Origin of the sequence: Actinosynnema sp. NPDC053489 (assembly GCF_044544865.1) — a bacterium.
GTDB lineage: Bacteria > Actinomycetota > Actinomycetes > Mycobacteriales > Pseudonocardiaceae > Actinosynnema.
Map to the genome: position 1 here is coordinate 576,714 of NZ_JBITXT010000001.1, position 57,671 is coordinate 634,384.

The following is a 57,671-nucleotide window of genomic DNA, read 5'->3' on the forward strand; positions in this document are numbered from 1 at the left end:
GGAAGTACTACCGGATCACCCGCGGCGGGTTGGTCGAGCTGGCCGAGCAGCGCCGGCAGTGGGAGACCGTGGTGGGTGCGTTGCGCGAGGTGTGGCCCCGGTCCGACGGGCGGGCGCTGTCGTTGGGAGGACTGGCGTGACCGGCGATCGGGACGGGTTGGACGCGCAGTTCGCCCAGTGGCGCCACTACGTGCAGCGGCGTCGGGAGCTGCGGCAGGCCGACGTGGACGAGTTGGAGGACCACCTGCGGGGTTCGGTGGACGACCTGGTCGCGGTCGGCCTGCACGACGACGAGGCGTTCCTGGTCGCGGTCAAGCGGATGGGCGGCCTGGACGAGTTGTCGCGCGAGTTCGCCCGCGAGCACTCCGAGCGGCTGTGGAAGCAGCTCGTGCTGACCGACGGGCCGGTGGCGGGCGACCGGTCGCGGCGGGACCTGCTCGTGCTGGCCGGGTGCGCGGTCGGCGCGGCGGTCTCGGTGAAGGTCCCGGAGCTGTTCGGGCTGACCCTGGAGCGCGACGGCGCGTTCTACGCGCCCAACGCGGCGCTGTTCGCGCTGCCCTGGCTGGCGGCCTTCCTGGCGTGGCGCCGACGCGCCGGGGCGGTGGTGATCGGCGTGCTGGTGGCGCTGTTCGCGCTCGGCGCCGCGGCGGCCAACGCCTTCCCGCTCGGCGAGGACTCGCAGTCCATCGTGCTGACGGCCATCCACCTGCCCATCGCGCTGTGGTTCGCGGTCGGCCTGGCCTACGTGTCCGACGACCCGCGCTCGTCACGGCGGCGCATGGACTTCGTCCGGTTCACCGGCGAGTGGTTCGTCTACTACGTCCTCATCGCGCTCGGCGGCGGGGTGCTGGTCGGCGTCGTGTTCGGCACGTTCGAGGCGATCGGGACCTCGCCGGAGACCGTGCTGTCGCGGTGGGTGGTGCCGTGCGGCGCGGCGGCCGCGGTGGTGGTGGCCGGGTGGCTCGTGGAGGCCAAGCAGAGCGTGGTCGAGAACATCGCGCCGGTGCTGACGCGGCTGTTCACCCCGTTGTTCACGGCCGTGCTGCTGGCGTTCCTGGTGACCTTCGGCGTCGCCGGCCGCGGGATCGACGTGGAGCGGGAGGCGTTGATCCTGTTCGACCTGCTGCTGGTCGTGGTGCTGGGGCTGCTGCTCTACTCGGCCTCGGCCCGCGACCCGCTCGCCCCGCCCGGGGTGTTCGACCGGCTGCAACTGGCGCTGGTGGTCAGCGCGCTGGTCATCGACGTGCTGGTGCTGGTGGCGATCGCCGGGCGCATCAGCGGGTTCGGGAGCACGCCCAACAAGGCGGCGGCGCTGGGCGAGAACGTCGTGCTGCTGGTCAACCTCGCGTGGTCGGCCTGGCTGATGCTGGGGCTGGTCCGCGGGCGCCGGCCGTTCGCCGCGCTGGAGCGCTGGCAGACCGCCTACCTCCCGGTGTACGCGGTGTGGGCGTGGGTCGTGGTGCTGCTCTTCCCGCCGCTGTTCGGCTACCTCTGACCGGGGGACCGGTGCGGCTGCTCCTCCTGGTCGTCGTGGTCGCGGCGCTCGCCGTCGCGGCCGCGGTCCTCGACCTGCCCGACGTGGCCGGTCTCCGCGCGTGGGTCGCCGGTCACGGCGTGGCCGCGCCGGTGGTGTTCTTCGCGGTGTGCGCGGTGGGCACGGCGGCGTTCTTCCCGAAACCGGTGCTGGCCACGGCGTCCGGCCTGCTGTTCGGGGTGCTGCCGGGGCTGGTGGTCGCCGTGGCCGGCTTCACCGCCGGTGCGGTGGTCGCGTTCCTCGTCGCCCGGCTGCTCGGTCGGCGGTCCGTGGCGCGGTGGCTCGGCTCGGGCCGGTTGCGGGTGCTGGACGCGGTGTTCGAGCGCGACGGCCTGGCCGCCACCGTGGTCCTGCGCCTGCTGCCGGTCGTCCCGTTCGCGGTGTCGAACTACGGCGCGGGCGTCACCTCCGTCGCACCGGCCGCGTTCGCCACCGGCACGGCGCTGGGCCTGGTCCCGACCACGGCCCTGGCGGCGACCCTGGGCGACGCCGCCCTGGACCCCGGCTCACCGCGTTCGGTGGCGGCGGCGGTGGGCTGGCTGGTGCTGGCGGTGGTCGGCGTGGTGTGGGGGCGTCGGCTGCTGCGCCGGGCGGGACCACCGGGGTGAGGGTCCCGCCCGCGGCGCGTCAGGGGGTCCAGCGGACGTTCGGGTTGAGCCGGCCGGACCAGTCGAAGACCGCCATGTTGTCCCAGCCGTTGCCGCTGTTGGCGATGTCGGCCGGGTCCCAGCCGTTGCCGGGGACGGCCGTCCAGGTCGGCTCCCAGTAGAAGACGCCGATCGCGCCGGCGTTGCGGGCGGTGTTCTGGACGTGGGTGAAGTTGGTCGCCTGGCCCTGCCACGTCAGCGGGTAGCCCGAGCAGCCGGTGGTGATGGAGTTGCCCGTGCCGTCGGCGTTGCCGGCGGTGAAGGGGTAGGCCGTCTCGGCGACCACGACGTCCTTGCCGTAGCGGGAGCGCACGTCCGCGATGACGTTGTAGAGGTTGCTCAACGTGCCGTGCCACGTGCAGTAGTACGAGAGCGCGGTGATGTCCCACGACACGCCCTTGGCCCGGATGCCGTCGTAGAACCAGCGGGCGTGGTCGAGGCTGTCGGCGTTCGCCGTGTGGATCATGACCTTGGTGGCGCCGTCGCACGCCTTGGCGGCGTTGTAGCCGGCTTTGAGCAGCAGGCTGAGGTTGGTGAAGTCGTTGTCGACGACCTTGCCGTCGTTCCACAGCATGCCGGTGTTGATCTCGTTGCCGATCTGGACGCTGTCCGGTGCCGTGCCCTGGGCCTTGAGGCCGGCGCAGACGTCGTAGGTGTGGTTGTAGAGGTCGGTCTGGAGCCGGTCGATGCCGTGGGTGGCCCAGGCGGCGGGCTTGGCCTGCTTGCCGGGGTCGGCCCAGGTGTCGGAGTAGTGGAAGTCGACCAGCAGCTTGAGGCCCCGGGCCTTCACCGCCCTGGCGTACCGGAGCACCTTGTCCTTGTTGTTGTACCCGCTGCGCGGGTTGTTCCAGACGCGCAGGCGGACGTAGTTCACGCCGACGCCCTTGAGGATGTCGAGCGGGTCGTGCGCGGTGCCGGACGCGTCGTAGTACCTCGCGCCGAGGTCGAGGGCGCGTTGGGCGGTCGAGACGTCGGCGCCGAGCATGCTCAGCGTCCCGGCGGCGGAGACGGCGGGGGTGAGCGTGGTCAGCGGCAGCGCGGCGGTCGCCAGGGCGAGGGCGGCCGTGGCCACCCGGTGCGGTCCGGACATCCGATCTCCTTCGATCGAGGTCTTCGGCGGCGACTGTGAGCGTGCACACCATGAAAGCGCGACCGGGCGGATGCCTCAAGCCTCGCGAGAGGAACAGAGGTTAAGAACGTGCACAACACCGCTGATGCCGATGTCGGGGGTCAGCGCGGGGTGGTGGCGGTCAGGCGGGTGAGGAACTCCGCGTTGTCCCGGGTCTTGCGCAGGCCGTCCAGCAGCACGTCGATCGCGTCCTCCTTGCCCGCCAGCGCACGGCGCAGCAACCGGGTCGCGGCGGCCTCCCCGGGCGTCAGCAGGAGGTCGTCGCGACGCGTGCCCGACTGGTGGACGTCGACGGCGGGGTAGGTGCGACGGGCGGCCGTGCGGCGGTCCAGGCGCAGTTCGGCGTTGCCGGTGCCCTTGTACTCCTCGAACAGCAGCGCGTCGCCCGCGGAGCCCGTGTCGACCAGGGCGGTGGCGATGACGGTCAGGGAACCGCCGCCGTCCACGTTGCGCGCCGCACCCAGGAACCGCTTGGGCGCGGTCAGGGAGGCCGCGTCCACGCCGCCGGACAGGGTGCGCCCCGACGCGGGCGCGGCGAGGTTGTAGGCCCGGCCCAGGCGGGTCGCGGAGTCCAGCAGCACGACCACGTCCCGGCCCAGCTCGACCAGGCGCTTGGCGCGTTCGACGGCCAGCTCGGCGAGCGCGGTGTGGTCGCGCGGCGCGTGGTCGAACGTCGCGGCGACCACCTCGGCCGGCACGGCGCGCGCCAGGTCGGTGACCTCCTCGGGGCGTTCGCCGACCAGCACGAGCATCAGGTGGCACTCCGGGTGGTTCTTGGCGATGCCGTGCGCGATCGACCGCAGCACGGTCGTCTTGCCCGCCTTGGGTGGCGCGACGACGAGCGCCCGCTGCCCCTTGCCGATCGGCATCAGCAGGTCGACCACCCGCGTGGTCAGCTCGTGCGGCTCGGTCTCCAGCCGCAGCCGCTCGCGCGGGTGGGTGGGCACGAGGTCGGCGAACGCCGGCCGGGCCCGGGAGTGGCGCGGGTGCGCGCCGTTGACGGCCTCGACGGTGACCAGCGACGGCGGTTTGCCGTCGCGGGGCGGCGGTGCCACCCGGCCGTGGACCTCGTCGCCGCGCCGCAGCCCGTGCTCGGACACCAGCCGCGACGGCACGGGCACGTCGTCCGGGCCGGGCAGGCAGCCGTCGACGCGCAGCACCGCGCGGTGGTCCACGAGGTCGAGGACACCGGACACGAGCCGGTTCTCGTTGTGGTTCATCAGGATTCTCCCTGAGCGTGGGAATGGTGGAACCCGCTCGGGGAAGGCCGCGCAGGGCCACGTCCGAGCCGGTGATCGGTGAAGGGATTCGTGGGTGGGGCCGAGCCACCTACCGCCACGAGACGAGCCCAGCATAGCCACCCGCCGGGCACGGGCGCAAGCCGGTCCTCTGTGGACTGCCTCCGAGCAGCTCAGACGGCAGGCGGCGCGGTGCTCCCGCGCACCACCAGGCGGGTCGGGACGAGCGTGGTGCCGGCCTCGGTGCGCCGGTGGTGCACCTGCCGCAGCACGCGCTCCACGCAGCGGCGGCCCACCTCGGTGAAGTCCTGGTGCACCGTGGTCAGGGGCGGGATGAAGGACGTGGCGTCGGGGATGTCGTCGAAGCCGACCACGCTCACGTCACGCGGCACGACCCGGCCCTCCTCGTGGAACGCCCGCAGCAGCCCCAGCGCCATCTGGTCGTTCGCCGCGAACACCGCCGTGCAGCCCGGTTCCCCGGCCAGCTCCAACCCAGCCCGGTACCCCGAGTCGGCCGACCAGTCGCCGCGAGGCATCGGCGGCACGGGCAGGCCCGCCTCGGTCAGCGCCGCCCGCCACGCCCGCGCCCGGCCCTCGGCGGCGTAGGAGTCCGCGGGGCCGGCGACGTGCCAGACCGTGCGGTGGCCCAGGTCGAGCAGGTGGCGGACGGCCTGGCGGGCGCCGTCGGCCTGGTCGGTGTCCACGACCGCGTAGCGGTCACCGCCGGTGGAGTCCACGACCACGGCCGGGATGCCCAGCGGCAGGGTCACCGTGGCGGCGTCGAGGAGGTGGACCTCCATGATGACGATCACCGCGTCGACGGCCAGCTCGCCGAGCCGGGTGAACGCGCCGAGCACGCCGTCCTGCGTCGGCACGGCCACGGGGATCAGCGTGATCGCGTAACCCTCGTGCGCCGCGTGGTCCACTATGGCCTCCAGCGTGCGGCTGTTGCCGACCGTGGAGAGCGTGAACAGGATGACGCCGATCGTGCGGAACTCGCCGTACTTCAGCGCCCGGGCGGCGCTGTTGGGCCGGTAACCCAGGCGGCGCATGGCGTCCAGCACCTGCTCGCGCGTGGACCCGACGACGCCGGGGTGCCCGTTGGACACCCGCGACACCGTCTGCGCCGACACCCCGGCCAGCCGGGCGACGTCGGCCATGGACACCCGACGGGCGGGAGCGCGCCGGGCGGCCGGCTGCCGGGGCGTCCCGGACGTGGACCCGGTCGTCACGTCGGGACCTCCCCTCACCGCCGGTGGCGCGCCGTCACTATAACCGGGGCCTCCCGCTTGTTGTTCGCGCAAACACCGTCTCTCCGCGAGTACCCGCTCCGGCAGCCCGGCACCCGCCGGAGCTGGTCCGCCCGCACGGCGGCGTGATCGCGTCGCGGTCGGCGCCGGGCGGTGGTTCCACACCTCCCACCGGGACGCGGAGACCGGTGAGCCCTTGCGCGACGCGACCGGGCAGGGCCACGAGGACGGCTCCTGCCGGGCTCGCGGCCGGGCGTGGGCGATCCACGGGTTCGCCCTCGGCCACGCCACGCGGGCGAGCCCGCGTTCCCGACGCTGCGCCGACCACTTCCCGGCCCGCCTGCCCGACGACCGCGTGGCCTGCCGGGACTTGGTGTCCAGCGGCGGCAGAGGACGAGGAGCGGAACTCCTCGGCCGCGCGCCGCGACCGGACTGGCGCGGTCCCTGGTGAGACCCCCGGGGTGCCGTACCCTCCCCTCCGACCGGAGGAGTCGATGCTGGATGACGCGACCGATGCCCACGCTGGACGACGTGCTCGGGTACTTCGACACCCTGTCGAACTGGGGGCGCTGGGGTGACGACGACCAGCTCGGGACCCTGAACCACATCACCGACGACGTGCGGCTGGCCGCGGCACGGGCCGTGCGCCGCGGCCGGAGCGTGTCGTGCGCGTGGGAGGTCGCCGTGCCGGAGGACATGGAGCGGTCGACCACGACGTGCCCGTGCGCCGCCGACATGCCGGGTGCCGAGAACGTGCCCGCGGCCGGGTTCCACGAGGACCGGCGCTGGGGCTTCGCCACCGAGCGGCTCGGGATCACGTTCCACGGCAACACGGTCACCCACGTCGACTCGCCGTGCCACCTGTTCTGGGACGGCACGACGTACAACGGGCGGCCGCACTCGGTGGTCGACCCCGCGACCGGGTCGGCGTGGGCGGCGGTGACGGCCGCGGCGAACGGGATCGTCACGCGGGGCGTCCTGCTGGACGTCGCGGCGGCGCGCGGCGTGCCGTGGCTGGAACCGGGGCAGGGCGTGTTCCCCGAGGACCTGGAGGAGGCCGAGCGCCGCCAGGGCGTGCGGGTGGGCGCCGGTGACGCGGTGCTCCTGCGCACCGGCCACGGCCGCGTCCGGCACTCGCGCGGTCCGTCCGGCGGTGTCGCGCAGGCCGGCTGGCACGCGTCCTGCCTGCCGTGGTTGCACGAGCGGCAGGTCGCGCTGATCGGCGCCGACACCCCGCAGGACGTCCAGCCGTCGGGGTACCCGGGCGTGTTGATGCCGGTCCACGCCGTGGGTCTCGTGGCGATGGGGTTGTGGCTGCTGGACAACTGCGACCTGGAGGCGTGCGCCGCGACGGCCGCCGAACTGGGCCGGTGGGACTTCCAGCTCGCGGTCGCGCCGGTCCGCTTCGCCGGCACGTCGGGCAGCCCGGTCAACCCGATCGCCACCTTCTGACGCAGGGGGAGCGGTCGGGCGCCGACCCCCTTGACACGTGCCGCGACGGCCTCACACACTGGCTCGGCCACGCCATGTTAGCGCAAACATGACGGGTCACCGCACCGGCGAGCGGCAGGCTTCCGCCGAACGTGCGGTCTCGAGTCGGCCGATCCGCCGCGGCCGGGCGCAGCGAACGGACGTGCCAGCGCGCCGGCCAGGCCCACGTCGGCCGCTGGTCCCTCCCCGTCGTGGGCCGGACAAAGGAGTCCAGATGTCCCGCTTGTCTCCGAGGCGGTGGCGCGCGGCGCTGGCCGCCGCGGTCGTCGGGCTGGCAGCCGTGCTGCTGCCCGGCGGCACGGCGCAGGCCGCGCCGGTCACCGTCGACGTGGGCGTGCAGTTCACCGACACGAGCGGCAACCTCGTCCAGGCGCACGGCGGTGGCGTGATCAAGGTCGGGAGCTACTACTACTGGTTCGGCGAGAACCGCTACCCCGACAACCTGTTCCGCGCCGTGTCGGTCTACCGGTCGACGGACCTGAAGACCTGGGAGTTCCGCAACAACGTCCTGACCCAGAACAGCCACGCCGAGCTGCGCACCTCCTGGGTGGAGCGCCCCAAGGTCGTCTACAACGCCGCCACGGGCCAGTACGTCATGTGGATGCACTGGGAGAACGGCCAGAACTACGGCGAGGCGCGCGCCGCCGTCGCGTACTCGTCCACTGTGGACGGCAACTACACCTACCAGGGCAGCTTCCGACCGCTGGGCCACATGTCCCGCGACATCACGCTGTTCAAGGACGACGACGGCACCGCGTACATGATCTCCGCCGCGCGGGAGAACTACGACCTGCACATCTACCGCCTCACCGCCGACTACCGCGGCATCGCGCAACTGGTGGGCAACCCGTGGCCGGGCGGGCACCGCGAGGCGCCGGCGCTGTTCAAGCGCAACGGGGTCTACTTCATGCTCACCTCCGGCGCGACGGGCTGGTCGCCGAACCAGGCCAAGTACGCCACCGCCACCAGCGTGTCCGGGCCTTGGAGCGGCATGCAGAACGTCGGCGACTCCACCACGTTCCGCTCGCAGCCCGCGTACGTGCTGCCGATCCAGGGCACGCAGACGACGTCCTACCTCTACCTGGGCGACCGTTGGGCCGGCGCGTGGAACGCGCCCGTCGGCGACTCGAGCTACGTCTGGCTGCCCATCGCGTTCCCCAGCGGCACGTCGATGAGCCTGTCCAACGCCGACCAGGTCGTCATCGACACGGCCACCGGCACCCTCGGCGCGGTCTCCCTGCCCTACAACCGGATCACCGTGCGGCACTCCGGCAAGTGCCTCGACGTGGCCAACGCGAGCGGGGCCGACGGCGCGGCGCTGATGCAGTACCCCTGCGGCAGCGGTGGCAACCAGCAGTTCCGGCTCCAGGCCGCGGGCGGCGGCTACTACCAGCTCGTGGCCCGGCACTCGGGCAAGTGCCTGGACGTGAGCGACGCCAGTACCGCCGACGGCGCGGCCGTGGTGCAGTGGAGCTGCGGCTCCGGGCAGAACCAGCAGTGGTCGGTGGTCGACGTCGGCTCCGGCTACAACCGGCTGGTCGCGCGGCACTCCGGCAAGTGCCTGGACCTGCCCGGCAGCTCCCAGGACAACCTCCAGTTCAAGCAGTACCCGTGCAACGGCGGGCAGAACCAGCAATTCCAGCTCACGAGGGTCTGAGCGGACGCGGGGGGCGTCGTCGGCGTCCCCCGCGCCGAACGGTCGAAACCCGGCCGATGCCGTGACAACGGGTGCGCGGTGGGGTGATCCTGGCGGTACCGCTCGCTCGTGGGGGTCCCGGATGTCCGAAGACGCGTTACGCCTGCACGGCAGGAACGAGGCCATCGCGCTGGTGCGCGAGTTCGCCACCCGGCCGGAGCCCGACGGCTACCCGGTCACCCGCCGTGCGCCCGTCCTGGTCTTCACCGGCCCGAAGGGGTGCGGGAAGACCACGCTGCTGGACGCGTTGGAGCAGCGCCTGCGCGGCAACACGCCCTACGCCCGCGTCGACTGCGGCGAGCTGAAGGCCACCACCGCGTGGGAAGTGCTGTCGCTGCTGGTCTTCGACCTCAACCGCAACGCCGCCGGCTACCGCTCCATCCCGTTCCCGCGCTTCGTCACCGCGCAGGTCGCGATCGCCGCGCAGATCGACACGCCGGGCCCGGCCGCCCGGCTGCGGATCCGGGAGGCGCTGGAGAACGCGCGGCACGTCGACCAGTTGCGCACGTTCCTCGACGACCTGGCCCAGGACGTGGCCGGCGCGGTCCCCGGCGTGGGCGGCCTGCCGGGCGTGACCACGGCCGCCCGGTACGCGCCCCACCTCATCCTGAACGGCCTGGTCTCGTGGCGGGGCGGTCGGCGGGTCGTGCTGGGCGAGGGCCTGGAGTGGTACGGCACGGGCAACCAGGCCTACGACGAGCTGGTGCGGTTGAACCTGCTCACCCGCGACGACGCGAGCGAGGCCGACCGCAAGGAGGCCACCGAGCTGCTGTGGGCGGCGTTCCTGGCCGACCTGCGCGCCGCGTTCGCCACCGGTCGCGGCGCGCGCACGTGGTCGTTGAACTGCGTGCTGCTGCTCGACGACATCGACACCGGACCGGGCCGGCTGCTGTACCGGGCGCTGGCCGACGCCCGCCGGGGCGAGCCCGACCCGCTGACCGCGGTCGCCACCAGCGCGGGCGGCGTGGCCCGGCAGCTCGCGCCCGACCAGGAGATCCCGTACGCCGAGGAGGCGGGCTACGACGACTACCTGGAACGGCGGCAGGGCGACTACGACAGCGACTCCTACCCGGTGGCGTTGCGCGACCTGAGCCCCGACGAGGTCAAGGACCTGGTGGCCGAGGTCGCGGGGGCGCGGCTCAACGCCCGCCGCGCCGCGGCCGCGGAGGTGTACCGCTTCACGGCGGGCCACCCGGCGGCGACGGCGGTGGTCGTCAAGGCGATCGGCGACAACACCGGCGCACCCGTGCCGGTCAGGCGACTGCTCGCCGCGCGGTGGCGCGGACCGGTCGACAAGGACCCGGTCACCGTCGAGGAACGCCTGCTGCGCGCCCTGCTGGGCTCACCGACCGACGCCGCCCTGTCGGTGCTGGAGGCGTGCTCGGCCGCGCGGGACGTGGAGCAGGCCGACGAACTGGCCCGCAGCGGCCTGGTGCCGGCACCGCGCGGCGGGGCCGGGCTCGTGCCGGTGGTGTTGCAGGTCCGCGACCCCGCGACGGGCCGGGCCGTGATGCTGCCCGCCCTGCGGCACCTGCTGCTGCGCCGGCTGGCCGCCACCCCGGCGCGGTGGACCGCCGTGCACGCGTGGCTGCGCGACCACGGCCGCCGAGCCGACCGCTACTACCACGCCCTGGCGTTGCGCGACGTCGACGCGGTGGTGGGCCGGCTGGAGTCGCTGCTGTCCGACACGCGGGCGTGGTTCGCCGAGCTGGACGCCGTCACCGCCGCGCCGAACGACCTGATGACCGACGAGTCCGACCCCGCGCGGGTGCTGGCGGCGGTGGGCGGCACGGGCATCACCACGGAGCCGGGCCGCACGCTGGCCCGCGTCGTGGCCGCGCTGTGGGTCGCCAACGACCCGCTGTCCACCGCCGACCGCGCCGACCTGTACGGCAGTGCCGCGTGGGACCTCAAGACGCTCGCCCAGCAGCCCGGTGTCGCCCGCAACGACTTCCTGCGGGCCGCCGCGAAGCTGGAGAGCCGGGCGGAGGAGGGCGGCACGCCCACGCGCGTGCGCGCCACCCGGCGGCAGGCCCTCGACGGCCCGCCCGGGCGCGACGACTTCGTGCCGCCCACGCCGAAGCGCGCGCTGCGCCGCAGGCGTCGCCGGCTCGTGGCGCTCGGCCTGGTGCTGGCGCTGGTCGTCGCCGCGGCGACCGTCGCCGGGGTCACCCTGTTCACCCGGTGCGGCGAGGGCGTGTCCGAGCACGGTGGCGAGTGCGTCGGCGTGACCGACGGCTCCTACGTGTTCGACGACCGGCTGGCCGACGTGCAGCGGCGCATCCTGGAGGAGAACCGGGCGGTCGAGGGGCAGCCGCACGTCACCGTCGCGGTGCTGACCCCGTTGCTGCCGACCGACGTGGGCAGCGTGACGTGGCAGCGGGTCCGGGCGCAGTTGGAAGGCGCCCACGTCGCCCAGCTCGCCGCGAACGAGGGCAGGCGCTCGCCGAAGTTGCGGTTGCTGCTCGCCAACCCCGGCAGCACGCAGCAGGAGTGGCGGCGGGTGGTCGACCAGCTCGTCGACCTGACCGACGAGCAGCGGCTGGTCGGCGTGATCGGCGTCGGCCAGAGCACGACCAACACGCGGCAGACCGCGCGGGCGCTCTCGGCGGCCGACATCCCCATGGTCGCGTCCGTGATCACCGCCACGGGCTTCAACGTCGAGCAACCGGCCCAGGGCGGCGAGCCCGCCCGCTACCTGAAGGGGTTCACCCGGGTCAGCTCCACCACCGGCAACCAGATCGGGGTGCTGTCGTCCTACCTCGCGACGCAGGGCGTGAACCGGGCGATGCTGGTCTACGACGTCAACGAGGACGACCTGTACACCTCGACGCTCTACAAGGAGTTCAAGGCCGCGGCGGCGGGCGGGTCGTTGGCGATCACCGTGGAGAGCCGGTTCGACACCGAGGCGTCGCTGGACACCCAGTTCCGGGAGATCATGCGCGACCTGTGCGGCGACGGCGCCCCGGACACCGTGCTGTACGCGGGGCGGGCCGTGCTGCTGGACGACCTGATCACGAACCTGCGGCAGCGGGGCTGCGCCCGTGACCGCAACATCACGCTGGTGACCGGTTCGGACGCGTCGATGCTGCGCACCCGGCCGGACCTGCGACCCCGCGACGACCAACCGGACCTGGCGATCCTCTACACGCCCCACGTGGACCCCGACGCGGCCCGCGAGATGGGGATCACCGAGTTCACCGCGCTGACCGAGCGGTTCCAGCGGCTCGGCTTCGACCCCGCCGACCTGGCCGACGGCTGGGGCGTGATGATGCACGACGCCATGCTCGCCGCGTCGGAGGCCGTCAGCCGGTCGGGGAACGGGCTCGGGCCGGGGGAGCTGCCGACCCGGCAGGCCGTGCGGGCGGAGCTGGAGCGCTCGGACCGCGAGCGCAACCAGGTCCGGGGCGCGGGCGGGACGTTCACGATCGACGCCACGACCGGCAACGCGGTGGGGCGTCGCCTGCCGGTGATCGAGGTGAGGCCGAACGGGGCGTTCGAGGTGAAGGCGATCATCCCGGTCGGGTGAGCCGTGCCCTGCCCCGCCCCGACCTCCGCGCGGTGGCGGGGTCGGGGCGGGGCCTGCGGTGGTCGGGCTGCGGTGGTCGGCGTCAGGCGGCGACGGCGCGCACCCGGCGCAGCACCTCGTCCACGCCGAGGGTCGTGGCCACGGCGTGCAGGTCGGGGCTGCGGGTGGAGCCGGTCAGGGCGATGCGGATGATCTGCGACGCCTCGCGGATCGAGCCGCCCGCCGGGTAGGCGTCCGGGTTCTGCTTGAGGTCCTTCGGCTTGGGCGCGAACCCGTGCTTGGCGGCCAGGTCCCGGATCTGGTCGAACCACTCGCCGGAGTCCGCGAGCGGCCGGTAGTTCTCGGCGAAGTCGGCCGCGAACGCCCGCACCAGCTCCGGTGCCACGCCGAGCTGCGCGAACGGCTCGGCGGTCACGTCGCGGGGCGTGAACAGCTCCGGGAAGAAGAACCCGTACGCCTCGCGGAACCCGGACCACTTGCGCAGGTCCTTGCGCGGGTTCGGGACGTCCGCGCCCCGCTCCACCGCCAGCGCGGCCAGCGCCAGGTCGCGGCGGGCGTCGAGGACCGGCACCAGCTCCGGGTCGTGGGCGACGGCCCAGGCCCGCACGGCGACGAGGATCTGCTCGCCGGACAGGGTGGCGATGTGGTCGGCGGAGATGTCCTCCAGCTTGACCAGGTCGACCAGCGGCCCGGCCACACCGCACTCGGACAGCCGGATGGGCGCGTCGAGCGCCTCGGCCAGCGGCGCGTCGGCGAGCCGGCCGTTGGCCAGGCCGCGCAGGTAGTACAGCACCGCCTCGGCCGGGAAGCCCTGCTCGATGTAGAAGTCGACCGACGCCTCGGGGTCCTTGCGCTTGGACAGCTTCCGCTTGCCGCCGGGGATCTGCTTCATCAGCGGGGCGATGTGGGCGTAGCGGGGAGCCTCGAACCCGAGCGCCGCGAACAGCTGCAGGTGCAGCGGGACCGACGAGATCCACTCCTCCGCGCGGATCACCAGGGTGGTGCGCATCAGGTGGTCGTCCACGGCGTGCGCGAAGTGGTAGGTCGGCAGGCGGACGTCGTTCGCGGAGGACTTGAGGATGACGACGTCGTTGCGGTTGTCCTCGTGCTCCAGGTCGCCGCGGATCACGTCGTGGAACCGGGCACGGGCCTCGACGCCGGGGGAGCGGAACCGGACGACGTACGGCGCGCCCTCGTCCAACTTCGCCTGGACCTCGGCGGGGTCGCGGTCGCGCCACAGCGCCCAGCCCGCGTAGTAGCCGGGGGGCATCTTCGTGGCGTCCTGGCGGGCGCGGATGTCGGCCAGTTCCTCGGGGGTGGCGAAGCAGAGGTACGCCTTGCCCTCGCGGAGCAGCTCGCGCACGTAGGTCAGGTAGATGGCCTCGCGGCGGGACTGGTAGTACGGCCCGTAGTCGCCGACCTCGTCGTGCTCGTCGGCGGGCAGGCCGAAGTAGGCGAAGGCGTTGTTGAACTGGGCGGCCGCCCCCTCGACCTCCCGGGCCTGGTCCGTGTCCTCGACCCGGAGCACGTACGCGCCACCGCTGCGGTGGGCCACGTCACGATCGATCATCGCCGCGTAGATGCCGCCGATGTGCACGAACCCGGTCGGCGAGGGGCCGAACCGGGTGACCTCGGCTCCCTCGGGGAGCTGCCGGGCCGGGTAGCGCTGTTCCCAGTGCGCCGGCTCGGGCAGGTCGGCGGGGAACAGGGCGTCGATCACGGCGCGGTCAAGCATGGGGTTCACGGTCTCCAACGCGGGGTGGGCGGACGGGGACTGAGGCTACCAACCGGCGGCGGGAGCGCCCGACGGGCCGACACCTCACCACCGTGCCGCAACGCCCCACCCCACGATCGACTTCGGCCACCCGAACGCCACCACCCTTCCACCCGGCCGACCGCATCCCACTTCCGGCTGACCGCACCCGGCCGGTCCTGCCCTGTCGGCGGGACTGCCCAGACCTGCCCTGCCGGCTGGACCTGCCCTGTCGGCCGGACCCGACCGGACCCGCTCAGCCCGCCGGACCCGCCTAGCCGCATGCACCCCGCCCGCCGCACCCACCTGGCTGGCCGCGGTCGCCCCGCCAGCCGCACTTAACTGACTGGCTGCGGTCGCCCCGCCGGCCGCACCCATCTGGCCAGCCGCAGTCGCCCCGCTGGCCGCGGTCGCCTGGCTGGGCGCATTCACCCTGTCGGCTGCATTCGCCTGGTCAGCCGCATCCACTCGCCAGTCGCAGTCACCTGGCCAACCGCACTCACCCTGCCGGCCGCAGCCGCCCGGCGGCTGGTTCCCATCTGACGCGGGTATGGATCACGCTCGCCGGACCGATCGCACTGGCCGGACCAACCGCACTCGCCTGCTGCTCATACGTGCCCGGTCGACCCCGCATCCGACCCGGCATCCAACCCGGCCGGCCGTACCAGCCCGGCTGACCGAACCTGTCGTCGAGAAGCGCGTCTGCCCGGCCCGCCGCAATCGCCCAGGAGTTAACGCACCTCCCCAGGAACAAGCGCATCGGTGCCGGTTCGATCGCACCGGCCTCGACCCGAACGCACGAGACCTGTCATCACTGCATCCGTCCTCGGTTAATTGCAAGATCCCGGTTGTGATCGCGATGGATCTGATCGAACCGCGACCACGTGGGGCGTAGGTCGGGGAGGGTGCGTTGGGAAATGCACTGTCCCGATCACTAGTGCAGTTGGTCTCGAATCACTCAAGGGGTAGGTCATCCGCCCTTGGCGAAGCGGTCGTTCAGCCGGGCGGCCAGGTCCGGGGTGAGGCCCGTCGGGGGCAGGGGTTGGCCCAGGGCCGTCGTCAACACGTCCAAGTGCGTGTCGACGGTCGCTTCGATCAGGTCGGTCACCGCACGGGCGGCACCACGCGCCCGATGCCACCCCACCACCGCCACCCCGAGCCCGACCACCGCCGCCGGGTACCACCGGCAACCCAGCGCCAGGTACAGCACCCCCCAACCGAACACCGTGGCAGCACCCTGGAACCGGACCTCCGCCCCCTGCACCGGCAACCGCGCCGACTCCGGCACCAACAACCACAACCGCGGCCACAACGGTCCCAACCGCAACCCCTGGTACTGAGCCGCGACCCGCGAGTCGAGCAGCCGGAACCGCTCACCGATCCACGTCACCCGCTGCGGCCGGTAGACCGGCACCGGGTCCACCCCCGCCCGAGCCGCCACCCGGTCGAACCACCACCGGCGCACCGCCACCACCGGCCGACCCACCCACCCCGCCGGACCGCGCCACGGCCGGACCCACACCGCCTGCGCCACCCCGCCCAACGCCTGCGCCACGAACGCCGCGGCCGCCGCCCCCAGCAACAACCCCACCACCACAACCGCCACCGGCAACCGCGGGAACGCCGCCACCACCTCGTTGCCCACCCGCACGACGTCCAACGCCCGCCGGTGGCCCAACCGCACCGCGCACACCACCGCCGCCACGAACAACGCACCCGGCAGCACGAGCGTGGTCACCCACCGCTCCGCGAGCTTGCCCCCCAACGACTGCAGGAACGGGTTCACCGCGGCGACCCGCCGGGCAGCATCGGCTCGTCGTCGAACAACGCGCACACCGGCGGTCGACCTTCGTCGTCGCGGTGATCCCGACGCCCGCACCGGCCACGCGGGCAGCGGTACGAGCCCCGGCCCACCGCCGGCGACCGCGGGCCGCGCGGATCGGGGTAGGCGTTCGCCGGACCGGTCGGTTCGATGCCCCGCACCCCGCCGTCACCGATCCCACCGTCGCCGATCCCGCCGTCACCGATCCCGTCCTCGCCGAGCCCGTCGGGGATCAGGTCGAACCGGCGGCACGCGTCCAGCGCCGATCCGCCCTCACGCACCCTCGTCGCGGTCCGCTCGAGCCGGTCCGCCCACCCGCCGGCCGCCGCGGCCCGCCGCAACTCCGGCAGCATCAGGCACCACAGCACCAACGCCCCGCCCTCGTCCACCTCCACCGCCACACCGCCCCCTTGTGCCACGCTGGGTATCGGGTCGAACCGTAGCGGGTGAGCACACGAGGTCGGTGGACATGCGGGACGCGATTGCCCTGAGCGAACGCATCGCGCGCTGCGCGGCGGCCGGCGACCCCACCGACGTGCTGGGGCCCGACGCCCTGGTGCAGGCCGCCGAGTCGGCGCTGCCCGCCATCGGCCGGGACGTCGACCTCGACGTGCTGCTGGTGCTGGCGCGGCTGCACTGGATCCGGGGCAGCGCCCTGCGACCGGAGATCGCCGCCGCGGACTTCGACGTGTGCCTGAACCTCTACGGCCCGATCGCGTCCCTGTTACCCGAGGCGGTGCCGCCGCCCATCCGGGAGTGGCGCGCCGCCAACCCCGGGGTCGGGGTGCTCTCGCTCGCCGAGGTCGGCGGTTACTACGCGACGGTCGCCACCCACGGCGCGCTGGTGACCGGCCACCCGCGACTGCTGGACCTCGCGGTGGAGGCGAGCCGGGCGGCCGCGCGCGCCGCCACCGACGACGACCTCACCGTGCACCGGTACAACCTGCTCGTCCTGCTGTTCACCCGGCACGAGCGCGGCGGCGCGGTGGCCGACCTCGACGCCGCCGTGGCGGCGGGCCGGGCCGCGGTGGCGGACACCGGGCACCCGCTCGCCGCGGCGGCGGCGCTCAACCTCGGCTTGGCGCTGCACAACCGCTTCCAGGTGCTCGGCCGTGAAGCCGACCTCGCCGAGGCCGCCGGGCACCTCCGCCTGGCCAGGACCCTCCCGCCGGACGACGGCGACCGGCTCCGGTACCTGTTCGCGCTGGGCGTCTGCCTGGCCGTCCTGGGCGAGCGCGGCGCGCCGCTCGCCCAGGTGGACGAGGGCGTCGACGTGGCCCGCGAGGTCGTCGCCGCCTGCCCCGAGGACGACCCCGACCGCCGGCTCGCGCTCCTGCTGCTGAGCGACGCCCTCAAGGTCCGCTTCGTGCGCCGCGGCGAGGACGCCGACCTCGCCGACGTCGACGAGTGCGTCCGCGTCGCGTCGGCGGCCGTGGCGATCGCGGAAGACGACGTCACGGCGGTGCTCAAGCTCGCCGGCGCGCTGTTGGTGCGACTGCTGCACGCCCGCGCCTACGGCACCCCCGACGAGGGTGACCTGGCCGAGGCGTCGAGGTTGACGGCCCTCGCCGACGCCGCCGTCCCGCAGGGCCACCCCGCGCGGCACGAGGTCGACTACGCGCTGGCGCTCGTCCTGCGGGCGGCGCGGGACGACCACGCGGCGGCCGAACGGGCGGCCCGCGCGGCGCTGTCCGCGGACCCGGCGCACCCCACCCAGCGCGTCGGCGCGATGTTCACCCTCGCCGAGGTGCTGATGGTCCGGTACCGCGAGACCGGCGACCCGGAGGCGCTCCGCGAGGCGACCCGGCTGCTGCGCCGAGCGGTGGCCGAACCCGACCACCACGTGCTGGTGGCGGCGAGGCTGAAGCTGGCCGAGGTCACGCGGGAGTGGTTCCGGCTCTCCGGTGCCGATCGGGACCTCGACGCGGCGGTCGAGGCCGCCCGGGACGCCGTCCGCGGCGGCGTGCCGGACGGGGTCGTGCTGCACGAGCACCTGTGGCACCACGCGTCCCTGCTGCTCCAGCGCTTCCAACGCCTGGACCACCTCGCCGACCTGGACGAGGCGATCGCGGTGCTGCGGTCGATGGTGCCCTCGGTGGCCGACGACGTCCGACGGGCCGCCTGCCTGCACGAGCTCGCGTCCGCCCACCTGACGCGCTCCCGCTCGACGGGGGAGCGGGCCGACCTCGACCAGGCGGTGACCGCGGCGGACCGGGCCGCCGCGCTCGTCGCCGCCGACGACCCCCGGGCACCGCGGGTGTGGACGACCGGCGCGCTGGCGCGGCAGTTGCGCTTCGAGAGGGCGGGCGACCCGCGCGACGTCGCCGATGCCGTCCGGCTGGCCCGCGCGGCCGTCGACCGCACGCCCGCCGACGACCCGCGCCGCCCGCAGGCGCTGAGCGCCCTGGCCGTGTCCCTCGGGTCGGCGGCACGGGCGGCGCGCGACCCCGCGGTGCTCGCCGAAGCCGTCGAGGCGGCGCGCGCGGCGATGGCCTCGGACGGCGGCGACCAGGTGTTCGTCACCCTCACGATCAGCGAGCTGCTGGTCGAGCGCTACCGGCTCACCGGCGTCGCGGCCGACCTCGCGGAGGCCGCCGGGGCGTTGCGGTCCGCGTTGACGACCGCGACGGGCGGGCGGCGGGGCACCCTGCTGATCAACCTCGCCGTGGTCCTGTTCCACCAGCTCCAGCACCTCGGCGCGTCCCCGGAGCTGGACGCGGCGGTCCGGCAGGCGCTCGACCACGCCGACCACCTGCTGGCCGAGCTGCCGGCCGGGGACCTCGACGCGCTCGCCCTGGCCGCGAAGACCGCCGCGCTGCGCGCCGCCCGGTACGAGCTGTGGCGCGACGTCGCCGACCTGGACCGGGCCTTGGCGGTGGTGCGCGCCGCGCTGGAGGGCGCCCGCCGCGCGCATCCCGTGCTGGTCGAGTGCCGGCTCCAGCTCGGCGTCGCGCTGACGCTGCGGTTTCTGCACCGCTTCGAGAGCGCCGACGTCGACGAGGCGATCGCCGTGCTGCGCGCGGGGCTGACCGGGGACGTGCCCGGCCACCTGCGCCCCGTGCTGCGGCCGCAGTTGGCGCTCGCGCTGCTCTCCCGGGCCCAGTGGGCGGAGTCCCCGGGCGCGGTGGTCGAGGCGGTCGAGCTGTTGCGCGCGGCCCGGGAGGACTTCGCCGCGGGCGGCGCGGGCCACCTGGTCGTGCACCTGCACCTGGCCCGCGCGTTGCAGTTGCGGTTCAACGAGACGGGCGACCCGGCCGTGCTCGCCGAAGCGATCGAGGCGGCCAGGACCGGCGTCCGCGCCACCCCGGCGGACCACGTGCACCACGCCACGCTGCTGGTCGTGCTGGGCACGCTGCTGACCCAGCTGTTCGAGCGGACGGGCGACCCGGTGGTCGTGGACGAAGCCGTGCTGGCGCAACGACGTGCCGCGGCGAACCCGACCGCGGCCGGCGGGGTGCGGGCGGCGGCGCTGTCGGAGCTGGCGAACGCGCTGCGCGCCCGGTACCTGCGCGGCGGCGGCCCGGACGACCTCGACGAGGCCATCGCGGTCGCACGCCGTGCCGCGGAGCTGCCCGGGTCGCAGCCGCCGGAGCGCGCCACCGCCGCGGCGGCGCTGGCCAACGGCCTGCTCGCGCGCGGTCAGCGCACGGGTGAGCTCGCCGACCTCACCGCGGCCGTCGACCTCGGCCGCGACGCCGTCGGCGAGCTGCCCGGCGGGCACTTCCTCCTGCCGGTGCACCTGGCGGGCCTGGGCACCGCGCTGTGGGCCAGGTACGAGCGGGCGGGCGTGATCGCCGACCTGCACGAGGCGATCGACGTCATGCGCGCCGCGGCGGACCGCAGCGGCGGTGCGATCCGGGCACTGGTGCTGACCAACCTCGGCAGCGCCCTCTCCGCCAGGGGCCGGGTCCTGGGCTCCACCGCGGACCTCGACGCGGCGGTGGAGGCCGGGCGCGCGGCGGTCGACGAAGCGGCGCCGGCGACCGAGGTCACCTGTTTGCTCAACTACGCCGTCGCCCTGCAGGTCCGCTTCATCGAGCGTCAGGACCCCGGCGACCTGGACCGGGCGATCGAGGTCGCCGGCACGGCGGTCGAGCGGTGCCCGCGGGACCACCCGCACCGGGCCCAGGTCCTGTCCAGCCTGGCCATGATGCGCTACGGCCGCGACCAGGCCCGGCGCGGCGGTGACGACCTGGACCTGGCCGTCGCCCTGCTGCGGGAGGCGGTGGCGATCACCGGGCCGACGCCCGCGGCGCAGGCGCTGCACCGGCTGAACCTGGGCGCGGTGCTGCGGGGCAGGTACGAGCGGCGCGGTCGGGACGAGGACGCGGCGGAGGCGGTCGAGCACCTCCGCCACGCCGTCGACACCATCCCGACCGACGACCCGCGCGGGGCGGTGGCCTGGTTGAACGTGGGTCTGGTGCTGGGGCGGCGACACGACCGCCGCCCTTCCGGCACCGACCACGAGACCACCGACCACGAGACCATCGACAAGGCCACCGACCACGAGGCCACCGACCACGAGGCCACCGATTACGAGGCCGCCGTCACGGCGTGCCGCACCGCCGCGGCCTCGAAGTCCGCATCGCCCCTGATGCGCGCTTCCGCGAGCCTGACCTGGGCGTTCCTCGCGGCGCGGAACGCGGACTGGTCGTCGGCGGTCGAGGCGTTCCGCCTGTCCGCCGCGCTGCTGCCGCAGGCCGCCTGGCACGGCGTCGAGCGCGGGGCGCGGGAACGGCGGCTGGACCGCTGGGACGGCGTGGCCGCGGCGGGCGCGGCGGCCGCCTTGGCGGCCGGTGACCCGGAGGTCGCCGTGGAGCTGCTCGAACAGGGGCGCTCGGTGCTGTGGTCGCAGGCGTTGCAGACCCGCGACGACACCTCGGCGCTGCGCGAGCGCGACCCGGCGCTGTACGACCGGATGCGCAGCGTGGCCGCGCAGTTGGCGGCCGTCGCCGTCGACGCGCCGACCGGCGTGGTGCCCGCGCTGCCCGGCGGTGCCGCGGTCGCCGTGGCCCGCGTCGACCGGGATCGCGACCTCCGGCTGGCGCAGGAGTGGGACCGGCTGCTGGAGCGGGCGAGGTCGTTGCCGGGGTTCGAGCACGTGCTGCGCGTGCCGCCGCTGGACGTGCTGCGGGAGGGGCTGCCCGACGGCCCGGTGGTGCTGGTCAACGTGCACGACGACCGCTGCGACGCGCTGGTCGTCCGGCGGGACCGGCCCGTGGAGCACCTCCCGCTGCCCGGCCTGTCGGCCCGGGAGACCGCCGACCGGACCGCCGCCTACCTGCGGGCGCTGCGCGTGCTGGGCGGCCCGGCCGCGCCCGGCGACCTGACCCGCACCAGCGCCAAGCAGACCCTGCACGTGACGCTGGAGTGGTTGTGGGACGCCGTCGCCGGACCGGTGCTCGACCACCTGGGCCTGACCGGCGGCGAACGGCTCTGGTGGTGCCCCACGGGCCTGCTGACCCTGCTGCCGCTGCACGCCGCCGGCTACCACGACCCGGACGACGCCCCGGCCGGGCGGACGGTGCTGGACCGCGTCGTCTCCTCCTACACGCCGACGCTGCGCGCGCTGGCCCGGTCCCGCAAGGCGGACCCGCCGGCCACCGCGGAACGGCGGCTGCTCGCGGTGAGCCTGCCGGAGCCCCCGCCCGGCGCCGCCGACCTGAGCCCCCTGCCCGGCGCCCGCGCGGAGGCCGAGTTCCTCGAACGCGTGCTGCCGGGGGCGCACACGTCCCGGATCGGGGAAGCGGCCACGCACGCCACCGTCACCGCGGACCTGCGGGGCCACGCCTACGCGCACTTCGCCTGCCACGGCGGCCAGGACCTGGCCGACCCCTCCACCGGCGCGCTCTACCTGTGGGACAAGCCGCTGACCGTGCTGGACGTCGCCGGGCTCGACCTGGCGCACGCGGAACTGGCCTACCTGTCGGCGTGCCGGACCGCCGTCGGCGGCACCACCCTGCCCGACGAATCCATCCACCTGGCCGCCGCCCTGCACCTGGCGGGGTACCGGCACGTGATCGCCACCCTGTGGACGGTCGGCGACCGGACCGCGGTCGACGTGGCCACGTCGGTCTACTCGGCGCTGCTCGACGGTTCGGGGCTGGACCTCACCGACACCGCGCACGTGCTGCACCGGACCGTGCGGGCGCTGCGCGACGCCGACCCGCGCGACCCGACCCGGTGGGCGCCGTACATCCACACGGGCGCGTGAATAACGCCCACCGCCCCGCCCGCGATACACCGACCGCCCCCTCGTGATCGGAGAACGATGCCCGCCACCGAGCGGCTGACCGACGAAGACTTACCCGGGCTGTTCCACGTGGCCGACGCCCTGTCGTTGCGCGGCCAGCGGGACTACCTCAAGGCGTTGCGGATCCGGTTGGTGCTGGCCGTGCTCGCGGCCGTGTGCGGGGTGTTCGCGGTGAAGGTCGGCCGCATCGACCTCGCCGCCATCGGCACCGGCGTGGCGCTGCTGGTGCTGCTGCTGGTGGAGGAGCACTTCCGCGCCAGCTCGCCGGAGCGCAAGTGGTACGACGGCCGCGCGCTGGCCGAGTCCGCGAAGAGCATGGGCTGGCGCTACGCCGTCGGCGGGTCGCCGTTCCCGCTGGACGACGACGAACGCGCCGTCGAGCTGCGCTTCATCGCGCAGCTGGACGCCCTGCGCCGGGACGGGCCCAGCAGCGGCGTCGTCCCGCCCGACCGGCCCACCGTCAGCCACGCCATGCGCGGCCTGCGCGCGGCGGACCTGGCCACCCGCAGGCTGGTCTACATCACCGACCGCATCACCGACCAGCAGACGTGGTACTCGCGCAAGGCCGACTTCAACGACCGCCGCGCCCGCCAGGCCCAGGGGCTGCTGTACGTGTTCGCGGGTTCGGGCATCGCCGCCGCGTTCACCAGGGCGTTCGGCGTGATCGACTTCGACCTGGCCGGGGTGGCGGCGGCGCTCATCGCGGGCGGTGCGGCCTGGTCGGGCACGAAGCAGTACTCCACCCTCGGCCGCGCCTACGCCTACGCCGCCACGGAGCTGACCATCGTCAAGGACCGGCTGCGGCTGGTGGAGGACGAGGTGACGTGGGCGGCCGAGGTCGCCGACGCCGAGGAGGCCATCAGCCGCGAGCACACGATGTGGCGGGCGTCCCGCACGAGCGCCACGACCTGACCGGAGTCCACGGGTCGAGGTCGCGGCGCGCCGGCATCGCCCGGGGTGCGCGAACCGCGTTTCTCGGACGACGCCGGTCAACCGGACGTGACGCGCTCCCCGGTCGCCGCCTCGCGCGGCGACAGGACGTTGGCGAAGCCCACGGCCAGCAGGCACAGCGCCACCGGCACGAGGAACGCCACGTTCAGCGGGATCCAGTGCGCCAGGCCGCCGATCAGCGCCGGACCCGCGAGCAGGCCGACGTAGCCCAGGCCGACGACCCGCGCCATCAACGCGCCGGACGAGCGCTGGTCCAGGTTGCCGGCGGCGGAGAACAGCTGCGGCACGCTGCCGGACAGGCCCAGGCCGAACAGCGCCCAGCCGGGGAACGTGAGCCACACCCACGGTGAGAACACCACGAGCAGCAGCCCGAACGCGGCCAGCGCCGCCCCGTACCGGACGATCGCCACGGGTCCGACGAGGGCGGCGACCCGGTCGGTGGCGAACCGGCCGACGGTCATCGCCACCGCGAACGACCCGTAGGCGAACGCGGCCGTGCTGGCCGACGTGCCCAGGACGTCCTCGGCGTGCAGCGCGGCCCAGTCGTTGGCCACGCCCTCGGCGAGCATCATGGCGAACGCGATGGCGCCCAGCAGCCACACCAGCTTCCGCGAGGGCTTGGCCGCGGGCGCGTCCGCCGCGCTCTCCGCGGCCTCCGGCCTGCCGTCCACCAGGAACCGGCCGGTCAGCAGGGACACCACGATGGTGAACACGCCGCACGCGCCCAACGTGACCGCCGTGGGCACCTCCGCGCCCAGCGTCGCCGCGCCCACCAGCGCCGCGATCGCGCCGCCGATCGACCACATCGCGTGGAACGCCGCCATGATCGGTCGCGGGTAGGCGCGTTCCACGACCACGGCGTGCGAGTTCATCGCCACGTCGATCGTGCCGTTGCCGAAGCCGAAGAGCACCAAGGACAACCCGAGCGCCCACCACGTCGTGGCCAGGCCGGGGAAGAACAGGGCCACGCCGAGCAGCACGCCGGCCGCCGGCAGGAGCTTGCGCTGGCCGAGCCGGTCGGCGAGCGGGCCCGCGACCTGCATGCCGACGAACGCCGCGCCGCCGAGCACGAGCAGCAGCCCGCCCAGCGCGCTGTGCGAGATGCCGGTCGCCCGCTCGACGTTGGGGATGTGCACCACCCACAGGCCGACGGCGAACCCGTTGAGGGTGAAGTAGATCCACGTGGCGACGCGGGCGGCGCGCGGCAGGGGGGTCGTCACAGGTTCTCCAGTCGTTCGGCTACGTGCACGTGCACCCCGCGCGCGGCCAGCTCGTGGCGCAGGGCGGCGGGGGAGTCGGTGTCGGTGACCAGCACGTCCGGGCGGTCGGCGGGGCAGACGTGGGCGAGCGCGGTGCGGTCGAACTTCGTGGCGTCGGCGAGCACGACCGTGCGCCCGGACACGGCCATCGCCTGCTGCTTGACCTCGGCGTCGGCGAGGTTGTGCGCGGTGAGCCCGGCGGCGAGGTCGATCGCGCACGGGCTGAGCACGGCCACGTCGAAGCGCAGCGCCCGCAGCGACGCCAGCGCCAGCGGGCCCACCATGGCCAGCTCGCCCGGCCTCGGCTCGCCGCCGGGCAGCAGCAGCCGCACCTCGGGCGCGTCCAGCAGCTCGCGGACGGCGTGCAGGGACAGGGGCATCACGGTGACCGGGCGGTGGCGCAGCAGCTTCGCCACCTCGACCGCCGTCGTGCCGCTGTCGAGCACGACCGTCTCGCCGTCGCGGATCAGCTCGACGGTGGCCGCGGCGATGGCGCGCTTGGCGTCGTTGGCGGTGGCGGCGCGGGCCGTGAACGGCGGCTCGATGCCCGCGGGGCTCAACGGGACCGCCCCGCCGCGGACCCGGCGCAGCACACCGCCCGCCGCGAGCAGGTCGAGGTCGCGGCGGATGGTCATCTCCGACGCACCGGTCACGGCCGCCAGCTCCGCCACGGCGACCTGCGCGCCGGTGCGGAGCCGTTCGACGATCACGCGGTGGCGGTCGGCGCTCTTCACGTGAGCAACCGTCGCAAATCATGTGCGATCGAACAAGTGGTTTGTGCTAACTATCGCAGTGCGTGATCGGCCGTGAGGCGGTCCAGCGTCCGTCGGCCCAGCCCGCTCATCGACGGGTTGCTGTCGGCGTAGTACCAGACCAGGCCGATCGCCTGGGCGAACGCCCACGTCCGGCCCCGCTGCCACTGCGCGTCGTCGCAGGTCAACTCCTCGCGGAACGCGCCGTGGACGGCCGGGTCCACCAGGTGCCACGCCCCGACGAGGTCCAGCGCCGGGTCGGCCGGGCCCAGGTCGCCGACGTCGATCACGCCGGTCAACCGACCGGCGGCCACCAGCACGTTGCCGGGGATCAGGTCGCCGTGCGCCATCACGTCCGGCTCGGGACCGCGCGGCAGGTCGCGCAGGCCGTCCCACAGCTCGCGCAGCCTCGGCACGTCCAGCAGCGCCGTGCTGCGCTCGAAGCACACCCGCACCCACTCGTCCTGCGACCGCAGCACCCCGCCGCGCCCGCGTCCGCCGAACACCCGGCCGCGCGTGTCGATCGCCCGCACGCCGCGGATGAACTCGGCCAGGTCGCGCGCGAACCCCGCGGAGCCGCCCGGGTCGTCGTCCGCGGCGACGGTCCCGGGCAGCCAGGTCTGCACCGACCACGGCAGCGGGTAGCCCTCGCCGGGCTCGCCGATCGCGACGGGCTCGGGCGTGCGGAACCGGGTGCGGCCGAGCAGTTCCCGCGCCGCCCCGGCCTCCGCCTCCAACGACCGCCGCACCGCCGTGACGTCGCCGGGCCGCAGCGGGAACCGGGCCGCGAGCCCGTCGCCGATGCGGAAGATGGCGTTGACCGTGCCGCGCGACGCGACCGCCGTGACGGGCAGCCCGCGCCACCGGGGGAACTGCGCGTCGACCAGCCGGCGCACCGCCGCCGGCGACACGGCCAACTGGTCGGCGTGCATGTCCATGCCCGTAGCCTCATCCACGACCGCCCACGACGGCAACCGGATTGCCCGGCCGACGCTCGTCACCACCGCCCGCTGGACCCCTTCGCGCGCGATGCGCGGACCGGCAGCCATCCACAGTGGACTCGACGGGGCGCCGGGCGGATTCGGTAAGCCGGACGACCGCGGTACCCGAACCGGTCAGGCGGCCACCGGACCGCGGTGGGTGGCGTCGCCGAACGCGAGGACCGGGTAGCCGACGATCCCGAACAGCCACGGCCCGACGACGTCGAACCCGGCACCCTTGCCGAACGACCGCGCCAGGTCGATCGAGACCACCGGCGAGACGATGATGTCGACCAGCGGGATGGTGTGGAGGATCGGCCACCAGGCCGGGCGGCCAGCGATCTCCAGCCGCACGGAGGGGTTGCAGATCGGGGTGATCGCCGCCCAACCCGGCTTGCCGGCCTTCGTGAAGACCCGCCACAGCGCGACGATCACCAACGCGGTGGTCGCCAGGGCGACGATCCCCGGGACGAAGCCGGCCGGGTTGTCGCTGTACTCCATCGCTGGTTCCCTCCGACGAGCGGCGGAGGCGCGGGCGCCGGTCGCACGCATCGGGGTGCCCCCGCCCGGTGGTGCCGGGCGACTCTGGCACCGGCGCACCGGCGCGGGCGGGCGTTGGTCATTTGGTGAGGCGTTCGAGACCGGTTCCGGCGCCGATGCGACACCGGCACCCAAAACGCCCGCGGCGGTTGCGGGCACCCGAACGGCAGGCGGCGGCGCGGGCGGCCGTTCTTCACCCGTAGTGCGACCCGGTGCGGACCCCCGCCCGCGGCTGTCGTGCCGGCAGTCGTAGGTGCTGGTGACAAGACTGTTGTCCCAAGTAGTGGACCGTGCATTCCGAGCTTCGGACGTCCGCACCTCCCACGTCCGCAATCTGACGTTGGACGTAGCCCGGGCCGCCGGTCGCGCTATAGCCATGATCGCGGGCGAGGAGCACGCTGCGGATGCCGCAACGTCCTGGGGGGACATCGCACGCGTCGTTCACGCCCTTCGCCGTCTGCGGCACGCCAACTCTCCTTTGTCGAAGGGAAAACGGCTGTGTCGTCCACATCGCTCTCACCACGCCGGCCGGCCCTGCGCCGGGCCGTCGTCGCCCTGCTGGCCGCGGGCGCGTTGCTGGTGCCCGCCGTGCCCGGGTCTGCCGCCGAGGCGGGCAAGCCGGCCGCCGGACCGACGCCCGACTCACCGGTCAGCGGCAAGCTCGTCCCGGCCCTGCGCGGTGACGCCGCCAAGGCCGCCGCCGGCGCGAAGCTCAGCGAGCAGGTCCTCAAGCGCGGGGAGGCGTTCCAGGCCCGGCACGCCGAGCAGCGCGCCGCCGCCGCACCGCTGCCGCCGTGGAGCGGCTCGCTGCACACGGTCTGGGGCGCGTTCCCGACCGTCGTGTCCGACGGCGCGCAGGCGACCCACACGGTCAACCCCGGCATCAGCATCCCGTCGGGCAACCCCGACGTGGTGTACGCGCCGACGCTCGTCCCGAGCGGCAAGACGTGCATCGAGGTCACCACGTTCTACTGGCAGGGCGGCAACGGCGTCGGCGCGTGGGACTGGTGCGCGGCCTCGCCCGGCTTCGCCGCGGTCGCCTGGATCAACTCCAGCTTCCTCGGCACGTACACCACCACGTACCAGGGCCTGCCCGCCTACGAGGTGCTGGACGTGCAGACCAACGCGGTGACCAACTCCTGGACCGCCTACCTGTACAACTACACGACGTCGAGCTGGGACGCGCTGTTCACCAGCGCCGACACCAGCAAGCTCGTCGACCCGCATGGCGGCTGGAGCATGTTCGAGGTCTACACCGAGTACAACCCGGCCACCGGCGAGGGCTACTACTGCACCGAGACCTACGGCACCCAGTACCACGCCGCCAACCTCAAGATCAAGGTCAGCGGCACGTGGACGCCGCTGACGACCTCCAACTCCACCGTGCCCAGCAGCGTGTCCAGCACCGACTTCGGCTGCTACGGGCTGTCGTTCACCCTGCAGACGGCGAACAGCCACTGGCAGGTCTCGCACTGACCGGGGCCGGATCGTCAGGAGTTCGTCAGGTTCACCCGACGTCCGGGGCGTGATGATGGTGTGGCGACTCGCGGGGGCGGTACCCACCGCGAGTCGACCACTTCCCGGACCCTTTCACCCGAAGGGGCAGCCCGGGTTCGGCGCATCGACGGCCGGCGCGCTGCCCACCGGGGTCGCGTACAGCACCTCCAGCACCAGCGGTTCCGACCCGAGGTTGCGCCCGAGGTGGGTGTAGCCCGCTCCGCTCGCCTCGGAGATCACCTCGCCCCGGTGGTACACCCCGTCCACCGAGCAGTCGGCGCGGTGGTGGGTCAGGGTGCCCGCCCGGACCCGGCCGAGCACCGAGCCGGGGTGGTAGTGCCACCCGGTCGCGCCACCGGGCGCGATGGTGACCTCGCGGACGACGTACTCCCGGTCGCCCACGACGTGCCGGAAGAGCGTGACCCCGGTGACGCCGGTCCCGGGCGTCGCCGACGCCGCCGGGGCCGGGACCAGGGCCGCCACGACCGCCAGGACCGCCATGCAGGTCCGCACCGCGTTGCGCATGCGCCCCAGCCTGCTCCCGTGGGCCGGTGAGCACACCGCGGTTCACCCGGCCGGGCCGGCCGGTGGCGATCGCCGCGCCCCGGTCGGAGAGGATCGGCGCATGACGCTGCCCTACGACCCCGACGACGACCAGGCCGCCGACCGCTACATCAACGCCGCCCTGCGCAGCCGCGACGCCGAGGCGTGGCGGCTGCTGGCCACCGAGACGCACGTGGAGCAGACCGACCGGGTGCTGCGCGCGATGCTCGACCGGATCGCCGTCGCCCGCACGCACCGCACCGCCGAACGGGCCGCCGCGCGCGTGCGGGCGCGCGAAGGCGACATCAGCCAGGCCGAGTACGAGCGCGACGCGGCCGAGGACGCCAACCGGGCCACCAAGGCGGCCCACTTCGAGACGCTGGTGCGCGAGCACCACCGGCTGATCGCGGCCGCCGCCCGCCGGCTGCGCGGTGACGACGTCCGCGACGAGCTGACCGACCTGGTGGTCGCGCTGGGGTCCGCCGTCGACGCCCACCGGACCGCCGTGCTGGCCTCCGGCGCGGAGCCGACCCCGGCCGACGAGGCGCTGTGGGAGCGACTGGCCACGCTCGACGCGCCGGACGCGGTCGACGGGCGCGTGACGGTGGCGGAGCTGGTCCGGCGCCGGGCCGCCAAGCAGGACGACCTCGGGCGCGTGCTGGCGGCGATCGTGCTGGACGCGGCGGGCGAGGCGGCGTCGGTGCCGCGCGCCGCCCTGCTGACGCCGTGGAAGAAGGCGATCGCGCCGACCCTGGCCGCGGCGGAGAAGACCGAGTTCGCGGCCAAGGGCAAGGGTTCGCTGGCGACCGAGAAGCTGCGCAAGACCATGGGTCACCTGGAGCGCAAGGGCCTGGTCAAGCGCGCCGGGACGGCGGACGACCAGCGGCTCGACCTGCTCGACCGGCCCGGGCTGGAGGAGCTGGCCGGCCGGCGCTGACGAACGCGACCGCGGCCAGCACCACCAGGCAGCCCGCGAGCTGCGGCGCGCTCGGCCGCTCGTGCAGCAGCACGACGCCCAGCAGGATGGCCCCGACGGGCTGCACCAGCATGATCGTGGCGCCCGTCGCGCTGGACAGCCGGGGCAGCGCGGAGGAGATCAGCAGCCAGCCGGCGATCTGCCCGACCAGCGCCAGCGCGAGCAGCCAGCCCAGCGCGGGCCACCCCGGCGACAGGTCGAGCCGACCCGTCGGCACGCCGATCGCGACCGCCACCGCGCCGGCCGACACCGTGGCCAGGGACAGCGTGTGGTCGCGCGCGCCGGGACCGGTGCTGCGCCGCATCAGCACGAGGTAGCCGGCGAACCCGACGCCCGCGCCGACCGCCAGCACCGCGCCGAGCACGGGGTCCGCGCCGAACGCGGGCGTGCCCGCCAGGCCGCCCGCCAGCACGATCCCGCCCAGCAGCACCGGCGCGGCCACCAGGAACCGGTTCGTCGGCCGCTCCCGGAACGCCAGGTAGGCCACCGCGGGCACGATCACCACCTGCACCGACAGCAGCACGGTCGCGATGCCCGCGCCGACGAGCGGGATCGCGTCGCCCCACAGCACGAAGTCCACGCCGAGCCCGACGCCCGCGAGCAGCGGCAGCAGCACCCGCCGCCGCGCCGCGCCCCGCCGCCGTTCCCGCCACACCAGGACGGCCAGCACCGGCAGCGAGAACGCGCACCGCCAGAAGGCGCTGGTGCCGCCGGTGGTCCCGGACACCTTGATGAACACCGACGACAGCGCGATGCACAGGCTGCCCACCGCGGCCGGCAGCACCGGGTTCACCCCGGCGCGGGTGGCGGGGACGGGGCGGAGTCCGGTCGTGGTCACGCCTCCACCCTGCGATCAACGACCGTCAAGGACAAGCGAATTGTCGTGAGCGGAAACCGGTAGCATCCCTACCGTGTTCGGTCTGGAGCGCATGCGCGCGCTGCACGCCGTGGCCACCCACGGGACGGTCGCGGCCGCCGCCTCCGCGCTGCACGTGACGCCGTCCGGCGTGTCGCAGCAGTTGGCCAAGCTGGAGCGGGAAGCGGGGCAGCGGCTGCTGGAGCCGCACGGCCGCACGGTCCGCCTCACCACCGCCGGGCACGTCCTGGCCGGCCACGCGGCGGCCATCCTGGAGCGGGTGGAACGGGCCCGCGCGGACCTGGAGGTCCTGCGCGAGGACATCACCGGCCCGCTGCGCGTCGGCGCGATCCCGACCACCGTGCACGCGCTGCTCCCGCCGGTCCTGGCGGCGCTGCGGGCCCAGCACCCCGGCCTGGACGTGACGCTGCACGAGGGCGAGGCCGAGGAGACCCTGCCGCTGGTGGTGGACGGGCGGCTGGACGTGGCGGTCCTGGAGAGCTGGGAGCACCGGCCCACCGCCGTGCCGCCGTCGGCCTCGCGGACCACGCTGCTGTCCGACGTGGCGGACCTGGCGCTGCCGGCGGGCCACCGGTTGGCCCACCGCAGGACCGTCGACCTGGCCGAGGTCGACGACCTGCCGTGGATCGCGTGGAGCGCGGGGTCGGGCTGCCACGCCTGGCTCGCGCACGTGCTGCGGCAGCACGGCGGCCACACCCGGATCAACTGCGCCGTCGGCAGCTACCCGACTCAGCTGGCGCTGGTCGCGGGCAACGTGGGCGCGGCCGTGATCCCCCGGCTCGGCCGCGACTCCGTGCCCGACGGCGTGCGGTTCGTCGCCACCCGCCCCGCCCTGAACCGCACGATCTACGCCGTCAACCGCGCCGAGGACGACGACCGGGGTGCGGTCAGGGCGTGCCTGGACGCCCTGACCGCGGCGGCGAGCCGCTTCCGCCACCTCGCCTGAATCCCGGCAGCCTGAATCCCGGCAGCCTGAATCCCGGCAGCCTGAATCCCGGCAGCCGTGATCACGGCACGAGCGCCACGTCCGGCAGCGGTCGGGGCGCGGACGGGCCGACGTAGCGGGCCGCCGGGCGGATGACCTTGCCCCCTGCGGCCTGCTCCAGCACGTTCGCCGACCACCCGATGACCCGGCTGGCCGCGAACGTGGGCGTGAACATCGAGCGGGGGATGCCGCACTGCTCCATCACCACACCGGCGTAGAACTCGACGTTCGCGTACAGCTCGCGGCCCGGCTTCAGCTCGGCGAGCACCTCGACGACCCGCTGTTCGACGGTCGTGGCGAAGTCGACCAGCGCCGGGTTGAAGCCCTTGCGGCCGAGGTCGACCGCGATGGCCCGCAGCATCCGCGCCCGCGGGTCCTCGGTGCGGTAGACGGCGTGCCCGAAGCCCATGATCCGGTCGCCGGAGCGCACCTTCTCCCGCACCCAGCCGTCGACCCGGTCGGGCGTGCCGATCTCGTCCAGGCCGTCGAGCGCGCGGTCCGGCGCGCCGCCGTGCAGCGGGCCGACGAACGCCCCGATGGCGGCGGCGACGGCCGAGACGACGTCGGAGCCGGTGGACGCGACGACCCGCGCGGTGAAGGTGGAGGCGTTGAAGCCGTGGTCCACCGTGGAGACGAGGTAGCTCTGGATGGCGGCGACCCGGGCTTCGTCGGGCACCTCGCCGGTGACCAGGTACAGCCAGTTCGCCGCCGCGGACAGGTCGGCGCGCGGCTCCAGCGGCTCCAGCCCGGCGCGCAGCCGGTGCAGCGCGGCCAGGATCGTCGGCGTGACCGCGCTGACCAGCAACGCGTCGGCACGGCGGCGCTCGGGCGTCGCGTCCCAGACCGGCGGCAGGTCGCGGGCGGCGGCGAGCAGCGACAGCGCGGTCCGCAGGCCCGCCAGCGGCGTGAACCGGTCGCCTGCCCCCGCGATGGCCGGCAGCACGGCGGCCACCTCGTCGGGCAGGTGCCGCAGGGCGGCCACGTCCTCGGCGAACCGGGCGCGTTCGGCCGGGTCGGGCAGCCGCCCCTCGACGAACAGGAACCAGACGTCCTCCAACGCCCTGCTCTCGGCGAGGTCGACCGCCGAGTAGCCGCGGTAGTGGTAGAAGCCCTCCTCGCCCCGCACATCACCCAGTTCGGTGGTGGTGACCACGACGTCGCGCAGACCGGCCGGTGCGTCCATGACAACCTCCTCGTTGACCGGGGTCCACTGTCGATTCGGAAATCAACTATTGTCAACGTTGATGCAGTCAATGTCGGACGAGGAGCCGCAGGTCGTGCCCACCGCGAGTGACGAGCGTTACCTGACCACCGCCGAGGTGGCGAGGCGGCTCGACGTGAAGACCGAGACCGTCTACGCCTACGCCAGCCGGGGCATGCTGCGCAGCGTGCGGCTGCCCGGCCGGCGGGGGAGCTTCTTCGCGCAGGCGGAGGTCGAGCGGTTCGTCGCGCGGGGCCGTGACGAACGGCCGCCGTCCGGCGCGGTCGAGCGCATCCGCACCGAGCTGACCCTGCTGGACGACGACGAGCTGCACTACCGCGGCCGGCGCGCGACCGACCTGGCGTCGTCGCACTCGTTCGAGTCGGTCGCCACGCTGCTGTGGACGGGTGAACTGCCCGAGCACGAGTCGTTCCCGACCGACGGGCCCTCGACGGACGTGGTGCGCACCGCGCTGGCCGCCCTGCCGGCGGCGGCGCGGACGACGGACCGGTTCAAGGTCGCCGTCGCCGTGCTGGGCGCGGTGGACCCGCTGCGGTTCGACCTGTCGCCGGCCGCGGTCGTCCGGGTGGGCAGGCGGCTGGTCGCCGTGCTGGCCGACGCCCTGCCCGGCGAGCCGGGCGGCGGCGACCCGATCGCCGAGCGGCTGTCGGGCAAGCTCGGCGACCGGCCCGCGGACCCGTCGCTGCTCGACCTGGCGCTGGTGCTGCTGGCCGACCACGACCTGGCCGTGTCCACGGTCGCCGTCCGGGTGGCCGCCAGCGCCCGCGCCCACCCCTACGCCGCCGTGTCCGCCGGCTTGGGCGCGGTGGACGGCCAGTACCACGGCGCGGCCAGCACCCTGGCCCACCGCTTCCTGCGCGACGCGGCGGACGACCCGCTGGGGGCGTTGGCGGAGCGGCAGCGCGCCGGCGGCGTCCCGGGGTTCGGGCACCGGGTGTACCGGGAGCGCGACCCGCGTGCCGACGCCCTGTTCGCCGCGCTGCGCCGACACGCCGCCGCCCGTGACGTCATGGCGGTCGTGGACGCGGTCAGCCCCGGCGCGGGGACGTTCCCGAACGTCGACCTGGCGCTGGCGGCCCTGGCGCACGCGTTCGGCCTGCGGCCGGACGCCGGCGAGGCGATCTTCGCGCTGGCGCGCTGCGCGGGTTGGCTCGCACACGCCATCGAGGAGTACCGGGAGCCGGGCCTGAGGTTCCGCCCGGTCGGCGTGTACTCCGGCACGCGCCCGCCGCGCTGACCGCCCGCCGCTCCTGGCCATCCCCGCCTGACCATGCCCGCCTGGCCATGCCCGCCTGGCCACGCCCGCTTGGACCGGCTGCCGACCGGGCACGACGAACCGGCCGCCCGGCGGCACCCCGAGTCCTGGCACCGGCCTCGCGCGAGCTCGACCTGCCGCCGTCGGTCCTGCGCCCGCCCTCCGGCCGAGCCGGCGTGGATACCAGAGCCGCTGCGCGCTTGTCAGCGCCTCCCACAGTGCGGCACACCGCGCGGTGACCGGTGCGGAGGCGGCATCCTGCCGGTGTTTCGGTGTTGGTGGAGCTTGGAGGCCGGCGATGAGCGTGGAAGTGCAGCGACCCTTGAACGACGTCGACATCGAGGCGGTGGGGAACCTCGTCGCGGCCGTGCGGGCGGACGAGGGCAAGGCGAAGACCACGTGGGCCGCGCACGTGTCGTGGCAGGGCGGGTTCCGGTCCCAGGCGCGGGTGCGCGGGTTCGAGCCGACGTCGTCGGACGAGCCGGCCGCGCTGGGCGGCACCGACACCGCGGCCAACCCCGTCGAGCAGCTCCTGAGCGCGCTGGGCAACTGCCTGGCCGTGGGGTACGCGGCCAACGCCACGGTCGCCGGCATCGCGATCGACAAGCTGACGATCGACCTCAGGGGCGACATCGACCTGCGGGTCTTCCTGGGCCTGGCGGAGGGCCACGCGGGCTTCGACACGATCACCGCGAAGGTCCGCATCGACTCCCCGGCCCCGCGCGAGGAGATCGAGGCGCTGCACGCCAAGGTCACCGCGTCCTGCCCGGTGGGCCACACGATCGGCAGCGCCGTCCCGGTGGCGGTCGACCTGGTCTGACCACAGGCGCGCCCCCCGGCCTCGGCCGCACCGGACGGGTTGATCGTCCCGACGGGCGTCGCGGTCGGGTGTCCGGGGGCCGAGACCGGGGCGTCGAGTCGGCGGGCAGGTGCCGGACCGGGCCCTGGTGGCTCGCGCACGTCCGGGCGGCGCGGGCCGAGGGCGACAGCGCCCTGCGGAACCACCGGGTGAACGGCTGCGGCGGAGCAGGGGACCGCCGGCGGTCCGCGGTCGAACCGGGCGCCCTCCGGCCGAATGACGGCTTTACGACGTCGTGCCAACGGTGTGAGCATCGGCTTCGTGAGGCCGCGGTCGTCGGCGTGCTCCCGCGCACCGTGATCCGGGACGTCATCGACCAGATCGGCACGCTCGACAGCAACTACCAGTCCGTGGTCAGCGGCGCGACAGCGCCCGTCACCCACCTGGAGTGCCATGAGAACCGACCCCCTGCACCGGTTCGCCACCGCAACCCTGTCCCTGCTGCTGGCCGGCGGCGCGATCACGACCTCCGCGCCGCCGGCGGCCGCCGCCGGGCCCGACCTGCCCGCCGCCGTGGCGGGCAACCCGTTCGTCGACGGCTGGTACGCCGACCCGGACGTCGCCGTCTACGGCGACCGGTACTGGGTGTACCCGACGACGTCGAAGACCTACGCCGAGCAGACCTACCTCGACGCGTTCTCCTCGACCGACCTGGTGCACTGGACGAAGCACCCGAACGTGCTCACCACGGCGAACGTGCCGTGGGCGCGTCACGCGGTGTGGGCACCGGCGCCGGTGGCCCGCAACGGCCGCTACTACCTGTACTTCGCCGCCAACGACATCCAGGACGACTCCCAGCTCGGCGGGATCGGCGTGGCGGTGGCCGACCGGCCCGAGGGGCCCTACCGCGACGCCATCGGCCGCCCGCTCGTGGGCGCGTTCCACAACGGGGCCCAGCCGATCGACCAGGACGTGTTCGTCGACGACGACGGCCAGGCATATCTGTACTACGGCGGGCACGGCCACGCCAACGTCGCCAGGCTCAACCCGGACATGACGAGCCTGGGCACGTTCCCCGACGGCGGCACGTTCCGCGAGATCACCCCGTCGGGCTACGTCGAGGGCGCGCAGATGTTCAAGCGCGGCGGCCGGTACTACCTGATGTGGTCCGAGGGCGGCTGGACGGGCCCGGACTACTCGGTGTCCTACGCCATCGCCGACTCGCCGACCGGTCCGTTCACCGAGCTGGACCGGGTGCTCGCGCAGGACCCCGCCGTCGCGCGCGGCTCCGGCCACAACTCCGTGATCAACGTGCCGGGCACCGACATCTGGTACGTCGTCTACCACCGCCGCCCGCTCGCCGAGACCGACGGCAACCACCGCCAACTCGCCTACGACCGCATGCGCTTCAACGACGACGGCACGATCCGGCGCGTCGCGATGAAGGTGCGCGACGACTTCGGCGACGGCAACTCCTACGGCTGGAAGACCCACGGCGGCACGTGGACCGTGCCCGACGGGCGGTTGCGGGCCGACGCCTCGGCGGGCGGCAAGGCGTTGCTGGACACCAACTTCGGCGACTTCACGCAGGACACCACCGTCACGATCACCTCGGGCGGCGGCGACGCGGGCCTGGTCTTCCGCGCCACCAGGCCCGCGGTCGGCGTCGACGCCTACTCGGGCTACTACGCGGGCATCGGCACCACCGGCCGCGTGGTGCTGGGCCGGGCCGACAACTCGTGGACCCAGCTGGGCTCGGCCCCGGTGGCGGTCGCCCCCGGCACGGCGCACCGGCTGCGCGTGACCGCCGCGGGCACGTCGATCAAGGTCTACGTCGACGACCTGGTCACGCCGAGGATCAGCGTCACCGACGCCGCCTTCGCCTCGGGCGCGAACGGCGTGCGGGTGTTCAACGCGGCGGCGGCGTTCGACGACCTGGCGGTGGACCCGGTGACCGCGCCCGGCAACCTGGCGCAGGGCCGCCCCGCCACCGGATCACCCTCCTGCGCCGCGTCGGAAGGACCGGAGAAGGCCGTCAACGGCACGGTGACCGGCGGCAACGCCGACAAGTTCTGCTCCTCGGCGGCCGGCGCGTGGCTGCGGGTGGACCTCGGCGCGACCAGGCCGATCACCCGGTTCGAACTGGCCCACGCCCAGGCGGGCGGCGAGCCGGCCGGCTTCAACACCAGGGCGTTCGGCCTCTCGGTGTCCGACGACGGCGCCACCTGGCGCGAGGTCGTGGACGTGGCGGGCAACACCGCGGCCACCACGGTCCACCCCGTGTCCGGCGTGTCGGGCCGGTACGTCCGCCTCGACGTCGCCGTGCCCACGGGCACGACCGACCAGGCCACGCGGATCTACGAGCTGCGCGTCTTCGGCTGACGCCCACCCACCCCACTCCCCGAGGAGTCCCCATGCGCAGCTTCGTCGCCTCGGCGGCGGCCCTGCTGGCACTGGCCGCCGTGCCCGTCGCCGCACCGGTCGCGTCCGCCGTCGTCCCGAAAGCGCCGCCGCTGTCCACGCCGTGGACCGATCAGGTGTCCACCACCAACCCCCTGCCGGAGTACCCGCGCCCGCAACTGACCCGACCCGACTGGCAGTCGCTCAACGGCGAGTGGCAGTTCCTCAACCCCGCCACCGACGCCGCGGGCAACGTGGACCGGTACGCCGCGCCGCCGCTCGGCCAGACCCTGCCCGAGCGCATCCTCGTGCCCTACCCGGTCGAGTCGGCGCTGTCGGGGATCATGCGCAACGACAACCGCGACCTGATGTTCTACCGCCGCACGTTCACCGTCCCGCAGGCGTGGGCCGGGCAGCGGGTGCAGCTGCACTTCGGCGCGGTCGACCACGAGGCCACCGCCTGGGTCAACGGCACCCAGGTCACCACCCACCGGGGCGGCTACGACCGGTTCGAGGTCGACATCACCGCGCAGCTCAACGGCGGCGCGAACGAGCTGGTGGTGCGCGTCTACGACCCGACCGACGGTCGCGGCGGGAAGCAGCCGGTCGGCAAGCAGGTGAACAACCCCGGCGGCATCTTCTACACGCCGACCTCGGGCATCTGGCAGACCGTCTGGCTGGAGCCGACGCCGGCCTCGTCGATCCTGTCGGTGGACATCCGTCCGAACCTGGCCGACAACACCGCGCGGGTGCGGGTGTCCACCCGGGGCGACGTCACGGGCCACACCGTGCTGGCCGAGGCGCTGGCCGGCTCCACCGTCGTGGGCAGCGCCACCGGCGGGTTCACCGAGTTCTCCGTGCCGGTGCCCAACGCCCGGCGCTGGTCGCCGGACGACCCGTTCCTGCACGACCTGCGCGTCACGCTGCGCAACGCCTCGGGCGGGACCGCGGACCGGGTGGTGAGCTACTTCGGCATGCGCGAGGTCGGCAAGAAGCTGGTCGACGGCGTGCTGCGGCCCACCCTCAACGGCGAGTTCGTCTTCCAGGTGGGCACGCTGGACCAGGGCTTCTGGCCCGACGGCCTGTACACCGCGCCGACCGACGCGGCACTGGCCTCGGACCTGCGGAAGCTCAAGGACCTGGGCTTCAACATGGTCCGCAAGCACATCAAGGTGGAGCCGGCGCGGTGGTACCACCACGCCGACCGGCTGGGGCTGCTGGTGTGGCAGGACGTCCCGTCCACGCCCGCCTCCGACGCCGACCGCACCGCGGCGCAGGTGGCGCAGTTCGAGGCCGAGGCCCGCGAGATCGTCGACGAGCACCGGTTCTCCCCGGCCGTGGTCGCCTACGTGCCGTTCAACGAGGGCTGGGGCGAGTGGAACCTCGCGGACACCCAACGCGTGACCTCGGCCCTGGAGAACCAGGACCCGACCCGGCTGATGAACGCGCACAGCGGCTACAACTGCTGCGCCTCCAAGGGCGACCCCGGCACTGGTGACGTGATCGACTGGCACGTCTACACCGGACCGGACGCGCCGCGGCCGTCGGCGACGCGGGTCTCCGCGCTCGGCGAGTTCGGCGGCATCGGGCTGCGCAACCCCGGCCACGAGTACAGCCCGGACGGCCGGTTCTTCGCCTACGAGCAGGTGTCGGGCACCGCCCAGCTCAACGACCGCTACACCGGCATGGTCCGCGACGTGCGGCAGCTGATGACCACCAAGGGCGTCTCCGCCTACGTCTACACCGAGATCACCGACGTCGAGGGGGAGTACAACGGCCTGCTCACCTACGACCGGCGGGTGCAGAAGGTGGACACCGCCCTCCTGCGCGCGGCGCACACCGACCTGGTCAACGCCTCGCGCAACCTCAACTCGCCGGTGCCGTTCACGCTCGGGCACGTCCGCTCGTTCCGGGTGACCACGCCCGGCTACACCGACCGCTACCTGCGGCACGCGAACTCCGCGGGCCGCACGGACGTCATCACCTCCGCGAGCGCCGACAGCGCGCGCCAGGACGCGTCGTTCCGGACGGTGGCGGGCCTGGCCGACCCGCGGTGCTTCTCGTTCGAGTCGGTCAACTTCCAGGGCCGCTACCTGCGGCACGCCGACAGCCGGGTGCGCCTGGACGCCGACACCGGCGGCTCGTTCCGGGCGGACGCCACGTGGTGCGCCCGGCCCGGCCTGGCGGCCGGCGGCACGTCGTTCGAGTCGGTGAACTTCCCGGGCTCGTACCTGCGCCACTACGCGGAGAACGCCTACCTGGCGCGCAGCGGCGGCCCGAACGCCTGGGACACCGCGACCGGGTTCGCGGCCGACGTCACGTGGAACGCGGCCGAGCCGGCGCTGTGGCGCAGCTCGGTGCCGCTGCCCACCGACGTGCGGCGGTCGTTGCAGGTCACCACGTGGGGCTACACCGACCGCTACCTGCGCCACGCCGACAGCCTCGCTCACACCGAGGTCGTCACCGCGGGCAGCGCGGCCCTGCTCAAGGCCGACGCCACGTACACCGTGCGGCGCGGCCTGGCCGACTCGTCCTGCTACTCGTTCGAGTCGGTGAACTTCCCCGGCCGGTTCCTGCGCCACGCGAACGGCCGGGTGGGCATCGCTCCCGACGACGGGTCGGCGCTGTTCCGGGCCGACGCGACGTTCTGCGCCCGTCCCGGCGTGGGCGGGACGGGCGTGACGCTGGAGTCGATCAACGTGCCGGGGTGGTACCTGCGGCACTACGAGTCGCAGGTGTACATCGCCTCGGGCGGGGACACCGGCGCGAACCGCCCGCAGACGCTCACCGCCGACAGCAGTTGGAACCTCGCGCCACCCTGGGCACCGTAGGCCCGCTCCGCCCGCCGCGGCACCGGCTGCCGCGGCGGGCGCTCAGCGGTTGGCGAGGCCGTCGATCCGCAGCGTCGCCGACTCGTCGCGGTGGCTCCCGGTGCCGCCCACGTGCTCGTCGCCGATCCCGGTCCCGTTCTTCAGCACGTGGTAGAGCGCCATCCCGTGACCCCGGCCGAGGTCGTAGTCGGCCTTGAGCCACTCGAGGACGGCAGCGGCCCGGGTGGTCGCGTCGAAGCCGCGGTCGGCCGCCTCGGCCAGCAGCTCGGCCGGGGTCTTGCCGGTCTTGCGCTCGATGGTGTCGAGGTACGCCTGGAAGGACATGGGACCGCTCCTGTTCGCCGTGGTGACGACCGGCAGCCTATGACAATTTATCCTGTACTGACAACTTTAGTTGTCCGAGCGTTCGGTCGTTGACAGCGCCGGTGGACTACCTGATCATGTGCCGACGTCCCACGCGCACCCCGGACTGGAGCAGGCATGGCCCACGACGTCCTCCGGGTCGGCGACGGCGAGCACGCCGTCATCGCCCTGCACGGCTGGTTCGGTTCCTCCGCCGCGTGGGGGCCGATCACGCCCCACCTCGACGGCACGGCGTTCAGCTACTTCTTCCCCGACTACCGCGGCTACGGCACGCGCCGGGACGTGCCGGGTGACCACACGGTCGCCGAGGCGGCGGGCGACGTCCTCGCCCTGGCCGACGAGCTGGGGCTGGAGGCGTTCTCGCTGATCGGCCACTCGATGGGCGGCATCGTGATGCAGCGGGTGCTCGCCGACGCGCCGGCGCGGGTCCGCGCGCTGGTCGGGATCTCGCCCGTGCCGGCGAGCGGCGTGCCGTTCGACGAGCGGGGCTGGGAGCTGTTCTCGGGCGCGGAGCACGACCCGGCCAACCGGCGCGCGATCGTCGACCTCACCACCGGCAACCGGCTCACCGGGACGTGGCTCGACGCGGTGGTCCGGCACTCGCTGGAGACCTCCGACCCGGTGGCGTTCGGCGAGTACCTGCGCGCCTGGGCCAGGACGGACTTCCGGGCCGAGATCGAGGGCAACCCCGTCCCGGTGCTCGCCGTGGCGGGCGCGCACGACCCGGCGCTGGGCCCGGACACCGTGCGCGCCACGCTCGGCACGTCCTACCCGGACTGCGAGGTGGTCGTCTTCGAGCAGGCCGGTCACTACGCGGTGGACGAGACCCCGCTCGCGCTCGTCTCGGTGATCGAGGACTTCCTCACCCGCCGGGCGCGCTGACCGGGCGCGCCGACCGGGCGGGCTCGCGGGATGTGCGCAGGTCCGGTGGTGCGACACTGGGCGGATGGACAGCGTTCGCGGTGCCGCCGCCGACTCGCCGTCCGCGTTGCTGCGCCTGCTCGTGGACGGCCGGCCGCGGACGCGGACGGACCTCGTGACCGAAACGGGCCTGCCCCGCTCGACCGTCCGGGCCCGGCTGGACTCGCTGTTGGCGACCGGCCTGGTGGTCGACATCGGCAGCAGCCCGTCCACCGGCGGCCGACCGGCGAGCCTGTTCGCGTTCAACCCGCGCGCCTCCCTGGTGCTCGCCGCCGACGTCGGCGCGACCCACGCGACGGTCGCGGTGGCGGACCTGGACCGCCGGCTGCTCGCCGTCGAGCAGGTCGGGCTGGACATCGCCGAGGGGCCGGAGGTGATCCTGCCGGTGCTGGTGAAGACGTGGCGGGCGCTGCTGCCCGACGGTGACGAGGCGGCCGTGGCGGGCGTGGGCATCGGCCTGCCCGGGCCGGTCGAGCACTCCTCCGGCAAGCCCAACAACCCGCCGATAATGCCCGGCTGGAACGGCTTCGACGTGCCCGCCGCCATCCGGGCCGAGCTGGACGTGCCGGTCCTGGTGGACAACGAGGTCAACCTGATGGCGCTGGGGGAGCACGCGACGGCGTTCCGCGACGACCGAAACATGATCGTGGTGAAGGTGGCGACCGGCATCGGGTCGGGGTTCATCAGCAACGGCGCGCTGCACCGCGGCGCGGTCGGCGCGGCGGGCGACCTCGGCCACGTCCACGCGCCACGCGGTGGCGACGTGCTGTGCCGGTGCGGCAACACGGGCTGCCTCGAAGCGGTCGCGGGTGGTCCGGCGCTGGTGGCGGCCCTGCGGGCGCGCGGTGTCGAGGCGCGGACCACCGCCGACGTCGTCGGCCTGGTCCGCGCGGGCAACGCCGAGGCGGGCCGGCTCGTGCGCCAGGCGGGCCGCGACATCGGCGACGTGCTGGCCGCGTGCGTGAGCATGTTCAACCCGTCGGTCATCGTGGTCGGCGGACTGGTGGCGCAGGCGGGGGAGATGCTGCTCGCCGGCGTCCGCGAGTCCATCTACGGCCGGTCCCTGCCCCTGGCCACGGCGAACCTGCGGATCGTCCCCTCGCGCGCCGGCGTGGAGGCGGGCGTCCTGGGTGCGGCGGCGATGGTCACCCAGCACCTGCTCTCGCCGGACGTGCTGGACGCCCGGATCCGACCGACCGGTCCCGTCCTCGCCGGGGTGTTGACGGCGCGTCGCGGCCACTCCTAGCCTCGAATGTGAGAGCGCTCTCACATTCCCTGTCGGCCACCCACCCCGCTGGGGGTCCCGTGCTGAACACCGTCGTTCCGGCATCCCTGCTCCTGTCCCTGCTGGTCGTGCCGACCGGCGCCCCGCCACCGGTGCCCGCGCCCGCACCGGCCGCCTGCGACAGCTACTGCGACGACCGCGATCCGGCCCTGCCGCCGAGCGCGCACCGGTCACCCACCCGACCGGACCCGACTACCAGGCCGGGCACCTCGGCTGTGATCTGCAACCTCCAGTGCGACGGCCGCGACCCCGCGCTGTCGACCGGGCAGCGGATCGCCCAGACCGTCACCGTCGGCACCCGCCGGGTCGCGCTGCACTTCGACGGCACCGAGACCATGGGCTGGGCGGTGATCACCGGCGGCGCCGGCGACTCGGTCTGGCTGGACCGCTCCTTCGACGCGGGGGTGACGTGGCAGCCGAAGCTCGGTTCGACCACCACCCCGTCGGGCTACGGCGACTGGCGCACGCTCATGCACAACGTGGACGACTGGGCCGGCCTGGGCGTGGGGCTGCTGCGCGCCTGCGGCCAACCGGCCGGCTCCCCGGCCATCGCCTGCACGAGCTGGTACCGCACGACGTGGAACGCGGGCGACCGCCGCACCGCCGCCGCCACCGCCCTGATGCAGCGGTACAACCCGGGCACCGGCCTGTTCGACACCACCGGCTGGTGGAACGCGGCCAACGCGCTCCACGCCGTCATCGACAACGCGCGGGTCAGCGGCATGGGCAGCTACCGCTACGCCATCGCCCGCACCTACGACCTCAACCGCACCGCCTGGGCCGGGAACTTCGTCAACGACTACAACGACGACGTCGCGTGGTGGGGCCTGACCTGGCTCGCCGCCTACGACCTGACCGGCGAGCGGCGCTACCTCGACACCGCCCGCGCGGGCGCCGACCACATCCACCGGTTCTGGGACTCGACGTGCGGCGGCGGCATCTGGTGGTCGGCCGGCCGCACCTACAAGAACGCCATCGCCAACTCGCTGTACGTCCAGCTCAACGCGGCCCTGCACAACCGGCTCACCGGTGACGCGACCTACGTCCAGCGCGCCCGCGACGGCTGGCGGTGGTTCGAGGGCAGCGGGATGGTCAACGCCTCGAACCTGGTCAACGACGGGCTGGTCACCTCCACGTGCCGCAACAACGGGCAGACGCCGTGGAGCTACAACCAGGGCGTGCCGCTCGCCGCCCTGACCGAGCTGCACCGGGCCACCGGCGACCAGGCGTACCTCGCCCGGGCCCGGGTGCTGGCCGACGCCTCGACCACCAGCGCCGCGCTCAACCCGGGTGGCATCCTGTTCGACGACGGTGGCGGTGGTGACGTCCCGTCCTTCAAGGGCGCGTTCGCGCGGGGGCTCGGCCGGCTCAACCGCGCGCTCACCGACCACCCCTACACCGCCTACCTCGCGCGGCAGGCGGACACGGCTCACGCGCGCGACCGGTCGAGCAGCGACAGCTACGACCAGCCGTGGGCCGGGCCGTTCCAGCGCAGCGACGCGGCCCGCCAGCACAGCGCGGTGGACCTGATGAACGCGGCCGGCTGACCACGCCTCCACTCCGGCGAATCGCGGCGGTTCCTCGCGGCGGTTCCCGCGTCGACCACAGGGCGATTCATGAATGGTTCCAACAGGGGCGGAAGACCGATCGGACCAACGGTCCGGACCGGGAAATTCTCCCGGTACCGGGAATTCTCAGGCGAACTGCCGGTCCACCACGGCGGGGGACAGGACGTGCTGGACGACCATCGCCGCCGCACCCAGCACGCCGGCGCGATCGCCCACCTGCGACCCGACGATGCGCAGGTTCCCCGTCGCCAGCGGCAGGGAACGGCGGTAGATCGCCTCGCGCACGCCCGCCAGCAGCATCTCGCCGGCCAGCGCCACCGTGCCGCCCACGACGATCAGCGAGGGGTTGAACATGCTCACGCACGTGGCGAGGACCTCGCCGATGTCGCGGCCAGCCTCGCGCACGGCCTTGCCCGCTTCGAGGTTGCCCGACCGGACCAGGGCGACGACGTCGGCGCTGGTGTCCGCCTCGATCCCCTTGGCGCGCAGGGCCGCCGCGATCGCCGCGCCGCTCGCGACGGCTTCGAGGCAACCGGCGTTGCCGCAGCGGCACGGCACGTCGCCCGCGTTCGGCGCGACGATGTGCCCGAGGTCGCCCGCCGCGCCCACCGCGCCGCGGTGCAGCCGACCGTTGCTGATGAAGCCCGCGCCGATGCCGGTGGCGACCTTGACCACGATGAGGTGCTGCGCCTCCGGGAAGCACGCCGTGTGCTCGCCCAGCGCCATCAGGTTGACCTCGTTGTCCGCCAGCACCGGCACGTCGAACTCCGCGCCGATGCGGGCGGGCACGTCGTAGCCGTTCCACCCCGGCATGATCGGCGGGTTGTTGGGCCTCCCGGTCGAGTGCTCGACCGGGCCGGGCAGCCCGACGCCCACCCCGGCCAGCCGCACGGAACCCAGGTCCGCCTCGGCGAGCATGGCGCGCCAGGCCGCGACCAACCCGGGCAGCACGACGTCCGGCCCGTCGGCGATGTCCTGCTCGATGCGGCGCACCGCGAGCGGCGAGCCGGTCAGGTCGGTGACGGCGACGGTGGCGTGCGTGGCGCCCACCTCGGCGGCGAGGACGGCCCGGGCCCGCGCGTTGAACACGAACCGCCCGGCCGGCCGGCCGCCGGTCGACGCCTCGTTCCCGCCGTCGCTGACCAGCCCCGCGTCGAGCAGCATGTCGAGCCGGGCGCGCACGGTCGACCGGGCCAGGCCGGTGACGGTGGTGAGTTCGTTGCGGGTGCGCGGTACGCCGTCGCGCAGCAGGCGCAGCAGCTCTCCCACGGACGCGCTGCCCGGCAGGGGGACGTCATCGCTCACCGGTCAATTGAACCAGAAACGGCTGGATATATGGCGTAACGCGCCGAAACATCGAAGACTTTTGATTGACAGCCGCCATTAGGCTCCCTAACGTTCGCCACATAGGTGTGACCCAGCTAACTCGGACCCCGTGACGTGGGAAATGCGGTCCGAACGGGCTAAGGAGGGCGGCCAATGGCGGACGAACCCACCGGGCTGTGGTTGATCGGCGCACGGGGATCGGTCGCGACGACGGCGATCAGCGGGCTGCTGGCGTTGCGCGCGGGCCTCGCGCCCCCGACCGGCTGCGTCACCGAACTGCCGGAGCTGGCCGCCGCCCGGCTGCCGTCCTGGGACGACCTCGTCGTCGGCGGGCACGACGTCGTCCACACCCCGCTGGTCAAGCGCGCCGAGCAGCTCGCGGACAGCGGTGTGCTGCCGCACCGCCTCCTGCCCGCCATCGCAGCGGGGCTGCGCGCGGCCGACGACGAGGTCCGCGACGGCTACCACCCGGTGACGCACCGGGGCGCCCAGGCGGACGCGGCCCGGCGGCTGGCCGAGGACATCACCGGGTTCCGCGAGCGGCACGGCCTGGCCCGGGTGGTCGTGGTCAACGTGTCGTCGACCGAGCCGCCCGTGCCCGCCGTGCCCGAGCACGACGACCTCGACGCGCTGGAACGCGCGTTGGCCGACCCGGCCCGCGCGGTGCTGCCCGCCAGCTCGGTGGCGGCGTACGCGGCGCTGCGCGCGGGCTGCCCGTTCGTCGACTTCACCCCGTCGACCGGCATCGCGCTGCCCGCGCTGGACCGCCTCGCGCACCGCGCGCGGCTGCCCTACGCCGGGCGTGACGGCAAGACGGGGGAGACGTTGCTGCGCACGGTCCTCGCGCCGATGTTCACCGCGCGGGCGCTGCGGGTCCGGTCGTGGTCGGGCACCAACCTGCTGGGCGGCGGCGACGGCGCGACCCTGCGGGACCCGGCGCACGCGGGCAGCAAGCTGGAGTCCAAGGCGCGCGGCCTCGCCGCGCTGCTGGGCGGTGGCGTCACCGCGCCGCTGCACATCGACAACGTCCCCGACCTGGGCGAGCAGAAGACCGCCTGGGACCACGTGTCGTTCGAGGGCTTCCTGGGCGTGCGGATGTCCCTCCAGCTCACCTGGACCGGCCTGGACTCGGCGCTGGCCGCGCCGCTCGTGCTCGACCTGGCCCGGCTCCTCGCCGCCGCGCACGCCGCCGGCCGCGTCGGCGCGCAGGGCGCGCTCGCGTTCTTCTTCAAGGACCCGCTCGGCGACGACGAGCACCGGTTCGCCGAGCAGACCCGGGCGCTGCACCGCTGGGCACGGGACCTGGCGTGAGGGCCTACGCCGAACTCGTCCGGGCGCCGGCCGCGCTGACCGTCCTCGGCGACACGCTCGCCGGCGCGGCGGCGGCCGGCACCCCGTTGCGCGGCAGGCGGTTGCTGCTCCCGCTGGCCTCCGTCGCGCTGTACTGGTCCGGGATGGCGCTGAACGACTGGTCGGACCGCGAGCTGGACGCCGTGGAGCGGCCCGAGCGCCCCATCCCGTCCGGCCGGGTCGGCCCCCGCGCCGCGGTGACCGTCGCGACGGTGCTCAGCGCGACCGGCCTCGGGCTCGCCGCGCTGGCCGGCGGCCGGGACGCGGTCGCCCTGGCCGTGCCGCTCGCCGCGGCGGTGTGGTCCTACGACACCGCGCTCAAGGACACCGCCGCCGGTCCGCCGGCCATGGCGTTGTGCCGCGCGCTCGACGTGCTCATGGGCGCGGGCCGGGACCGCGCGGCCGCGGCGCTGCCGGCGGCGGCCGCGATCGCCGGACACACCCTGGGCGTCACGGTGCTGTCGCGCGGCGAGGTCCGCGGCGGGTCGCGGGGCGTCGCGCGGGCCGTGCTCGGCGGCACGGCGCTGACCGCGCTGACCGCCTCCGCCCGCCCCGCGCCGACCTGGCGGCGACGGCTCGCCGTGCTGGCCGGCGCCGCCGCGTACGCCGGCACGGTGGGCCGCGCGCAGCTCGCCGCCGCGCGGAACCCCGACGCGGCGACGGTCCGCACGGCCACCAGGGCGGGCATCCACGGCATGGTCCCGCTGCAGTGCGCCCTCGTGGCCCGCACCGGACCCCTGACCGCCGCCGCCCTCGCCCTCGCGCTGCCCGCCGCTCGCGCGCTGAGCCGGAAAGTGGGTCCGACATGACGTTCCACCTCGGCTACGGCACCAACGGCTTCGCCAACCACCGGCTCGACGACGCCCTCGCCGTGATCGCCGACCTCGGCTACACCGCGGTGGCGCTCACGCTCGACCACCACCACCTCGACCCGTTCGCCCCGGACGTCTCCGGGCAGGTGAAGCGGGTCGCCGCACGGCTGGACGAACTCGGGCTGCGGACCGTGGTGGAGACCGGGGCGCGGTACCTGCTCGACCCGCGCCGCAAGCACCACCCGACGCTGGTGAGCGAGGACCAGGAGGTGCGCCTCGACTTCCTGCGCCGGGCGCTGGCGATCGCCGCCGACCTCGGCGCCGACTGCGTGTCGTTCTGGTCCGGCGTCGTGCCCGCGGGCACCGGTGACGACGAGGCGTGGCAACGGGTGCGGTCCGGCGTCGCGGCGCTGCTGGACGACGCCGACCGGCACGGCGTGCCCCTCGCCCTGGAGCCCGAGCCGGGCATGCTCGTGGAGCGCCTGGACGACGCCCTGCGGCTGCGGGAGGAGCTCGGGTCGCCCGCAGCGCTCGGCATCACGCTGGACGTGGGGCACTGCGTCGCCGTCGAGCCGACCGACGCCGCCGACTGCGTCCGCCGCGCCGGCGACCTGCTCCGCAACGTGCAGCTGGACGACATGCTGCCCGGCGTGCACGAGCACCTGGAGTTCGGCGAGGGCGAGCTGGACCTCCCGGCCACGCTCGCCGCGCTCGACGGGATCGGCTACACGGGGGTCGCCGCCGTCGAGCTGCCCCGGCACGGCCACGCCGCGCCCGACGTGGCGCGACGGGCCTTCGGCGCGCTCCGCGCGGCGCTGCCCCACCCGTGGACGACGCGGGCCGAGCGGACCGTGCGCGCCGACCCGGCGTCGATCGGCGCGCTGTTCCCGGCGGTCGGCCGCGAGGTGGGGCGGAAGCCCCTGCGACCGGGCTCCGACCCGCTGGGTGTGGTGCACGGGACCGTGGACGACGTGGCCCGCACCCGGCTGCTGGCGGCCTTCGCCTCCGTCAGCGAGCCCGAGGCGCTGGCCGCCGAGCTGACCTCGCTGTACCGCCACGGGGACGACGCCGAACGGCGCGGCGTCCTGCGCGCCCTCGCCGCCGTCGGCGCGCACGTCCCCGCGACCGGTGTGGAGCTGGTCGAGGACGCCCTGCGCAGCAACGACACCAGGCTGGTCGCGGCGGCGCTCGGCCCGTTCGCCGCGGCGCACCTGGGCGGGCACGCGTGGCGGCACGGCGTGCTCAAGTGCCTGTTCCTGGGCATCCCCCTGGCCGCCGTGGCGGGGCTGGACCGGCGCGTGGACGCGGAGCTGCTGCGCATGGTCGCCGCGTACGCCGACGAACGCCGCGCCGCGGGCCGGGACGTGCCCGACGACGCGCTCGAACTGCTGAGGAGCCGGACCTGATGCGCATCTTCGACCCGCACGTCCACATGACCTCGCGGACGACCGACGACTACGAGGCGATGCACGAGGCCGGGGTGCGGGCGGTGGTCGAGCCCGCGTTCTGGCTGGGCCAACCCCGCACGAACGTCGGCTCGTTCACCGACTACTTCGACGCGCTCCTGGGCTGGGAGAGGTTCCGGGCGGCGCAGTTCGGCATCCGCCACCACTGCGCGCTGGCGCTGAACCCGAAGGAGGCCAACGACCCGCGTTGCACCCCCGTGCTCGACGTGCTGCCGCGCTACCTCACCAAGGACGGCGTCGTCGCGGTCGGCGAGATCGGCTACGACTCGATGACCCCGGAGGAGGACGAGGCGCTCGCCCGGCAGCTCGAACTGGCCGTGCGGCACGACCTGCCGGCGCTGGTGCACACCCCGCACCGCGACAAGGCCGCCGGCACCGCCCGCACCCTCGACCTGGTCCGCGAGTCCGGGCTGCCGCCGGAGCGGGTGCTGGTCGACCACCTCAACGAGACCACCGTGCGCGCCGTGGCCGACTCCGGCTGCTGGATGGGTTTCTCCATCTACCCCGACACCAAGATGGACGAGGCCAGGATGGTGGCCCTGCTGCGCGAGCACGGCCCGGAGCGGGTGCTGGTCAACTCGGCCGCCGACTGGGGCCGCTCCGACCCGCTCAAGACGCGCAAGACCGGGGAGGCGATGCTGGCGGCCGGCTTCGACGAGGCGACGGTCGACCGGGTGCTGTGGCGCAACCCCGTCGAGTTCTACGGGCAGAGCGGCCGGCTGATGCTGGACGACGACGTGACCGCCGGGCCGGCGGGGCTGTTCGCCGGGAACTCCGTGCTGCGGGGCGAACGGGCGTGACCCCGATCGCCTACTGCACCAACGTGCACCCGGCCGAGGACCTGCCCGGGATCGTCGCGCAGCTGGACCGCTACGCCGTGCCGGTCCGCGAGGAGCTGGGCGTCGACTCGCTCGCCCTCGGGCTGTGGCTCGCCGAACCGGTCGCCCGCGGCCTCGCCGAGGACGCGGCGGCGCGGCGCGGCCTGGCGGCGGAACTGCGGGCCAGGGGGCTGGAGGTGAGCACGCTCAACGCCTTCCCGTACGGCGGGTTCCACGCCGAGGTGGTCAAGCACGCCGTCTACCTGCCGCGCTGGACCGACCCGCGGCGCACCGCGTACACGATGGCCTGCGCCACCGTGCTGGCCGACCTGCTGCCGGACTCCGCCGGTCACGGCAGCATCTCCACCCTGCCGCTGGGCTGGCGCGAGCCGTGGACCCCGGACGACGACGTGCGCGCGCAGGCGTCGCTCGACACGGTGACCCGGGCGCTGCGCGTGGAGTCGGCCCGGCGCGGCAGGCCGATCCGGCTGGCCGTCGAACCGGAGCCGGGCTGCGTGCTCGACACCGTGGCCGACGCCGTCGCCTGGCTGGCCGACCGCGTCGACCACGACCACGTCGGCCTCTGCCTGGACACCTGCCACCTCGCCGTGTCCTTCGCCGACCCGGTCGAGGCGGTGGAGTCGATCCGCCGGTCCGGGCTGTCGGTGGTCAAGGTGCAGGCGTCGGCGGCGCTGGAGGTCGCCGAACCGGGCTCGGCCGAGGGCAGGCGAGCCCTGGCCGCGTTCGCCGAGCCGCGCTACCTGCACCAGGTCAGGGAGGACGACCCCGCGGGCGTGCTGGCGGCCGACGACCTGCCCGAGGCCCTGGCCGACCTGCCGGCCGCGCACCCGTGGCGCGTGCACTTCCACGTGCCGCTGCACGCGCGACCGGCCGCCCCGCTCACCTCCACGACCGACGTCCTGCTGGCGGCGGTGAACGCGGTGCGCGCCACCGCCGACACCGCGCCGCACGTCGAGGTGGAGACCTACACGTGGACCGTCCTGCCCGGATCGGACGTCGACCTCGCGGACGGCATCGCCGCCGAACTCCGGTGGGCGGCCGACCACCTCGGTGAAGGGAACCCCGCATGAGGCCACTGGTGGTCCTCGACGTCGTCGGCATGACGCCCGCGCTGCTGCCGCACATGCCCAACCTGCGGGCGCTGGGGGAGCGGGGGTGGCGCGCCGAGCTGGGCACCGTGCTGCCCGCCGTCACGTGCAGCGCCCAGTCCACCCTGCTGACCGGGCTCACCCCGGCGGAGCACGGGATCGTGGGCAACGGCTGGTACTTCCGCGACCTCGGCGAGGTGCACCTGTGGCGGCAGCACAACCGGCTCGTGCGGGGGGAGAAGCTGTGGGAGACCGCGCGCCGCCACCACCCCGGCCACACCGCCGCCAACATCTGCTGGTGGTACGCCATGGGCGCGTCCACCGACGTCACCGTCACACCGCGGCCGGTCTACCACGCCGACGGCCGCAAGTCGCCCGACGCCTACGTGCGACCGCCCGCGCTGCACGACGAGCTGGTGGCCGAGCTGGGCGAGTTCCCGCTGTTCCAGTACTGGGGACCCACCGCGGCCCTGAGGTCCAGCGAGTGGATCGTCGGCGCCGCCCGGCGCGTGCTCTCCGCGCGGCGGCCCGACCTGCTGCTGGTCTACGTCCCGCACCTGGACTACGACCTCCAGCGGTTCGGGCCGGACGCGCCGCGGGCCGCACGGGCCGCGGCCGACGTCGACGCCGCCCTCGCGCCCCTGCTGGCCGACGCGGACGCGGCCGGCGCGACCGTGGTGGCGCTGTCCGAGTACGGGATCACGGCCGCGCGCAGGCCCGTCGACGTCAACCGGGCGCTGCGCGCCGCCGGGCTGCTGGAGGTCTACACCCAGGCGGGGATGGAGCTGCTGGACCCGTGGACCTCGCGCGCCTTCGCGGTGGCCGACCACCAGGTCGCGCACGTCTACGTCAACGACCCCGCCGACGTGCCGAGGGCGCGGGCCGTGCTGGCCGAACTGCCCGGCGTGGACGTCGTGCTGGACCGCGAGGCGCAGGCGGGCGTCCACCTCGACCACGAGCGCTCGGGCGAGCTGGTCGCCGTGGCCGAGCCCGACGCGTGGTTCACCTACTACTACTGGACCGACGACGACCGCGCCCCCGACTTCGCGCGAGGCGTGGAGATCCACCGCAAACCCGGCTACGACCCCGCGGAGCTGTTCTTCGACCCCGCGGACCGATTCGTCAAGGCCAGGGCGGGGCTGAACCTGGTCCGCAAGAAGGTCGGCCTGAGGTACGCGATGAACGTCGTGCCGCTGGACCCGTCCTGCGTGCGCGGCACCCACGGCAGGTTGCCCGACCGCGCGGCGGACGGCCCGGTGCTGCTGTGCTCCGACCCGCGCGTGCCGGCCGGGGTCGACCGCACGGGCCGGATCGCCGCGACCGACGTGCGCGACCTGCTGCTGGCGTTGCAGGGGATCGCGGTGCCCGAACGGGAGGTCGCCCGGTGACCTAGCGGCCACCGGGTGGCGGAGGGCCGGCGCGGACGAGTGCCGGCCCTCCGACGTGCTCCCGTTTGGACGTCCACAGTGGACTGACGTTGCCGCCGTTCGTCGTACTTCCGCCTTTCCTGACCGGTCTTTCGTTGACTTCGTACAAAAGTGGTCATACGGTCGGCTCGCCGGTGTGACCTGCACAACACACCGGCTCCGGAGCGCTCGTGCTCCGCCGCACCCCTTGCCGAGTCGAGTCCCTGCTCACCGGCTTAGCTCAAGGGAGAACCCGACCATGTCGACCCCTGCCCGGCGCACCCGGTGGCCGAGGGCCACCGCGCCGCTCACCTCGGCCGCGTTGCTCGCGACCGCCCTGCTGTCCGCCACCCCCACCGCGCGAGCCGCGCCCCCGCCCCAGGAACCGGGCGTCACGCTCCGCGTCTACGACGTGCAGACCAGCCTCACCGCGCTGTGCACGCTCAAGGCCGCCCAGACGCCCAACGTCGACAAGCTGATGCCGACGATCAACTGGACCGCCGACGGCGACTTCGGCATCGCCGACCGCTTCGTGTCCGAGGTGACGGGCAACGTCAACGTCACCGCCGCGGGCTCCTACGCGTTCCGCCTCACCAGCGACGACGGCTCCCGCCTGCGCATCGACAACGCGGTGGTCGTCGCCAACGACGGCCTGCACGGGCCGGTGGCCAAGGAGGGCACGGTCCAGCTCGCCCAGGGCTACCACGCCCTGCGCATCGACCACTTCGACGACGGCGGCGGCCAGCAGCTCACGCTGGAGTGGAAGCCGCCGGGCGCGGCCGGCTTCACCGTCGTGCCCACCTCCGCGCTGAGCACGGACGCCGGCGTGGTGCGGGTGACCGCGCCCGGTCGCAAGGAGTGCGAGGGCGGCGCGGACTCGCCCGGCGACGGCCTGCCGCTGACCGGCGTGCACCCGGGCTACACGCTGACCAACCTGCGCCCGAGCGGGTTCGAGCCGCAGGTGACGGGCATGGACTGGCTGCCGGACGGCCGGCTCGCGATCACCACGTGGGGCGGCAGCGACACCAAGGTCGGCGAGGTCCACCTGCTCAGCGGCGTCACCGGCAACACCGACCCGACGAAGGTGCGCACCCAGCGCGTCGCCTCGGGGTTGCAGGAGCCGATGGGCGTCAAGTACGTCGACGGCAAGCTCTACGTGTCGGAGAAGCCGGGGCTGACCGAGCTGAACGACACCAACGGCGACGGGGTGACCGACAACTACCGCCGCGTGGCCACCTGGCCGTTCGGCGGCAACTTCCACGAGTTCGCGTTCGGGATGCTGTACCGCGACGGCGCGTTCTACCTGAACCTGTCGGTGGCGATCAACCTCGGCGGCGCGACGACCGACCCGCAACCCGCAGCCAACCGCGGCACCACGATCAAGGTGGACAAGGCCACCGGCGCGGTGTCCTACGTCGCCGGCGGGCTGCGCACGCCGCACGGCATCGGCTGGGGACCGGAGGGCGGCATCTTCGTCACCGACAACCAGGGCGGCTGGCTGCCGGCGTCGAAGCTGGTGCACGTCAAGCAGGACCGGTTCTTCAACCACTACACCAACCCCGCCGGGCCGTTCGACACCCGCGCGGTCACCGCGCCCGTGCTGTGGCTGCCGCAGAACGAGATCGCCAACTCGCCCAGCAACCCCGTCCAGCTCACCACCGGCCCGTTCGCCGGGCAGCTCGTGTTCGGCGACGTCACGTACGGCGGCCTGCAACGGGCGTTCCTGGAGAAGGTCAACGGCGAGTACCAAGGCGCGGTGTTCCGGCACACCCAGGGCCTCGAAGCGGGCGTGAGCCGGATCAGCCTCGGCCCGGACGGCGCGATCTACACCGGCGGCATCGGCGCGGGCGGCAACTGGGGCCAGGCCGGCAAGCTGTCCCACGGCCTGCAGAAGCTCACCCCCAACGGCGGCACCGCGTTCGACATCCTCGCCATGCGCACCGTGGACGGCGGGTTCGAGCTGGAGTACACCCAGCCGCTGTCCGTCCAGACCGCCCAGGACCTCGCCGCCAAGTACCGGGCGACGCAGTGGCGCTACCACCCGACCTCGGCCTACGGCGGTCCGAAGATCGACGAGAAGGCGCTGCCGGTGACCTCCGCGACGCTCTCGGCGGACCGGAAGAAGGTCGTGGTCAAGCTGTCGGGCCTGCAGTCGAACCGGGTCGTGCACCTGCGCTCGCCCAGGCCGTTCACCTCCGAGTCCGGGCAGTCGCTGTGGAGCACGGAGGCCTGGTACACCCTCAACGCCGGGGTGAACCTGCCGCGCACGGGCGAGATCCGGGGCATCGCCTCGAAGTGCGTCGACGTGGACAACGCGGGCACCGCCGACGGGACGAAGATCCAGCTCTGGACGTGCAACGGCACGAACGCGCAGCAGTGGACCCTGCCCGGCGACGGCACGGTCCGCGCGTACGGCAAGTGCCTGGACGTGCAGGGCGGCAACACGCCCAACGGCACCGTGACGCAGCTGTGGACGTGCAACGGCACGGCCGCGCAGCAGTGGGCGCCGCAGACCGACGGCACGCTGCGCAACCCGCTGTCCGGCCGCTGCCTCGACGCGGCCAACGCGAGTACCGCCGACGGCACCGTGCTGCACATCTGGGACTGCCTCGGCCTGGGCAACCAGAAGTGGGTCCTGCCCTGAGGCGACACCTCCCGCGGGGGTTCGCCGGCCGCCCTGCCGCCGGCGAACCCCACCCCCGCCACCCGGTCGGACAACGACGTCTGGAAGGACCCGTCATGACCCGAACCCTGCGCGCCCCGACGCGCCTGGCCGCCGCCGCGGTGCTCCTGGCGGCCACCGCGACCGCCACCCCGGCCGCCACCGCGCCACCTGCCTCGGCCCAGGCGGGGCCGCCGCGGGCCGCCGCCACGTTCCAGCAGGTGACCCTCGCCAAGGGCGCGGCGGAGATGGGCGAGCCCATGTCCATGACCGTGCTGCCCGACCGGTCGGTCCTGCACACCTCCCGGGACGGCACGGTCCGGCACACCGACGCCGCGGGCAACACCAAGGTCGCCGGCAAGCTGGCCGTGTACGCGCACGACGAGGAAGGGCTGCAGGGCATCGCGGCCGACCCGAACTTCGCCGCCAACCGCCACGTCTTCCTCTACTACGCGCCGCCGCTGTCCACACCGGCCGGCGACGCGCCCTCCGACGGCACGGACTTCACGGCGTGGAACGGGGTCAACCGCCTCTCCCGGTTCACCCTCAACGCCGACGGCACGCTCAACCAGGCCAGCGAGAAGGCGGTCCTGGACGTGCCGACCAGCCGCGGCACGTGCTGCCACGTCGGCGGGGACATCGACTTCGACGCGGCGGGCAACCTCTACCTGAGCACCGGTGACGACAGCAACCCGTTCGCCTCCGACGGGTTCAGCCCGCTCGACGAGCGCGCCAACCGCAACCCCGCGTTCGACGCGCAGCGCACCAGCGCCAACAGCAACGACCTGCGCGGCAAGCTGCTGCGAATCAAGGTCAACGCCGACGGCGGCTACTCGGTCCCGGCGGGCAACATGTTCGCGCCCGGCACGGCGGGCACCCGGCCCGAGATCTACGCCATGGGCTTCCGCAACCCGTTCCGGTTCACCGTGGACAAGGCGACGGGCGTGGTCTACCTCGGCGACTACGGTCCCGACGCGGGCGCCGCCAACGCCACCCGCGGCCCCGCCGGGCAGGTGGAGTTCAACCGCGTCACCGGACCGGGCTTCTACGGCTGGCCCTACTGCACGGGCTCCAACACCACCGCGGAGACCTACAACGACCACGACTTCGCCACCGGCGTGTCCGGCGCCAAGTACGACTGCGCCGGCGGTCCGGTGAACGACTCGCCGCGCAACACCGGCCGGCGCGCGCTGCCCGCGGCGAAGCCCGCGTGGATCAAGTACGACAACTGCTCCCTGGCCGCGTTCGGCTGCGGCAGCGAGTCGCCCATGGGCGGCCCGGTCTACCGCTACGACCCGAACCTCGACTCCGCGGTCAAGTTCCCCCAGTCCTACGACGGGCACTTCTTCGCCACCGAGTTCGGACGCCGGTGGATCAAGGACGTCGCGGTCAACGGCGACGGCACCCCCGGCGCGATCACCGACTTCCCCTGGACCGGCACCCAGGTGATGGACTCGGCGTTCGGCCCGGACGGCGCGCTGTACGTGCTGGACTACGGCACCGGCTGGTTCGCGGGCGACGCCAACTCGGCGCTGTACCGGATCGAGCACGCGCCCAACGGCTACGCGCCGATCGCCAAGGCCTCGGCCGACAAGTCCTCCGGGCAGGCGCCGCTGACCGTCACCTTCTCCTCCGCCGGCTCGTCGGACCCCGACGGCGACCCGATCACGTTCGCGTGGCGGTTCGGCGACGGCACGACCTCCACCGCGGCCAACCCGCAGCACACCTACACCGCCAACGGCGGCTACACCGCCACGCTCACCGTCACCGACAGCACCGGGCGGACCGGTACGGCGAGCGTGCCGATCACCGTCGGCAACACCGCGCCGACCGTCACGCTGCACCTGCCGCAGAACGGGCAGCTGTTCGACTTCGGCGGCGCGGTGCCGTTCCGGATCACCGCCACCGACCCGGAGGACGGCGCGGTCGACTGCTCGCGGGTGAAGATCAGCTACATCCTCGGGCACGACTCGCACGGCCACAAGCTGACCGAGGCGACCGGGTGCTCGGGCACCGTCCAGACGCCGCAGGACGGCGAGCACGACCCCAACGCCAACATCTACGGCGTCTGGGACGCCGAGTACACCGACAACGGCGGCGCGACCACGCACACCCAGAACGTGACGCAGCCGAAGACGCGGCAGGCCGAGCACCACAACACCTCCAGCGGCACGCGCGTCGTGGACCACGCCCCGGCGCACGGCGGCAAGACCGTCGGCGACATCGACAACGGCGACTGGATCGCGTTCCAGCCCTACGTGCTGTCCGACGCCACGTCGCTGTCCGCGCGGGTCTCGTCGGCCGGCGCGGGCGGCTCCATCGAGGTGCGGGCCGGCTCGGCGACCGGCACCCTGCTGGGCACCGCGACCGTGCCGG

General features: G+C 74.2%; 42 protein-coding genes (2 of these 42 cut by a window edge). 27 read left to right on the forward strand and 15 right to left on the reverse strand.

Annotated elements, in window-relative coordinates:
* The 3 genes in view from ACIGNX_RS02130 to ACIGNX_RS02140 are tightly spaced (at most 11 nt apart) and all read left to right on the forward strand, a layout consistent with a single transcriptional unit that may run on beyond the window.
* Positions 1-140, forward strand: partial view of a PadR family transcriptional regulator gene (locus tag ACIGNX_RS02130; RefSeq protein ID WP_396535343.1) — the 3' portion only. 223 nt of this gene lie to the left of the window's left edge; 140 of the gene's 363 nt are visible here — the last part of the coding sequence; its start codon lies beyond the left edge, outside the window; it ends in the stop codon at positions 138-140.
* Complete coding sequence (locus ACIGNX_RS02135) at positions 137-1,495, forward strand: permease prefix domain 1-containing protein (RefSeq protein ID WP_396535345.1); 1,359 nt, start codon at positions 137-139, stop codon at positions 1,493-1,495. Before ACIGNX_RS02130 ends, ACIGNX_RS02135 begins: the two co-directional genes overlap by 4 nt.
* A gap of 11 nt (positions 1,496-1,506) precedes the next feature.
* Entirely contained in the window at positions 1,507-2,142 is a 636-nt protein-coding gene (locus tag ACIGNX_RS02140; protein ID WP_396535347.1) for a TVP38/TMEM64 family protein, read from the forward strand.
* Between the two features lie 19 nt (positions 2,143-2,161).
* On the opposite strand, the gene ACIGNX_RS02145 is transcribed toward ACIGNX_RS02140, so the two are convergent.
* From ACIGNX_RS02145 to ACIGNX_RS02155, 3 genes are all read right to left on the reverse strand, one after another.
* Positions 2,162-3,271 carry an arabinogalactan endo-beta-1,4-galactanase gene (locus ACIGNX_RS02145; protein WP_396535349.1) on the reverse strand — a complete coding sequence of 370 codons (1,110 nt, stop codon included), beginning with the start codon at positions 3,269-3,271 and terminating at the stop codon, positions 2,162-2,164.
* 140 nt (positions 3,272-3,411) lie between these two features.
* Positions 3,412-4,530 carry a transcription termination factor Rho, short form gene (locus ACIGNX_RS02150; RefSeq protein WP_396535351.1) on the reverse strand — a complete coding sequence of 373 codons (1,119 nt, stop codon included), beginning with the start codon at positions 4,528-4,530 and terminating at the stop codon, positions 3,412-3,414.
* A gap of 191 nt (positions 4,531-4,721) precedes the next feature.
* Positions 4,722-5,708, reverse strand: coding sequence for a LacI family DNA-binding transcriptional regulator (locus ACIGNX_RS02155; protein WP_396535652.1), 987 nt, complete (start codon positions 5,706-5,708; stop codon positions 4,722-4,724).
* Between the two features lie 286 nt (positions 5,709-5,994).
* On the opposite strand from ACIGNX_RS02155, the gene ACIGNX_RS02160 reads away from it, so the two are divergent.
* From ACIGNX_RS02160 to ACIGNX_RS02175, 4 genes are all read left to right on the forward strand, one after another.
* Positions 5,995-6,249, forward strand: coding sequence for a hypothetical protein (locus tag ACIGNX_RS02160; RefSeq protein WP_396535353.1), 255 nt, complete (start codon positions 5,995-5,997; stop codon positions 6,247-6,249).
* 50 nt (positions 6,250-6,299) lie between these two features.
* The gene (locus ACIGNX_RS02165; protein WP_396535355.1) at positions 6,300-7,250 is read left to right on the forward strand and encodes a cyclase family protein; all 951 of its coding nucleotides are present in this window, start codon (positions 6,300-6,302) and stop codon (positions 7,248-7,250) included.
* A gap of 253 nt (positions 7,251-7,503) precedes the next feature.
* Positions 7,504-8,946 carry an RICIN domain-containing protein gene (locus ACIGNX_RS02170; RefSeq protein ID WP_396535357.1) on the forward strand — a complete coding sequence of 481 codons (1,443 nt, stop codon included), beginning with the start codon at positions 7,504-7,506 and terminating at the stop codon, positions 8,944-8,946.
* A 121-nt stretch (positions 8,947-9,067) separates the two neighbouring features.
* The gene (locus ACIGNX_RS02175) at positions 9,068-12,514 is read left to right on the forward strand and encodes a hypothetical protein (RefSeq protein WP_396535359.1); all 3,447 of its coding nucleotides are present in this window, start codon (positions 9,068-9,070) and stop codon (positions 12,512-12,514) included.
* An 82-nt stretch (positions 12,515-12,596) separates the two neighbouring features.
* Here ACIGNX_RS02175 and ACIGNX_RS02180 read toward each other — a convergent pair whose 3' ends face one another.
* From ACIGNX_RS02180 to ACIGNX_RS02190, 3 genes are all read right to left on the reverse strand, one after another.
* Positions 12,597-14,249: a glutamate--tRNA ligase gene (locus ACIGNX_RS02180; protein ID WP_396535361.1), complete on the reverse strand. Its 1,653-nt coding sequence runs from the start codon at positions 14,247-14,249 to the stop codon at positions 12,597-12,599.
* A 988-nt stretch (positions 14,250-15,237) separates the two neighbouring features.
* Positions 15,238-16,053 carry a hypothetical protein gene (locus ACIGNX_RS02185; RefSeq protein ID WP_396535363.1) on the reverse strand — a complete coding sequence of 272 codons (816 nt, stop codon included), beginning with the start codon at positions 16,051-16,053 and terminating at the stop codon, positions 15,238-15,240.
* Positions 16,050-16,490 carry a hypothetical protein gene (locus ACIGNX_RS02190; RefSeq protein WP_396535365.1) on the reverse strand — a complete coding sequence of 147 codons (441 nt, stop codon included), beginning with the start codon at positions 16,488-16,490 and terminating at the stop codon, positions 16,050-16,052. The genes ACIGNX_RS02185 and ACIGNX_RS02190 overlap by 4 nt, the downstream gene beginning before the upstream one ends.
* A 68-nt stretch (positions 16,491-16,558) precedes the next feature.
* Here ACIGNX_RS02190 and ACIGNX_RS02195 point away from each other — a divergent pair, with 68 nt between their 5' ends.
* Entirely contained in the window at positions 16,559-22,303 is a 5,745-nt protein-coding gene (locus ACIGNX_RS02195) for a CHAT domain-containing protein (protein WP_396535367.1), read from the forward strand.
* Positions 22,304-22,360: 57 nt separating this feature from the next.
* Entirely contained in the window at positions 22,361-23,254 is an 894-nt protein-coding gene (locus ACIGNX_RS02200; RefSeq protein ID WP_396535369.1) for a DUF4231 domain-containing protein, read from the forward strand.
* A gap of 77 nt (positions 23,255-23,331) precedes the next feature.
* Here the strand turns inward: ACIGNX_RS02200 and ACIGNX_RS02205 are convergent, their stop codons facing one another.
* The 4 genes from ACIGNX_RS02205 to ACIGNX_RS02220 all read right to left on the reverse strand — a co-directional run bounded on the left by ACIGNX_RS02205 (position 23,332) and on the right by ACIGNX_RS02220 (position 26,785).
* Positions 23,332-24,513, reverse strand: a complete 1,182-nt coding sequence (locus ACIGNX_RS02205) for an MFS transporter (protein WP_396535371.1) — start codon at positions 24,511-24,513, stop codon at positions 23,332-23,334.
* Complete coding sequence (locus ACIGNX_RS02210; protein ID WP_396535373.1) at positions 24,510-25,286, reverse strand: DeoR/GlpR family DNA-binding transcription regulator; 777 nt, start codon at positions 25,284-25,286, stop codon at positions 24,510-24,512. Before ACIGNX_RS02210 ends, ACIGNX_RS02205 begins: the two co-directional genes overlap by 4 nt.
* Before the next feature lie 50 nt (positions 25,287-25,336).
* Positions 25,337-26,242: an aminoglycoside phosphotransferase family protein gene (locus ACIGNX_RS02215; RefSeq protein WP_396535375.1), complete on the reverse strand. Its 906-nt coding sequence runs from the start codon at positions 26,240-26,242 to the stop codon at positions 25,337-25,339.
* Between the two features lie 177 nt (positions 26,243-26,419).
* Positions 26,420-26,785, reverse strand: coding sequence for a DUF5684 domain-containing protein (locus tag ACIGNX_RS02220; protein ID WP_396535377.1), 366 nt, complete (start codon positions 26,783-26,785; stop codon positions 26,420-26,422).
* Positions 26,786-27,322: 537 nt separating this feature from the next.
* Between ACIGNX_RS02220 and ACIGNX_RS02225 the strand changes: the two genes are divergently transcribed.
* Positions 27,323-28,300 (forward strand): carbohydrate-binding protein, encoded by a 978-nt coding sequence (locus tag ACIGNX_RS02225; protein WP_396535379.1) that lies wholly within the window; start codon positions 27,323-27,325, stop codon positions 28,298-28,300.
* Between the two features lie 114 nt (positions 28,301-28,414).
* Here the strand turns inward: ACIGNX_RS02225 and ACIGNX_RS02230 are convergent, their stop codons facing one another.
* Positions 28,415-28,846, reverse strand: a complete 432-nt coding sequence (locus ACIGNX_RS02230; protein WP_396535381.1) for a cupin domain-containing protein — start codon at positions 28,844-28,846, stop codon at positions 28,415-28,417.
* Positions 28,847-28,946: 100 nt separating this feature from the next.
* Between ACIGNX_RS02230 and ACIGNX_RS02235 the strand changes: the two genes are divergently transcribed.
* Complete coding sequence (locus ACIGNX_RS02235; protein WP_396535383.1) at positions 28,947-29,801, forward strand: hypothetical protein; 855 nt, start codon at positions 28,947-28,949, stop codon at positions 29,799-29,801.
* Here the strand turns inward: ACIGNX_RS02235 and ACIGNX_RS02240 are convergent.
* Positions 29,719-30,678, reverse strand: coding sequence for a DMT family transporter (locus ACIGNX_RS02240; protein ID WP_396535385.1), 960 nt, complete (start codon positions 30,676-30,678; stop codon positions 29,719-29,721). The two genes, ACIGNX_RS02235 and ACIGNX_RS02240, sit on opposite strands and share 83 nt — an antisense overlap.
* Positions 30,679-30,751: 73 nt before the next feature.
* Between ACIGNX_RS02240 and ACIGNX_RS02245 the strand changes: the two genes are divergently transcribed.
* Complete coding sequence (locus ACIGNX_RS02245; protein WP_396535387.1) at positions 30,752-31,663, forward strand: LysR substrate-binding domain-containing protein; 912 nt, start codon at positions 30,752-30,754, stop codon at positions 31,661-31,663.
* Positions 31,664-31,724: 61 nt separating this feature from the next.
* Here the strand turns inward: ACIGNX_RS02245 and ACIGNX_RS02250 are convergent, their stop codons facing one another.
* Entirely contained in the window at positions 31,725-32,885 is a 1,161-nt protein-coding gene (locus ACIGNX_RS02250) for a citrate/2-methylcitrate synthase (RefSeq protein WP_396535389.1), read from the reverse strand.
* A gap of 61 nt (positions 32,886-32,946) precedes the next feature.
* Here ACIGNX_RS02250 and ACIGNX_RS02255 point away from each other — a divergent pair, with 61 nt between their 5' ends.
* From ACIGNX_RS02255 to ACIGNX_RS02270, 4 genes are all read left to right on the forward strand, one after another.
* Positions 32,947-34,161 carry a citrate synthase gene (locus ACIGNX_RS02255; RefSeq protein WP_396535390.1) on the forward strand — a complete coding sequence of 405 codons (1,215 nt, stop codon included), beginning with the start codon at positions 32,947-32,949 and terminating at the stop codon, positions 34,159-34,161.
* A gap of 328 nt (positions 34,162-34,489) precedes the next feature.
* Complete coding sequence (locus ACIGNX_RS02260) at positions 34,490-34,999, forward strand: OsmC family protein (protein ID WP_396535392.1); 510 nt, start codon at positions 34,490-34,492, stop codon at positions 34,997-34,999.
* Positions 35,000-35,431: 432 nt separating this feature from the next.
* Complete coding sequence (locus ACIGNX_RS02265) at positions 35,432-37,360, forward strand: family 43 glycosylhydrolase (RefSeq protein ID WP_396535394.1); 1,929 nt, start codon at positions 35,432-35,434, stop codon at positions 37,358-37,360.
* A gap of 32 nt (positions 37,361-37,392) precedes the next feature.
* Positions 37,393-40,209 carry an AbfB domain-containing protein gene (locus ACIGNX_RS02270; RefSeq protein WP_396535396.1) on the forward strand — a complete coding sequence of 939 codons (2,817 nt, stop codon included), beginning with the start codon at positions 37,393-37,395 and terminating at the stop codon, positions 40,207-40,209.
* 42 nt (positions 40,210-40,251) lie between these two features.
* On the opposite strand, the gene ACIGNX_RS02275 is transcribed toward ACIGNX_RS02270, so the two are convergent.
* Complete coding sequence (locus ACIGNX_RS02275) at positions 40,252-40,533, reverse strand: DUF4287 domain-containing protein (protein WP_396535398.1); 282 nt, start codon at positions 40,531-40,533, stop codon at positions 40,252-40,254.
* A gap of 156 nt (positions 40,534-40,689) precedes the next feature.
* On the opposite strand from ACIGNX_RS02275, the gene ACIGNX_RS02280 reads away from it, so the two are divergent.
* The 3 genes from ACIGNX_RS02280 (at position 40,690) to ACIGNX_RS02290 (ending at position 44,325) form a co-directional block, all read left to right on the forward strand.
* On the forward strand, positions 40,690-41,454 hold the full coding sequence (locus tag ACIGNX_RS02280; protein WP_396535400.1) for an alpha/beta fold hydrolase: 765 nt from the start codon (positions 40,690-40,692) through the stop codon (positions 41,452-41,454).
* Positions 41,455-41,518: 64 nt separating this feature from the next.
* Positions 41,519-42,739, forward strand: coding sequence for an ROK family protein (locus tag ACIGNX_RS02285; protein ID WP_396535402.1), 1,221 nt, complete (start codon positions 41,519-41,521; stop codon positions 42,737-42,739).
* 59 nt (positions 42,740-42,798) lie between these two features.
* Positions 42,799-44,325 (forward strand): glycoside hydrolase family 76 protein, encoded by a 1,527-nt coding sequence (locus ACIGNX_RS02290; protein WP_396535404.1) that lies wholly within the window; start codon positions 42,799-42,801, stop codon positions 44,323-44,325.
* Positions 44,326-44,472: 147 nt separating this feature from the next.
* Here the strand turns inward: ACIGNX_RS02290 and ACIGNX_RS02295 are convergent, their stop codons facing one another.
* Positions 44,473-45,651: an ROK family protein gene (locus tag ACIGNX_RS02295; protein WP_396535406.1), complete on the reverse strand. Its 1,179-nt coding sequence runs from the start codon at positions 45,649-45,651 to the stop codon at positions 44,473-44,475.
* 174 nt (positions 45,652-45,825) lie between these two features.
* On the opposite strand from ACIGNX_RS02295, the gene ACIGNX_RS02300 reads away from it, so the two are divergent.
* The 8 genes from ACIGNX_RS02300 to ACIGNX_RS02335 form a co-directional block, all read left to right on the forward strand.
* On the forward strand, positions 45,826-46,983 hold the full coding sequence (locus ACIGNX_RS02300) for an inositol-3-phosphate synthase (RefSeq protein WP_396535408.1): 1,158 nt from the start codon (positions 45,826-45,828) through the stop codon (positions 46,981-46,983).
* Positions 46,980-47,831, forward strand: a complete 852-nt coding sequence (locus ACIGNX_RS02305; RefSeq protein WP_396535410.1) for an SCO3242 family prenyltransferase — start codon at positions 46,980-46,982, stop codon at positions 47,829-47,831. Before ACIGNX_RS02300 ends, ACIGNX_RS02305 begins: the two co-directional genes overlap by 4 nt.
* Positions 47,828-49,240, forward strand: a complete 1,413-nt coding sequence (locus ACIGNX_RS02310; protein WP_396535412.1) for an EboA domain-containing protein — start codon at positions 47,828-47,830, stop codon at positions 49,238-49,240. Before ACIGNX_RS02305 ends, ACIGNX_RS02310 begins: the two co-directional genes overlap by 4 nt.
* Positions 49,240-50,100, forward strand: coding sequence for a TatD family hydrolase (locus tag ACIGNX_RS02315; RefSeq protein WP_396535414.1), 861 nt, complete (start codon positions 49,240-49,242; stop codon positions 50,098-50,100). Before ACIGNX_RS02310 ends, ACIGNX_RS02315 begins: the two co-directional genes overlap by 1 nt.
* Positions 50,097-51,209 carry a metabolite traffic protein EboE gene (gene eboE, locus ACIGNX_RS02320; RefSeq protein WP_396535416.1) on the forward strand — a complete coding sequence of 371 codons (1,113 nt, stop codon included), beginning with the start codon at positions 50,097-50,099 and terminating at the stop codon, positions 51,207-51,209. The genes ACIGNX_RS02315 and eboE overlap by 4 nt, the downstream gene beginning before the upstream one ends.
* Positions 51,206-52,615 carry an alkaline phosphatase family protein gene (locus ACIGNX_RS02325; protein ID WP_396535418.1) on the forward strand — a complete coding sequence of 470 codons (1,410 nt, stop codon included), beginning with the start codon at positions 51,206-51,208 and terminating at the stop codon, positions 52,613-52,615. Before eboE ends, ACIGNX_RS02325 begins: the two co-directional genes overlap by 4 nt.
* Positions 52,616-52,892: 277 nt before the next feature.
* Positions 52,893-55,277 carry a ricin-type beta-trefoil lectin domain protein gene (locus ACIGNX_RS02330; RefSeq protein ID WP_396535420.1) on the forward strand — a complete coding sequence of 795 codons (2,385 nt, stop codon included), beginning with the start codon at positions 52,893-52,895 and terminating at the stop codon, positions 55,275-55,277.
* A gap of 95 nt (positions 55,278-55,372) precedes the next feature.
* Positions 55,373-57,671: the 5' portion of a carbohydrate-binding protein gene (locus ACIGNX_RS02335; protein WP_396535421.1), read on the forward strand. It continues 524 nt past the right edge of the window; only the first 2,299 of its 2,823 coding nucleotides appear in the window; its start codon is at positions 55,373-55,375; the stop codon falls past the right edge of the window.

Excerpts from the sequence above, each read along its gene's own strand:
- ACIGNX_RS02145 (WP_396535349.1), bottom strand. The coding sequence starts at position 3,271 with ATGTCCGGACCGCACCGGGTGGCCACGGCCGCCCTCGCCCTGGCGACC.
- ACIGNX_RS02150 (WP_396535351.1), bottom strand. The coding sequence starts at position 4,530 with ATGAACCACAACGAGAACCGGCTCGTGTCCGGTGTCCTCGACCTCGTG.
- ACIGNX_RS02155 (WP_396535652.1), bottom strand. The coding sequence starts at position 5,708 with ATGGCCGACGTCGCCCGGCTGGCCGGGGTGTCGGCGCAGACGGTGTCG.
- ACIGNX_RS02165 (WP_396535355.1), top strand. The coding sequence starts at position 6,300 with ATGACGCGACCGATGCCCACGCTGGACGACGTGCTCGGGTACTTCGAC.
- ACIGNX_RS02170 (WP_396535357.1), top strand. The coding sequence starts at position 7,504 with ATGTCCCGCTTGTCTCCGAGGCGGTGGCGCGCGGCGCTGGCCGCCGCG.
- ACIGNX_RS02175 (WP_396535359.1), top strand. The coding sequence starts at position 9,068 with ATGTCCGAAGACGCGTTACGCCTGCACGGCAGGAACGAGGCCATCGCG.
- ACIGNX_RS02180 (WP_396535361.1), bottom strand. The coding sequence starts at position 14,249 with ATGCTTGACCGCGCCGTGATCGACGCCCTGTTCCCCGCCGACCTGCCC.
- ACIGNX_RS02195 (WP_396535367.1), top strand. The coding sequence starts at position 16,559 with ATGCGGGACGCGATTGCCCTGAGCGAACGCATCGCGCGCTGCGCGGCG.
- ACIGNX_RS02200 (WP_396535369.1), top strand. The coding sequence starts at position 22,361 with ATGCCCGCCACCGAGCGGCTGACCGACGAAGACTTACCCGGGCTGTTC.
- ACIGNX_RS02215 (WP_396535375.1), bottom strand. The coding sequence starts at position 26,242 with ATGGACATGCACGCCGACCAGTTGGCCGTGTCGCCGGCGGCGGTGCGC.
- ACIGNX_RS02220 (WP_396535377.1), bottom strand. The coding sequence starts at position 26,785 with ATGGAGTACAGCGACAACCCGGCCGGCTTCGTCCCGGGGATCGTCGCC.
- ACIGNX_RS02230 (WP_396535381.1), bottom strand. The coding sequence starts at position 28,846 with ATGCGCAACGCGGTGCGGACCTGCATGGCGGTCCTGGCGGTCGTGGCG.
- ACIGNX_RS02235 (WP_396535383.1), top strand. The coding sequence starts at position 28,947 with ATGACGCTGCCCTACGACCCCGACGACGACCAGGCCGCCGACCGCTAC.
- ACIGNX_RS02250 (WP_396535389.1), bottom strand. The coding sequence starts at position 32,885 with ATGGACGCACCGGCCGGTCTGCGCGACGTCGTGGTCACCACCACCGAA.
- ACIGNX_RS02255 (WP_396535390.1), top strand. The coding sequence starts at position 32,947 with ATGCAGTCAATGTCGGACGAGGAGCCGCAGGTCGTGCCCACCGCGAGT.
- ACIGNX_RS02265 (WP_396535394.1), top strand. The coding sequence starts at position 35,432 with ATGAGAACCGACCCCCTGCACCGGTTCGCCACCGCAACCCTGTCCCTG.
- ACIGNX_RS02270 (WP_396535396.1), top strand. The coding sequence starts at position 37,393 with ATGCGCAGCTTCGTCGCCTCGGCGGCGGCCCTGCTGGCACTGGCCGCC.
- ACIGNX_RS02275 (WP_396535398.1), bottom strand. The coding sequence starts at position 40,533 with ATGTCCTTCCAGGCGTACCTCGACACCATCGAGCGCAAGACCGGCAAG.
- ACIGNX_RS02280 (WP_396535400.1), top strand. The coding sequence starts at position 40,690 with ATGGCCCACGACGTCCTCCGGGTCGGCGACGGCGAGCACGCCGTCATC.
- ACIGNX_RS02285 (WP_396535402.1), top strand. The coding sequence starts at position 41,519 with ATGGACAGCGTTCGCGGTGCCGCCGCCGACTCGCCGTCCGCGTTGCTG.
- ACIGNX_RS02300 (WP_396535408.1), top strand. The coding sequence starts at position 45,826 with ATGGCGGACGAACCCACCGGGCTGTGGTTGATCGGCGCACGGGGATCG.
- ACIGNX_RS02310 (WP_396535412.1), top strand. The coding sequence starts at position 47,828 with ATGACGTTCCACCTCGGCTACGGCACCAACGGCTTCGCCAACCACCGG.
- ACIGNX_RS02315 (WP_396535414.1), top strand. The coding sequence starts at position 49,240 with ATGCGCATCTTCGACCCGCACGTCCACATGACCTCGCGGACGACCGAC.
- ACIGNX_RS02325 (WP_396535418.1), top strand. The coding sequence starts at position 51,206 with ATGAGGCCACTGGTGGTCCTCGACGTCGTCGGCATGACGCCCGCGCTG.
- ACIGNX_RS02330 (WP_396535420.1), top strand. The coding sequence starts at position 52,893 with ATGTCGACCCCTGCCCGGCGCACCCGGTGGCCGAGGGCCACCGCGCCG.